This window comes from Microbacterium sp., assembly GCF_052102115.1.
GTDB lineage: Bacteria > Actinomycetota > Actinomycetes > Actinomycetales > Microbacteriaceae > Microbacterium.
In genome coordinates this window covers 1-54,496 of record NZ_JBQDVP010000002.1, presented here as the reverse complement: position 1 = coordinate 54,496, position 54,496 = coordinate 1, and the positions used below count along the sequence as shown (strand labels likewise).

The window sequence follows — 54,496 nt, the reverse complement described above, 5'->3', positions numbered from 1 at the left end:
CCGCTCGTCGAGACGACAGAGGGCGTGCGCTTCCAGACGGCCGACAACCGCACGAGCCCGCGCGCCTGGCTGATCGGGGGCCAGCGGATGAAGCCCGAGAACCGATCGATTCTGCTCGAGGTGATCGTCCGCATCCTGTTCCACACCATCATCGTCGTGTCGATCTTCCTACTGTTCGCTGGGCACAATCAGCCCGGTGGCGGGTTCGCCGGCGGGCTGGTCGCCGGCATGGCGCTGGTGATGCGCTACATAGCCGGCGGACGCTGGGAGCTGGGCGCCGCCGCCCCGACGGATGCCGGTCGCCTGCTGGGTGCGGGTCTCATCCTCGCGGTCGGAACCGCCGTCGTGCCGCTGTTCTTCGGGCTTGCCCCGCTGACGAGCACCTTCTGGGAGTGGGAGATCCCCGGCATCGGGCACATGGAGTTCGTCACCTCGACCATCTTCGACGTCGGCGTCTACCTCGTCGTGATCGGCCTCGTACTCGACGTGCTGCGCAGCCTCGGCGCCGAGGTCGACCGGCAGGCGCAGGAGATGCGTACGCGGGGGGTGACCATCTGATGGATGTCTCGCTCACCCTCATCATCGTGATGGCCGTCCTGTTCGCCGCCGGAGTCTACGCGATGCTCGAACGCAGCCTCACCCGCGTGCTCATCGGCTTCATGCTGCTCGGCAACGCGACGAACCTGCTGCTGTTGATTGTTATGGGTGTGCCCGGCAACGCGCCCTTCTTCGGCTACAGCGACCTGAGTGATCCGCTGCCGCAGGCGCTGACCCTCACCGCGATCGTCATCACATTCGCTGTGACCGCGTTCCTCCTCGCCCTTATCTACCGCTCCTGGCAGCTCGGCCAGGCCGATACGGTCGAAGACGACGATGCCGACATCGCCCTGCGTGAGCGCACGGATGCTGACGAAGACGTCCTCGACGATGAGGACGACACCGACGATGAAGAGGCCACGACCGACTTCGTAGACGTGCGCACCGCGCCGATCACCGTGCTGCACATGCGCGACCACCCGGCGATCCACGACGACGCGCCGGTGAACAAGGTGTGGTCCCGGAAGGACGAGTCTGCGAAGGACAAGTCTGCGCCGTCCTCGACCGAGACGTCGACGGACGAGCCCGCCGACGGCGAAGGCGAGGATCGCCCATGAGCGCGCTGGTCCCGCTTCTCGTCGCGATCCCGCTGCTGGGCGCGGCCATCACTCTCGTGTTCGGGCGCAGCCCGCGGCTGCAGGTCTTCGTCACGGTCGCCAGCCTCGCTGCGGTAGCGGTCATCGCGGCCGTGATGCTGATCGCCGTGGACCAGGGGGCACCGCTGGCCGTGTCCGTCGGCGGGTGGCCCGTGCCGTTCGGCATCGTGCTGTACGTCGACCGGCTCGCGGCTCTGCTCGTGCTGATCTCGAGCATCGTGCTCGTTGCGGTCCTGCTGTTCTCGATCGGACAGGGTGCCGCCGATGGCGCCGACGAGACCCCCATCTCGATCTTCAACCCGTCGTACCTCATCCTCGCCGCCGGCATCTTCAACGCCTTCATCGCGGGTGACCTGTTCAATCTGTACGTCGGTTTCGAGATCCTGTTGGTTGCGTCATATGTGCTGATCACGCTCGGCAGCACCGAGTCGCGCATCCGCACCGGCGCGGTGTACATCGTCGTCTCGCTCGTCTCGTCGATCCTGTTCCTCGCCGCGATCGCGATGATCTACGGTGCGCTCGGCACCGTGAACATGGCGCAGATCGCCGAACGGATGTCCGAGCTGCCGCAGGACACCCAGCTCGTACTGCACCTTCTGCTGGTGGCGGCGTTCGGAATCAAGGCCGCCATCTTCCCGGTGTCGTTCTGGCTGCCCGACTCGTACCCGACAGCGCCCGCGCCGGTCACCGCGGTGTTCGCTGGGCTGCTGACCAAGGTCGGCGTGTACGCGCTGATCCGCACGGAGACCCAGCTGTTCGCCAGCAACGACATCAATATGCTGCTGATGATCATCGCCCTGGCGACCATGGTCGTCGGGGTGCTCGGCGCGGTCGCGCAGGCAGAGCTCAAACGCATCCTGTCCTTCACGCTCGTCAGCCACGTCGGATACATGATCTTCGGCCTGGCGATTGCGACGCCCGAGGCGATCGGCGCGACGGTCTATTACATCGTCCACCACATCATCGTGCAGACGACCCTGTTCCTCGCGGTCGGGCTCATAGAGCGAAGAGCGGGGAGCACCTCGATCCTGCGTGTGAAGGGGCTGCTGAAGGCGGCGCCCCTCCTGGCCGTGCTGTACTTCGTGCCGGCCATCAACCTCGGTGGCCTGCCGCCGTTCTCCGGGTTCATCGGCAAGTTCGCGTTGTTCGACGCCGCGGCATCCGTGGGCACTCCGATCATGATGGTGCTGATCTTCGGCGGCATCCTGACCTCTCTGCTGACTCTCTATGCGCTGATGCGGGCCTGGAACCTCGCGTTCTGGCGCGAAGAAGAGGACTCGACTGAGACCGACGGACGCGTGTCGTACCTCGGCAACGCACCGGCGGCCGACGACCACCAGGAGCGTCGTCGCATCCCGAAGATCATGACGGTCGCCACCGGCGGAATGGTCGGCGTCACGCTGATGCTGACCATCTTCGCTGGCCCGCTGTACCAGCTCTGCGCCGGGATCGGCGAGTCGCTGCTGCAGCCGGTCAACCTCGTCCAGCTCGAAGAGGAGGTGAACCCGTGAGTCCCGACAGCCCCCGCTCGATTGCGCGCGACATCGCTCTGCAGCTGCCGTTCCTCGCGTGGCTCATCGTGCTGTGGATGCTGGTGTGGAACCAGTTCACCGTCCTCTCCTTCGTCAGCGGCCTCGTCGTCGCCGTCTTCGTCACCCGTGTCTTCCGGTTGCCGACGGTCGAGCTGTCCGGGCGAGTGAACGTCTGGTACGGGGCACTGTTCATCGTGCAGTTCCTCTGGGCGATCGTGCACGGCGCCGTCGTCGTGACCATCCAGGTGTTCGACTTCCGTCGCCAGCCGGGGGCGGCGATCATCGCCGTTCCGCTGAGGTACCCCGACGACCTCATCATGACGCACGTCTCGGTGACCTCCTCGCTGATCCCCGGGTCGCTCGTCGTCGATACCGATCGGGATCGCGGCATCCTCTTCCTGCACATCATCGGGGTGCGCAACCTCGAGGAGGTCGAGCACCAGCGGCAGATCGTGCTGCGGTGGGAGCAGCGCATTGTGCGAGCGATCGGCAGCCCGGCGCAGTATCGTGCGCTGAAGGCCGACGAACGGGCAGGAGGTGCGCGATGGACTGGCTGATGATGGCGATCGTCGTCGTGTTCGGGCTCGCGGCAGTGCTGACGGTCGTCCGCATCATCCGCGGGCCGTCGATTCTCGACCGTGCCGTAGCATCCGACGTTCTGCTCACCGAGGTGATGTGCGTGCTCGGGGCAGAGATGGCGATCAACGGGCACACCCGCAGCATCCCCGTGCTGCTCATCATCGCCGCCGTGGGAGTGTTCGGCTCCATCGCCGTTGCCCGGTACGTCGCACGGAGGGACAACACGACCCCATGAACCTGCTCGGACTCGAGATCCCGGATGCCGTCATCGACGTGTCGGTGCTCGTGCTGATCCTGCTCGGTGCGGTGCTGTGCCTGTCGGCCGCCGTGGGGCTGCTGCACTTCCGCGCCGTCCCGTCTCGGCTGCACGCGGCGACCAAGCCTCAGGTGCTCGGGATCGTGCTGATCTGCCTGGCCGTCGCGCTGTCGCAGCGTTCAATCGGCGGGATCTTGCTGGGGCTCGCGCTGGTTGCGCCGATCGTGCTGATGCAGTTCGCGACCGCACCGTTGTCGGCGCACATGGTGGGGCGGCAGGCCTACCGCAACGGCACGCCGGAGGAGCGCACGCTCGTCGTCGACGAGCTGGCGGAGTCGAAGGAGACCCCGCCAGCGGCCGGGTAGCCGGCGGGCCAGCTGGCGCGGGGGTAGATAGCCCACAACTCCGCAGAGTTCCGCGGAAACCGGGTGTCTCAGCAGTCTGAGCCGGCCTGCGGCGCAGGTTCTGAGGAGTTAGGAACGGCCGCGCGGCCGGACGCGAAGCTGCACTCACTCTGCACAGAAGAGGCACTCGTCGTCTTGTCCACCGGTCGCGTGTTTCCGTGGCTCCTGATCACTCGGGATGCTGAACACTCCAGGGGATGAGCAAGAAGAAGACGGTCCATGCGCGCAGAACCGAGACCTATGCCACCGTGGTTCGAACCCGAAGCGAGCTGCTCAGCAGCGGAATGTCTCCGAAGGACATCACCAGCGCGGTGCGGGCAGGTGTGCTGATGCGACTCCGTCGCGATCGCTACGCAGCCGTCGATGTCGATGACGACGTCGCTGAGGCAGTCCGGATCGGCGGGCGGCTCAGCTGCCTCTCGCTGCTCAAGGCCATCGGAGTCTTCGTGCTCCGCTGCGACTCGCTGCATGTTCACGTCCGCCCGGGAACATCTCGCATCCGGCGGCCGCTGAGCACGGACACGGTGCTGCACTGGGATGTCTGGTCGGGCAGGGAGGGCTCGCTCCACGTCGTGGCGCTGCTCGATGCGATCCGGCACTCTGTTCGCTGCCAGGTGCCGCGAGCGGCAGTCGCGACGCTCGACAGCCTGCTGCATCACGGCCTCGTGACCCGACGGCAGATGGAATCCGTGTTCGAAGCCATGCCCGCACGATTCGGAGCGCTCATGGCGCTGGTGGATCCCAGCGCCGAATCGGGCCCCGAGACTTTCATGCGCCTGATCCTGCGAGGCCTCGGCGTCACGTATGAGACGCAGGTGGAGATCCCGGGCGTCGGGCGGGTGGACTTCGTCGTCGATGGTTGGCTGATCATCGAGTGCGACAGCAAGGAGTTCCACGAGGGCTGGGACAAACAGATCGAGGATCGTGCACGGGATATCGCCGCCGCGCAACGTGGATACGTCACGATCCGCCCCATCGCGAACGACCTGATGCACGACGCTGCGAACGTTCGCTCATCGGTGGCTGAGGTGCTGGGTGCCTTGAGGCCCCGCCTCGCGCCTCACGCACGTTCATAACTCCTCAGAAGCCCCTGCCCAGCAGGCTCCGTCGGCGCGGATCTGGCTGCGTCCGCTGATCCTTGAGGAGTTATGAGCAACCCGCACCCAGCGCAGCGCGCCCCGCGCAGCTCAGAGAACGGCGGAGAGGAAGTCCCGCGTGCGCTGTTCCTTCGGGTTGCTGAAGATGTCCTCCGGCGGGCCCTCTTCGACGATGCGGCCACTGTCGAACATCAGCACACGGTTCGACACGTCGCGCGCGAACTGCATCTCGTGCGTCACGATCAGCATCGTCACGTCGGTGTCGCGGGCGATGTCGCGCAGAATGTTCAGCACCTCACCGACCACCTCGGGGTCGAGCGCGCTGGTGACCTCGTCGAGCAGCAGGATCTCGGGCTCCATGGCGAGAGCTCGCGCAATCGCAACGCGCTGCTGCTGCCCGCCGGAGAGCTGCGACGGGTGGGCGTTCTCCTTGTCGGGGAGGCCCACCTTCTCGAGCAGTGCTCGGCCTCGCTCGATCGCGTCCTTCTTCGACATCCCGAGCACGTGCACCGGCGCTTCGATGATGTTCTCGATGACGGTCATGTTCGGGAACAGATTGAACTGCTGGAACACCATGCCGATGCGCTTGCGCATCTCGTTCTTGTGCTTCTCCCTCAGCGCGACGCGCTTACCGTCCTTCTCGTAGTGAGTCAGCGGGTTGCCATCGATGAGGATGTAGCCCTCGTTCGCCTCTTCCAGGGTCATCACGAGGCGGAGGATCGTCGTCTTGCCGGAGCCGCTGGGTCCGATCAGTGTCACGCGATCGCCCTTGCGCACGGTGAAGTCGAGGTCGTGCAGCACGACGTGGTCGCCGAAGCGCTTCTCGACCTTGTCGAAGCGGATGGCGGGCACATCGCCGTCGTCGAGAGTGATGGCCCCGGTATGGGTTTCAGGCGTTTCGGGCAAGACGCTTCTCCAATCGACCTATGAGCAGGGAGGTCGGGTAGCTCGCGGCGAGGAACAGGATGCCGGCGAGAGTAATGGCTTCGACATAGCGGAAGTGATCGCCACCGTACTCCTGTGCGGTGGCCACCATGTCGGCGACGAAGATCACCGACACGAACGGCGTCTCCTTGAACATCGAGATGACGTAGTTCCCGAGCGCGGGAACGGTCGCGCGCACCGCCTGGGGGATGACGACCGCGGTCCAGGTACGTCGGGGCGACATGGACAGGGCTGTCGCCGCCTCCCACTGCCCGGGGGCGATTGAATCGATACCGGCGCGATAAACTTCGGCCATATAGGTGGCGTAGTGGATGCCGAAGATCACGATGCCGATGATCATCGGCGGGATCTGGATGCCGAGGGCAAGCAGTCCGTACAGGCCGAACAGCAGCTGCACCACGAGCGGTGTCATTCGGATGAAGTTCATCACGAAGGTGACCACCCCGGCCACGGGGCGCGCAGCGGTGCGCCGGATCAGGGCGATGATCAGACCGAGCACGGCGGCGATTGCGCTGCCGGCGATTGTGAGAACGAGCGTGACGGTGAGGAAGGTCCACAGCATGTCGGGCAGCACGGCCCAGGCATGCTCCCAGTTCCAGGGGAAGGAGTCGTCAGACATCACACCACCCCCTTCTTGGCGTCGGGACCAGCATCGGCGACGGCGTCGGGAGTCGCGACGGCATCGCGCCACCGGGTGCCCTGGCCGAGACTGTGCTTGGCACGTGCCTCGAGGGCGTTCATGATGAGGGAGAGCAGGTAGGCGATCACGAAGTAGATGATGAGGCCGAGAGTGTAGGCGAAGAACACGTCGGTCTGAATGCGCAGCTTGTTCAGCTCGGCGGTGAGGTCGACGATGGTGATCAGGTAGACGACGGCCGTGCCCTTGAGCAACTGGATCAGCAGGTTGTTCAGCGACGGGATCATCAGCGCCCAAGCCTGGGGGAAGATCACCCGCCACATGCGCTGGGTACGCGACAGGCTGAGCGCCGTCGTCGCCTCCCACTGGCCATTCGGGACGGCATTGATCGAACCGCGCACGACCTCTGCGCCGTACGCGCCGTAGTTCAGTCCGAGAGCGAGCACACCGGTGAAGACCGCGGGCAGTTCGATGTTGAACGGCGGCAACGGCAGCACGAAGAAGAAGAAGAAGAGTTGCACGAGCAGCGAGGTGCCGCGGAAGAACTCGATCACGACCCTGGCGAAACCGCGGATCAGAATGTTCTTGAAGCGGGCGAGCAGCCCGAACGCGATCGCGATCACGAACGCCAGCAGGGCGCCGCCCACCGTGAGCTCGAGGGTTATCAGCAACCCGTCGAGGATCTGGGGCAGCGCCCGCTGGAGCGCTTCGAAATTCTCAGTCACTGAGACGCAGGGACTCAGCCGAGTTCGCCAGCGCAGAGCTGCTCGGTAGTCAGGTCTGCCGGGGGCAGGTTCTCTGCGGTGAAGCCGAACGGCTCGACGAGGTCGAGGTAGGACTGCTCCTCGCCAGTGATCTTGGCGAGCTCTTCGTTGTACGCCTCGAGCAGTTCGGTGTCGTCCTGGCGGAAGACCGTCGCACCGGCGCCGATCTGCTCGACGCCGTCGATCGTCTGCACGAAGGCCTCGGTGGTCTCGAGGTCATCCATGTCCTCGGTCATCCAGTTCAACGAGACGGCGGTGAGGGCGAAGGCGTCGGCGAGACCGGCCTGCACTGCCTCAAGACCGGCGCTGGCGGAGTCGACCTCGACGGTGTCGGTGATGCCGAGATCCTCGGCGTATCCGTCTTCGATGGCACCCGACTGCACGGCGAGTTTGACGTCGCCCGCCTCGGCGACCGAGTCGAGGTCACTGAGGCCCTTCGGGTTGCCCGCGGGCACGGCGAGCGTCGTGGTGTACATGATCTCGGGGTCGCTGAAGGCGGCTTCGGCGCAGCGGTCGGGGAGGATTGACATCCCGGCGCTGATGACGTCCCAGCGGCCAGCGTTGAGGCCGGGAATGAGGTTGTCCCAGGCGACTTCCTCGATCTCGAGGTTGTCGATGCCGAGGCTGCTGAAGATCTGCTCATGCATCGCGATGGTCGCTCCGGTGGGCTCGCCATCCTCCACCCAGGAGTAGGGCTGCTCCGACGCGACAGCGAGGGTGATCGTGCCCTCTTCCTGTGCCTTCTCGAGCGTGGTCATGCCTTCGGTGTCGCCGCCGCTGTCGCCCGACGCGCAGCCGGCGAGCAGGCCGAGGGTCAGAGTTCCGATCGCCGCTGTGGCGATGCCGATCCGTGTCGTTCTCTTCGTCATGATGTCCTCGCGTTCCGTATGGGGGCACCCGTGCGGGCGCTGTCGTCGGGTCGTTGACCGTGCATCAGACTATGGAGTTTGTCGACGGATGTACAGTCAGACGCGCAGATTGTCGACACGTATACAAGATCGTGATGATGCGGCAGACTTGGCTCACATCGTCGACTTCGCGATCCCGCCCGGAGGATCGACAATGGACTGTGCGCGCTGCGCAGCGGTCGGAAGGGATGCTCATGGCCTCACGCACTCCACGTGCGGTGTCACCTGTGTCTATGGTGCGCGTAGCGCGCCCGTCGACCGTCGACCTCATCACCGCCGAACTGCGCAGTGCCATCTTCACCGGCGCTCTGCCCGTGGGCAGCCCGATCGGCGAGGTCGAGATGTCGTCGCAGCTGGGTGTGAGTCGCAGTCCGCTGCGGGAATCCACCCAGCGTCTCGTGCAGGAGGGGCTGCTCACCGCATCCCCCGGCCGCGGTATGCGTGTGAGCGTCATCGGCCCTGAGCACGTCGCCGACGTGTACGACGCACGGCTTGCGATCGAGGGTCAGGCTGTGCGACTGATCATCAGATCGGGCGCCGCGGCGGTGCTCGACAGGCTGGAGAACGCGTACAACGAGTTGGTCGCCGTGAGCGCGGGGACGGATGCTCGTGCCATCGGCGATGCCGACCTCGCGTTCCACCGGGAACTGGTCGATTCGGCCGGCAGTCGCAGGCTGATGCAGTACATGGCGACGCTCGCGATCGAGACGCGGATCGCCAGCTTCAGCGACCCTGGCGGCTACACCGTGCGCCGCTCTGTCTCCGACACCTATCGGCAGCTGCTCGACGCGCTCGCCGCAGGCGACGTAGCTGCGGCTTTCCTCGCATTGGAGCGGCAGTTCGCCGAAGCGGTCGGGCGCCTCACAGGCAGCGACGAAGACGTCGAGACCGTCGAAACGCCCGACGGCGAAGAGCTTCCCGAGATCGGGCCGATCGACTTCGCCGAGCGCGCCAAGGCCGCCGAAGCCGCCGAAGCAGTGAAGGCCCCGTAGGCGCCGGAGCCTAGCCCTTCGGCTTCAGCACCAGCGTGTCGACGGTCGCTTCGTCCACGGCATCCGGCGCGAACGGCCACGCCGTCTGGATGCCGCCGGCCCAGTTGTCGGTCTGATCCACGTAGTGCGGGTGGAACGCGTGGCCGGACGCCCCGGTCAGGTTGTTCCACGACGAGGCATCCATGTCGGCCAGGTCGATGACCATGCGCATGGACGGCACGGTGGTCGTCGCGTACGACTCGCCCAGCATCCATCCGGTGGCGTTCACGACCGATGCCCCGCCGCCGACCGGGTACGGGCCGCGGTTGAACAGCGCTTCGATCGGCGCGATGCCGGAGGAGCCGAGCGTCTCGCTCCGGAGCGTGATCGCGTGCAGAGATCCCCAGTTCCAGCGGGCGGAGACGTCGCCCTGCAGCGAGACGAGTTCGTCATACGCCTGCTCGGCCGAGAGCTTGAGCATCTCGTCCCTGTCGGTGACGTCGAGCTGCTCGTTGGTCCACAGCGGATCGGACGGGTCGTCGAGCAGCGCGTCGACGACGGTGAACAGGCGGCCCTGACTGCCATGGGGCAGCGGTTCCTCGCGGTTCTCGAACAGGTTCAGCACAAGATTCGACCACAGCACGTTGGCGTACGCGGCGGCTGCGGAATCGGCGTTGTTCTGGGCGTCCCAGGTGCGCAGCAGCGCGACAGCCTCCTGGGCGCCCTTGCCCTCGACCTCGATGTCGCCCATGACCGTGGCGAGCTTCTTGCCGATCCACATCTCGTTGTCGTTCTGGATGTCGCGCATGTCCTGCGCCGTCAGCGGCGCCACGGCGGCCCGGCGTTCGATGAGGTGCGCGATGCGCGCGGCGCGATAGCCGTAGTCCCAGTCCCGCGAGAGAAAGTGCGAATAGTCGTCGGTGACGATGGCGTTGTTCGCGGTGACGATGTAGCCCGATGCCGGATTGTACGACACCGGCAGCTCTTCGAAGGGGATGAAGCCGGTCCAGTCGTAGGCGCTGTCCCAGCCCGGCTGCGGCAGCCACCCGTCGCCGGCACCGCGAATCGGCAGTCGGCCAGGGGCCTGGTAACCGATGTTGCCCTCGACGTCGGCATAGACGAGGTTCTGCGCCGGCACGTCGAACAGAGATGCCGCCTGGCGGAAGCTGTCGAAATCCTGCGCCGTGTTCATTGAGAACAGCGCCTCTGCCGAGGTGCCCGGGTCCAGGGCGGTCCACCGCAGGCTCACCGCATACTCGCCGGACATGGCGCCCGCAGCATCCGTCTCGCCCTGCGTGAGACCGTCGCCGTCGGCCATCACCTGACCCTCGGCGACGGCAGTGAGATCATCGGTGAGCCCGGAGACGATCGGGCCGTGCGCGGTGGAGTGGATCGTCAGGTCGATATCTTCGCCCCCGGCGACCTTGATCGTCTCCTGACGCTCCTCCAGCGGCACGAGCTCGCCGTCGCGCCAGTAGGCGTCGCCGTCGACCTTCTCGATGTAGAGGTCGGCAACATCGGTGGTGAGGTTGGTGAAGCCCCAGGCGACCCGCTCGTTGTGGCCGATCACGACCCCCGGGAGGCCAGAGAACGAGAAGCCGCCGACATCGAACGGACAGTCCTCGCCCACCGTCGAGCAGCGCAGCTGCACCTGGTACCAGACACTCGGCAGCGCCGCGCCGAGGTGCGGATCGTTGGCGAGCAGCGGCATCCCCGACTCGGTGAGCTCGCCCGAGACGACCCACGAGTTCGAGCCGATGCCCTCACCGACATCGCCGACGAGCATGCTCGCCGCTTCGATGACGCTGTCGGCCTCGCCCCATTCGATCGTCGTCACAGCGTTCTGGATGCCGGAGTCCTCGCCGTCGCCGGCGGAGGCGGTGTCGGCATCCGCGCCGCTGCTGGCTTCGGGAACGGTGGAGATCTGCGGCACGATCACGGGATTCTCATCGAATGGGTAGGCGGGGTAGAGCTTCTCGAGCATCGTGAGGCTGTCGTCCGGAGCGGCTTCATCGCCGGTGTCGGCGACGAGCATCGCGCGCTCGGTCTCGTCCTCCAGGTTGCTGCGCAGATCCCAGGCCATGGCCTTCAGCCAGGCGACCGAATCCACCGGTTCCCAGGGCTCGATCTCGTAGTCGGGGTTCTGTATTCCGAGAACGGCATACTCCAACGAGACCTGGTCGCCGTCGTTCTCAGCGAGGTAGGCGTTCACGCCGTCGGCATAGGACTCGTAGTACGACCTGGTCGCCTCATCGAGCGCCTCGACCTCCTGCTCGGCGACCTCATGCCATCCGAGCGTGCGCAGGAACATATCCGTCGCCGCTTGGGATTCGCCGAACATCTCCGCGACCCGGCCGCTGGTGACGTGGCGGCGAAAGTCCATCTCGAAGAAGCGATCCTGCGCGTGGACGTAGCCCTGCGCGTAGAACAGATCCTCTGAGGAGTCTGCCGTGATGGTCGGCACGCCCAGCGCGTCGCGCTGCACCGTCACCTGCGATTGCAGCCCGTCGACCTCGAGCTCGCCGGAGGTCTGCGGGAAGGAGCGCTGGATCGTCCACACGACGAAGAACGCCACGGCGACGGCGACCACCATGATTCCCGCGACGACGAGAAAAGCGATCCGCCCGATCTTGGCGCCGAGACGTCGGGGAGCAGGATCAACGGATTCGTTCGTCATGGCACAGCTTTCAGGGTCGACACAGGGACTCGGTCTCACCGTTCCCCAGAGCGCGTCTCGGGTACGCGCTCTGAAAGCTTATCCGACTACGGCTTTCTTTCGCGGAGGCCGGTGGACAACCTCCCGGGTGTCAGTTCAGTGCGACGGGAGTTCCACGACGTCGAACTGCACGAAGGCATCTCCGGGCATCTCGGCAACGACCGTCTGCGCGGACTCCGCGCCGCGGGCGAGGAGTTCTCTGGGGATGTCCGCAGTGACGTGATACACCCCGGGGTAGACGAGATACAGCATCGGAGCGCTCTCGGGATCAGCCGCGAACACCTCATCGACACCGCCGAGGCGGAACGGAGCAGGCTCCAGCGAGACCTTGCTCTGTACTGCGTCGACCGACATGGATAACGTCAACGACTGTGTGAGAACCCACGCGGACTCCGACTCGTCCCACCGAACCTGCAGCGATGCGTCCTGTTCCTGCCCATCGAGCTCGTAGGTGAAACGCACCCGTCGCACGTCGGCGTCGCCGTCCACCTCCGCGGCGCGGGGCTCCACCGTGACGTCTGTGATGAGAGCTTCCGCGCCCTGCAATACGGCATCGGTGCGCAGAGTGTCGAAGTCGCCGACCTCCTCGGCGGTCGATCCGCCGTGCTGCTCTTCCACGGCAGCCGCGTCGAGTGCCGTGGCCGTCGACGCATCGCCGGTGGCGATAGCGGTCAGATACTCGGTCACCACCTCAGTGGGGTCGGGCCGCTGCGGGCCGCCGATGCAGCCGGTGAGCAGGAGTGACAACAGCGAGACCATGCCGGATGCCGCGAGGATCGATCCTCTACTGGATCTGCGCAAAAGACGGCTTCCTCCAATCGACCATGTCGATCTGGATCGCGTCGAGCTTGTTCGACACCCCCTGCGTTGAGCGGACGAAGAGCTGGACGGCGGCGATCCCCGAGACGACGACGCCGATCAGTGCCGTCACGAGCGACAGGGCTGCGGCGATGATGCCGATCACAGGGCCGACTCCTGTCTCGAATGTGGCCGCGCCGACGACGAGACTGAGGATGGCGGCGACCACACCCAGGATGGCCGCAACTGCCCCGACGACCAGGGCGAGGAGTTCGAGGTAGTAGTTCTCGATGTCGTCCGCATGAGTGCGCAGGACGCCCTTGATCGAACTCATCACCGGCTCGATGCGAGCGAGGTCATCGATCTGGTTCTCTGTCGCGACCTCGTACCGTCTCGAGGGCTCGCCATCGTCCCAAGACATCAGGCCGTCGAGCTGGTCCTTGTTGATATCCATCCGGGCGGTTGCGCCGCCGATATCCCCGAGCTTCTCGGCGACCGCGCGCAACTCGTCTGGGCTGCCCAGGTACGCGGCTGCCTCGCGGAGGACGCGGACGCGGGCGAGGCAGTCATTGAGCGCCACGAGTGCCGCGTCGGTGATCTGTTGCGCGACCCAGTCGATCACCGGGTCTGGGACGAGGACGGCGCCTATTCCGAGATAATGGTTCGCTGCCGCCTCGACGGCGGTGTGAATCAGACCCGGCGCATCTCGAATCGCGTCATTCACGCGTCGCTCGGCGTCGTCGAGATGGTTGGTGATCTGCTCCCGCAGCACGTCAACGTAGCTCATAGTGCAGCCATCTCTCCCTCGACTCGTGCGATCTCTTCTTCCGCGTAGCCTTCCATCTCCATATACTCGATGGCGGAGTCGAGCAGTGCGCGAGCGATACCTTCGAAGACCTCTTCGCCATCGTGCAGATAGGTGGCCACCGAACTCATCGTTGTGTTGAAGGCGGCGAACAGCTTGCTCGAACCGGGCACCAGCGCGAACGCCTGGCGGTCGATATCGACACTCTCCACCGACTCTTTCCACTTCTGCATCTGAAGGCTCCACACCTGCCAGGATCCGTTGGCATCCTCGCGGAGGGCTTCCTCGTCGTACTCGGCCAAGATTCCCTCTATTCGAATCGATGGAAGGCATCCGATGCCTTCGCGGCTTGTTGGGCGACGCGGAGTATTTCTTCGGCGATCAGCTCATCGGTGGATGATTGCACCCACGGGTCTGTCGTCTCGACGCTGCGGATGTTCCCGAGAGACGCCGTGACCGAGAACTGACCCAGGTCATCGGAGATGGTCACGGACGGTGGCTCCTCACCCGAGGAGACCGCGTCGATGATCGCGGTTGACACTTCGATCGGCGGGGTCGGTCCCGTTGCGAGAGTGAGCTGGAAAGCGGAGCTGATGGATGCCGTGAACGCAGCGCCCGTTCGGTTCTCCGACGGTCCGGTCACCGTGAGGCCGACAGGAAAGCCGGAGTCACTGAGGGTGATGTCCACGTTCACGGTGTCGGGCGGAATGTACTCCGCGAGCTTGCTCTCCACGTCCTTCTGACTCTGACGGAGCGTGTCCTGAATCGAGGCGCCCTGCTCTTGCAGCAACTGCATTCGTTCGAGGAGGTTCGGCGTCGGGTCGCCGTTCATGCCCACCGTTCCTTGAGCTTGTTCCGGCCACGCGCGTAGCGGTCTGCGCTTCTCGCGCTGGCCGCTGCAGCCTGGGCGAGAATCTTATTCATCTCGGTGAGTCGCGCGGTCCATTCGACCTGCGCGGCGTCGTATGCATCGGAAGCTTCTCCAGTCCACGCAGCACGCAGAGTGGTTACTTTGGTGTCGAGCACATCCAAGGCGTCAGCGATGCCGCGATTCGCTTCTTCGATCGCAGCTACTGCCCCCCGTATGCGCCCCGGATCGTAGGACTTCACGGGACTCATGGTCACAGTCTAGTAACACGGCCGCGAAAAGCGAGGGGCCACCCTCGATGAGATCGAGTGTCAGTCGGTGCCGGAGTCGAACGCCGCGCGCTCGGATGCGGAGTCCACAGCGCCCGCGAGAGCGTCGTCACCAGCATCCGATGCGGTGATCTCCGAGGCCTCACCGGCTGTCACGCGCCCGACGAGCTCGCCCGTGGCTCCGCCGACGAGGCCGAGGCCGGCGTACTGCTCGAGCCGGGTGCGCGAATCGGCGATGTCGAGGTTGCGCATGGTGAGCTGGCCGATGCGGTCGATCGGTCCGAAGGCGGCGTCGCCGACGCGCTCCATCGACAGCTTCTCCGGACCGTAGGAGAGGTTCGGGCTGGTGGTGTCGAGGATCGTCCAGTCGTCGCCGCGGCGCAGGCGGATCGTGACCGTGCCCGAGATCGTGAGCCCGACCCAGCGCTGGATCGACTCGCGCAGCATGAGCGACTGCGGCTCGAGCCAGCGGCCCTCGTACATGAGGCGGCCCAAGCGCCGGCCCTGCTCGTGGTAGGTCGCGAGGGTGTCCTCGTTCAGGATGCCGTTGACAAGGCGCTCGTACGCGATGAACAGCAGCGCCATGGCTGGAGCCTCGTAGATGCCGCGCGACTTCGCCTCGATGATGCGGTTCTCGATCTGGTCGCTCATGCCGAGGCCGTGGCGTCCGCCGATCGTGTTCGCTTCGTTCACGAGGGCGACCGGGTCGGAGTACTCGACGCCGTTGATGGCGACGGGTCGACCGGCCTCGAACGTCACGGTGACGTCTTCGGTCTCGATCGCGACGGACGGATCCCAGAACTTCACGCCCATGATCGGGTCGACGGTCTCGAGTGACACGTTCAGGTGCTCGAGGGTCTTCGCCTCGTGGGTAGCGCCCCAGATGTTGGCGTCGGTCGAGTAGGCCTTCTCGGCGGCGTCGCGGTAGGGGAAGCCGTGCTCGACGAGCCATTCGCTCATCTCCTGGCGGCCGCCGAGCTCGGTGACGAAGTCGGCGTCGAGCCAGGGCTTATAGATGCGCAGGCGCGGGTTCGCGAGCAGGCCGTAGCGGTAGAACCGCTCGATGTCATTGCCCTTGTAGGTGGAGCCGTCGCCCCAGATGTCGACGCCGTCCTCTTTCATGGCGCGCACGAGCATGGTGCCGGTGACGGCGCGGCCGAGAGGGGTCGTGTTGAAGTACGTCTTGCCGCCCGAGCGGATGTGGAATGCGCCGCACTGCAGGGCGACGAAGCCCTCTTCGACCAGCGCGGTCTTCGCATCGACGATGCGGGCGATCTCAGCACCGTACTCAAGGGCCCGGTCAGGGATGGACTCGATGTCGTCCTCATCGGGCTGGCCGAGATCACCGGTGTAGGTGCAGGGCACTGCACCCTTCTCGCGCATCCAGGCGACGGCGACGGAGGTGTCGAGTCCTCCGGAGAAGGCGATGCCGACACGCTCGCCGACGGGGAGTGACTGAAGGACCTTGGACATGCGATCCAGTCTATCGGCCGGGTGTTCTGGTCCTGATCGCGGATGCCGCCGCTCGCTCGGACCCGAGGACTTCTCGCGGATGGGAGGAAGGATCTCACAGAATCCTCCTCCTATCCCGGCGTTCTCCTCCCGAGGGCGAGTGGATGCCGTCGGCCCGGAGTTCGCCGGTGCCAGCGGCTTCGCCACCGGGGCGCTGCTGGTCATGCTCGTCGACTCGATGGTGCCCGACGCCCAGTCGCGGCCTGAGCGGTCACATCAGGCGGACAGTGACGCCGAGTTTCGCGTACGTCGGCTCTGCGCGTCGGTCGCACGAGAGCAGTGTGACCCCCGCAGCCTTCGCGGCGAGACCGACGAGACCGTCGTACACCGCGCCGCCCGCGATCCCCGCACGCACGAATGTCTGCGTCGACTGCAAGGCCGCTGACGCAGGAAGGGAGACGGATGCGGGGAACGCCCGATCCATGATCTCGGCGACGCGATCGGGGCGCAGCCGGGCCGAACCGGGGAGTCGCGTCAGTACCGAGAACGTCTCGAACAGCGCGTGTCCGGCTAAGCCGAGTACCGAGTCGGTCACCGCTTCGCTCACGGCTTCGTGCGCAGGGTCCGCGTCGCGGATCAGCGCCAGCGCAGCGCTCGTGTCGAGCAGGAGGTCAGCGCTGGTCGGCAAGACGCAACTCGCGGATGTCTTCGGGGGTGAGAACGGGGCCGCCGGTGATCACGAGCCTGCCGTCCTTCTCGACGACGTTGTCGTGCGTTTCGACTTCGATGCGGATGCCCGTGCCGTCCATGACCAGATCGACCGGCCCGGGCACCATCCCCAGGCGCTCGCGCAGCGCGGCGGGGATGACGATACGCCCTGCCTTGTCCATGGTCGCCTTCATGCCATCAGAATACCATCGTGATGGCAGACGAGCTCAGAGTCCCGGGTACTCCTGCATCCGCTCCTCGAACTCGGCGCGGTCGTCCTCGCTGAGCAGCTCGGGTGCGAGGAAGTAGATCTGCAGCCCCTCCAGCGGCTCGCCCGTCGTGGCCGTTTCGGCCTCGCGCTCGGCGCGCAGTTCGCCGTCCGGATCGTTCGAGAGGTCGTAGATCATCGCATAGAAACGCAGCGGATCAGGGTAGTTGTCGGAGTACCACTCCCAGGTGTGCTGCGACAGCGGATCGGTGGAGCCGTAGAACTTCTCGAGGATCGTGTCGTCGAGGGTCGATGACGGATCGTTGAACGAGTACATCCCGTACATGCCGTACTCGATGAGCACGTCTTCGATGACGCCCATGACGGCGAGTTTGCGGTCGTGGTCCTGGATCGGTTCGTTCGTCATCCACGGCACCGAGATGTACTGCACGAGCATGGATTCGCCGCCGTAGCCGTTGCGTTCGGGGCGCAGGTCTTCCGCTCCGGCCTCGGTCCAGGTGTACCCGAACCGCTCGCTGAGCCGGTTCCTGATCTCGGCCAGCGCGGCGTCGCTCTGCGCTCGCACCTCTTCGAGCGACGGCTGCCTGAGGACCTCGCCGGCAGAGAGATCCTTGATGCCCGGATACGCCTCTTCGTGCCTCTGCTCGTCGGTCTTCTGACCGTCGTAGCTGCCGGATGCCGACGTCTGCAGGGCGCTCATCGCGCCGACGGTCGCGACGTTGAGCATCAGGGTGATGACCAGAGCGGATGCTCCCAGCACCCGCCCGCGCGACGAGAACAGCGCTGCGACGACGACACCGACGACGACCAGCTGCAGTGTCAGCATCGTCACGCCATAGAGCAGATCGGTGAGGCCGGCCAGCAGTGTGCCCAACAGCACGAGCGCGAACAGGATCGCCGTCACCAACGCGATCCAGCCGATCGCATTCGCGGGCTGTTTCTCCGCCGGCGCCTCGGCGCTGCTGACGATCGGCGATGACGGCGTCGGGGCGCCCTCGACTCGGCGGGCGCCGTGGTATCCGCCGGGAGGCGGCACCGGCGGTGCGCCCTCGACTCCGGCGATGTAGCGCGCGCGCTTCGGATCTACCATGGCTTGTCCGTCCCGCCGCCCGGGGCGTCTTCGCCCTCGTCGTTCTGCTGACGCTCCTCGGCGCCCTCTTCGAGCTTCTGCTGCAGGTCATCGAGCTGGTCCTCGCCGGGTTGTTGCGGCAGCTCCTGCTCCTCGCCGTCACCGGGATCCTGCGGCTGTTGCTCGTTCTGCTGCTGCTTCTCCTGCAGTCTGTCCTGCAGGTCGTCGAGGGTGTCGCTCATGTCGCGCTCGGGGTCGGGAGACTGCGAGTCGGCCTCGTCGCTGTTGCACTCCTCGGGCGTCTCAGCGGTGACCTGCAGCCCCTCGCCGTACAACTGAGCGGCCGCCTCGCCGTCACCTTCTGCACGGGCGGCATCGCCCTGCCGTTCGATGACGAGCGCGAGATTGACCCGCACCGCGCACACCTCGAGACCGGATGCCAGAGGCAGCGCCTCTTCGAGCTCGGCGCGTGCACCGTCGAGTTCCTCGGCGCCGGCCAGAGCGGTGCCGAGGTTGTACGGCGCTTTGAACGGCTCGAACCAGTTCAACGCCCCCTGCCCCTGCGCCGCCGACGCCGAACCGGAGTAGTCGCCGACGACATAGGTCGAGATCGCCTGGTGCGCGAAGCCGTACATGCTCAGCAGCTTGCCGGCGAACAGCAGGGCGGCAATTGTGATCGGCAGGGTCCCGATCACGATCCAGCGGCGGATGCTGCGGCGCCGCCGATTCGCCGCGAGCAGAGCGGCCGCGGCATCCGCGTGCGTGGGCGTTGTCATGCATCGCCTCCATGCCGTGGTGGGTCGTTGAGCGGAGCGGCCGGAGGCCGCGAAGACGAAACGGGTTGAGCGACCGAAGGGAGTCGAAGCCTGCCCTCGCTCAACGACCCGTGAGGAGAGCCTTCGCGCGGGGTGGCCAGCCCGCGCAGCTGCGCGACGAGCATGGTGGCCCGGGCCAGTTCGACGCCGAGCAGCAGCACGATGAGCAGCGCGAACACCCAGTACAGCTCGGTCACGTTGCCGACCTCGCCGGACTCGGCGTAGTTCGTAGTCGTGGCGGGGGCCTCTGGCAGGTCGAGTGCGGCCTCAGCATCCCGAAGCTGGAACGGCACGTCCAGCTCACCGGCGATGGCCTGCAGATTGGTGTCGTCGATCACCGACATCGCCGGCTCGCCCTGATACTCGATGTACCCGCCCTCGTCGCCGTCGAAGTTGCCCGAAGTGATCTTCATCGGCCCACCCGCGCTCGTGCCGTAGCCGAGCACGCCGCCGCCGTCGACGAACTCGGCGCTCGCCGAGAACGATTCCGGTTCTGTCGTGACGGTCTGCTCGCCGTCGCCGAGGTAGAACACCATGCGCGAACGGTCGGGTGCCGACTCGGCGGCACCGGCGAGGGTCTCCTGCAGCATCGTGTTCGCGATGCCGATCGAACTGCCGCGCGACTGCGACGTGACCTCGGGGCGCAGGATTTCGAGCGACGACATCAGCGCGGTGGTGTCGGTCGTGAGCGGCAGACGCTGCTCCGCCGCTGCGGCGAAGGTGATCAGCGCGAAGCGCGCTCCCGGGTACTCGTCGACGATCGACTGCACGTCGGCGCGGACGCCGTCGAGGCGCGGCAGATCGCCGTCCCAGTCTTCGGCCACCATGCTCGCCGTCGTGTCGAGCACGATGACGATATCGGTGTCGGTCGCGAGGGTCTGGGTGGCGCCGCCCGGGATGCCGGGGCGCAGCAGCATCACGAAGATCGCCAGCAGCATCACCAGGCGCATCGACCACAGCGCGCGCTGCCCGCGCACCAGCATCCACACCGCCAGCGCGGCGACGGGCGCGAACAGCAGGATCAGCAGGAAGACGTTGAGCACGGGTTGGAAGATCACAGGCGCACCCTCCACAACAGCACGACGAAGCCGAGGCCGAGCACGAACAGCACTGCGATCCACAGGTTCGGGTCGTCTGTCCACACCACCTGCGCCTGGCCGCGCAGCTCGGTGGCATCCTGTTCCTGCACATCGGTGATGATGTCGGCGACGGTGGTCGTGTCGCGCAGCCCGTACGCCTCGCCGCCGGTCGCTTGCGCGGCGGCGACGAGCTCGTCGCTCATCTCGGTGTTCACCCCCTGCACGGGGTTGAGGGCGAAGACGCGTACGCCGGCGGATGCCGCGTAGTTCGCCGCCTCTTCGAGCGAGACGATGGATGCCCCGGCGAGCTCATTGTCGGTGGCGAGGATGAGCGACCGGCTGCGGTCATCGTCGAGATTGTCGAAGCGCATCGCGCACGAGGCCAGACCGTCGCCGATGAGCGAGGCGCCGGGACCGTTGAGGGTGCCGATCCAGTGCTCGGGGACCTCTTCCATGTAGTCGAAGCTCGACCGGATGCTCTCCAGGTGCGTGCGGATGAACTCGTAGTCATCGGTCAGCGGGAACACCTGCACCGGCGAGCTGTTGAAGATCGTCAGCCCGATGCGCTCGCCCTCGAAGCCGTCCAGCAGCTCTTCGAACACCGTGAGCACCTCGACATCGACGTCGCTCATGGACCCCGAGACGTCGAGGCACAGCATGATGTCGCGACTGGTGTTGACCGGCTGGATCGTCTCCGACGACATGGGGCGGGCGGCGACCACCCCACCGATGACCGCCGCGATCATGCCGAGCGCGATCACCCCGACCAGCGCCGTGGTGCGTCGCCGCACGGCACGACGGAACGACGGCAGCGCGCGCAACCGCTCGGCGCGGGCGATCGGCGCGCTCGGCTGCTGCCGGTGCCGGGCGCTCCTGCGCAGACCGATCAGCAGTCCGATCGCGATCGCGACGATGACGACCGCGACGGCGACGAGGATGACCCACCAGTTCTCTAGTGCCATGACTTCACCACGGCGCGGGCGGCGTCGGCGCCGGCGTGCGGGTCGAGGGCGGGGCCGCGGCGGAAGACGCTCGGGTAGTAGTGCCGGCTGATCGCATCGATCAGCTCGGGCTGCACGCCGAGGCGTACGAGGTCGTCGAGAGCGAGCACCGGCGCTTCGAGGCCGCTGTACTCGTTGACGAACGTGCGCACCACGCGGCTGAGTTCGAGGTTCGCGGCGCGTGCGGTCAGGGTGCCCGCCCGATATGCGGCTTCGATCCGCCCGATCTCATCGCTGTATTCCGTTCGCAGCAAAGAGAGCACATCACCCGTCGGCGGTGTGACCTGCGCCGCTCCGTGCAGGGCGATGCTGCGCTTCGGGCGGGTGAGGAAGAACACCAGCCACAGCGCGAGGATCAGCAGTGCGATGACGCCCAGCGCCAGCACGATCCATCCCCAGCCGTACTGCGCCGGAGGGTACAGCTCGTCAGTTGCCGACATGCGCCCTCCGGTTCAGCATGCGCAGCAGGTCGCCCACCGCGTCATCCTGGGTGTCGAGGGCAGCCCTGCTGATCTCGAGCCGGTCGAGCAGGTCGTCGCGCCGTGCGGCATCCGCCTGCGACTGCGCGACGATCTCGCCGAGCACCTCCGCATCGCCGTGCACGAAATCGGGAATGGACCAGCGGGTGCTCACATCAGCGCGAGCCGCGTGCGTCGCGTGCGCGAGCACCGGGTCGGCGTCGCGGATGCTGATCCACAGCACATCATGCTGCACGCGCAGGCGGCGCAGCATCCGCTCCGTCTCGTCGGTGACGGGGGCCTCGTCGGTGACGATGACGACGATGCAGCGGCGGGCGATCGTGCGCGCGACGAACGAGAGCAGTGCGTCGCGGTCGCTCGGCGCGCTCGCCGTCGCGATTGCGTGGTCGATCGTGCGCAGGGCGTGCTCGAGGGCCCCCTCGCTGCGGCCGGGCGCGCGGCGGCGGATGCGGTCGGCATCGCCGTGCACGACGCTGAAGTCGTCACCGTGCCGCAGAGCGAGCACCCCGAGGGCGCCGGTGGCGAGCAGGGCGAGATCCTTCTTCGGCTTCTCGTCGTGCGAGAGCGCGGTCATCGAGAGACCGGTGTCGACGACGAACAGCACCGTGTGCATCCGGTTGGCGCGGTGCCGTTTGACCAGCGGCTCGCCCATCCGTGCCGTGGCGCGCCAGTCGATGTCGCGCACCTGATCGCCGTACTCGTAGTGGCGCAGGTCTTCGAAGTCGAGGCTGCGCCCGTGCAGCAGAGACGCGTAAGCGCCGTCGAGCGCATGCATCGACTTCTGCGACGAGTGGATGAAGAGCTTGCTCTTCACCTGTGTGATCAGGCTGGCCATCGGTGCGCGGTCAGGGGGTCGGCACCGAGGTGAAGATCTGGTCGATGATCTCTTCGCTTCGGATGCCCTCGGCATCCGCCTCGAACGTCAGCAGTACACGGTGGCGGAGCACGACGTGGCGGAGGGTGCGGATGTCTTCGGGGATGACGTGCGCGCGGCCGTTGAGCAGCGCGAGTGCGCGGGCCGCCTGCAGGAAGGCGATGCTCGCACGCGGACTGGCGCCGTACTTGATGAAGCGGGCGCGGTCCTCGCCGATGTACGGCCCCGGGTTACGCGTGACGTAGGCGATCGAGACGATGTAGTTGCGGATCGCGGCGTCGACGTAGACACGGGATGCGATGTCCTGCAGCTGCTGGACATCGTCGAGTGTGACGGCGCTCTGAACGTGCCGGTCGGGGTCGAGCACGCCCGAGTCAATGCGGCTGAGGATCTCGAACTCGTCGGCCGGGCTCGGGTACTCGACGATCTCCTTGAGGAGGAAGCGATCCATCTGCGCCTCGGGCAGTTCGTACGTGCCCTCCTGCTCGATGGGGTTCTGCGTGGCGATCACGAGGAACGGCTTGGGCAGGTGGTGCACCTCGCCGCCGATCGTGGTCTGGTGCTCTTGCATCGCCTCGAGCATGGCCGACTGCGTCTTGGCACTCGAGCGGTTGATCTCATCGAGCAGCACGAAGTTCGCGTGCACCGGCCCGAGCACGGTGCGGAACGAGCCGGTCTGGGCGTCGTAGATCTGATTGCCGGTGATGTCGCTGGGCAGCAGGTCAGGGGTGCACTGGATGCGCTTGAAGCTCGCCTTGACGGTGTCGGCGAGGGTGGATGCCGCGGTTGTCTTGGCGAGACCCGGGACGGACTCGAGCAGGATGTGGCCGCCGGCGATGAGCGAGACGAGCAGGCTGGTGCGCAGCCGTTCCTGGCCGACCATCTTCGCCGAGTACGAGTCGGAGATGACCTTCAGGATGCCGGCCGCGCGGGTCATCTCGGCATCGGACGGGCCGTCGCTTACGGGTGCGGATGCCGGCGCTGGTGCTGGTGCCGGTGCCGGTGCCGTTTGCTGTGCCGGCGCCGGAGCACGCGGTGCTGGCGGACGCGGCGGGGGCGGAGGAGCGGAAGGGGCGTTCGGGGTGGCGGCGTTCGACTCGTCCATCACTGTCTCCTCGCATGCGCGGGGATCGCACGTCGCGCTCCCCTGTGACAGCGTAATCGCCGCGTCCGCTTCGCGCGCCTCGAGGGGACGGGCAGAGATCCCCATCCCCGTGCGTGTCAGTCGCTCATATATCGGGAGCATCGCCGCGGCGACGGCCGACCCACACGACGAATGTCGCGACGGCGATGATCGCCGCGGCGATGCCGACGATGTACCCGGCCACTGTGAGATAGCTGGCACCGGGCAGGTTCGGGTCCAGGAACGGATAGGGGTACCACCACGGGGTGCCGGTGGCGGGAGCAGTGATGACGTTGGCGCGCACCAGCGTGTAGACGGCCCACACGATGGGGAACGCGGCCGCGGTGAGCACGGTGCGCCACGGCATCGAGCGCCGCCGTGGCGCGAACAGGACATCCGCGAGCATCGCCAGGGGGATGACGACGTGCAGCGTCTCATTCGTCCACACATCCGAGATGCCCGCGATCGAGATATGGCGCAGCAGCGCGTTGTAGACGATGCCGGTCACGATCATGTAGGTGCTGGCGCACACCAGGAGAGTCGCCAGCCAGGCCGGCTCCGCCTGCGTGCTCGGCCTCGTCCGCAGCATCCAGACCGCGGCGATGATGAGTGTCGCGACGGCGATGAGGTTGGACAGGATCGTGAAGTAGCTGAAGAAGTTGGCGACGACGGTCGGTACGTGCCCGGCCCATGCGGTATCCGCTCGAAGCGCATTGCCGATGGCGAGTGTCAACTGTCGGATGATCGCGGTGAGGCCGAGCGCCGCCGCGGCGAGTCGTGCGTACGGCCACCAACTGATCATCTTTCCTCCGCGCACACTTTACCTAGGGGGTGGTGTGCCGCGTCGACCCCCGGTATAAGTTGAGTGCATCGGTGGACCGCCGATACTCCGAGGAGAGGAATGTTCATGGGTGCTCTGGATGATCTGACCAAGAAGGCGCAGGACTTCATCGGCGACAACAAGGACAAGATCGACGAGGCGCTGCACAGCGAGCAGGCAGAAGACATCTCGGACAAGATTCTTGATGGTGTCGAAGGCGCTGCGAACAAGGTGACCGGCGGCGCGCACGAAGACAAGATCAGCGGCGTGCGCGACAACATCGACAAGGCTGTCGGCAACGAGTGAACTGCCCTGAAGCCCGCCTCCGCAGATGACGGAGGCGGGCTTCTTCGTGTCAGGTCAGTTGTCAGGTCAGTTGCCTGTGCATCGGCGGCGCAGTGCGGCTCTCTCGACGCGTGTGCATCGAAGCGGCTACCTTTACATCAAGGACCGCACGCTGGTCTGCGCCGGGGCGTCATTCATGAACATGAGCGAACCGGAGCGGCCGTATCTCGCCACCGCCGAGGGCGGGTCGTTCTGTCCGGCAGGGCCGTTCTCACCCTCGACGTCGACGGCGGAAGGGTCGAATTCGCTACGGCGGAGAAGGGCGACCTCATCGGGCACACCGCCCTCACGCGTGAGCGAACGCAGGCCGTCACCGTGGCGGGCGAGATCCTCACCGTCGTCGTGATCCCCCTCGCGACGGTCGACGACCTGATCCGCACACGCCCTCGGCTTGCCGCCGAGATCGGCGAATCGCTCGAACTCAAGCGGAGTCTCGCGGCGGAGACGCTGGCGGAGCTGGGCGTCGATCGGCCCCGCGGGATGCCGCGGGCAGCCGCATACGTGCCAGGCGTTTCGCGTCGGTGATCGAGGTCGCCGAGACGATCCGGCCGCCTTCGACAGTGCAGGCCATGAGCGAGATCGGCCGTCCGGTCGGCCCCCAAGCCAGGATGCCGGGCTGACCGTTCACGTTGACGCGCCGCGCTTCGACGCGTTCGGGGTCTCCGTTGCGCACGACAGCGAGCACCTCATTCGCGCCCACCTTCACGGTCGTGCCGTGCGCGGTGTGGTGGTGCCACGTCACATCCGGATCGAGTGTGCGCATCAGCGCATCAAAGTCTCCCTCGCGCGCTGCGGTGAGGAACGCATCGACCACCTCGCGGCTCCGACGATGCTCTTCGTGGGGAGCCGGATGCTGCACCTTGCGTCGAGCGCGACTCGCGAGCATCTTCGCGGCATCCGCTGAGCGACCGACGATCGGCCCCACTTCGGCGAACGGCACGCCGAAGACATCGTGCAGGACGAAGGCGAGGCGCTCGGTGGGCTGGAGAGAGTCGAGGACGACGAGCATGGCGAGGCCCACAGCATCCGCCTCGATGGCAGCATCCTCGGGGCCGTCGGCGTCTTCGGTGACGATCGGGTCGCCGTCGTCATCGGCCAGCACCGACTCGCCGCGTGCCGTCCGGCCGCGCAGCGTGTCCACGCAGATTCGCCCGATGACACGGGTGAGCCAGCCGCCGAGATTCTCGATCTCATCGTCGGCATGCCGTGCCAGCCGAAACCAGGTCTCCTGTACGGCGTCTTCGGCGTCTGCCCGTGAGCCGAGCGCACGCGTCGCGACCGCGAGCAATTGCGCCCGGTGCTGTTCGAACGCCGCGGCGAGTTCGATCTTCTGCATCTTCGTTACCTTTCCACGATTTGATCCGTCATTCACTGTGACGGGCCCGAACGGGCAAAGGTAACGAGGAGGACTCCATGAATATCGCACTGTGGATCGTCACCGGACTGCTGGCTGTGGCCTACGGCGCCGGGGGGATCAGTCAGATCGTCCTGACGAAGGAGCGCTACCGGTCGCTGGCGAACAGCCAGCACTGGGTCGACGACTTCGACGCGGGGCACATCAAGGCGATCGGAACGATCAAGCTCGTCGGCGTGGTCGGGATGGTCCTGCCGCCGCTGGTGGGCATCGCCCCGATCCTCTCGCCGATCGCGGCGTGCGGGCTCGCGCTCGTGATGGCAGGCGCCGCCACGACGAGGTTCCGCCGCAGCGAGTGGGCACTGATGGTGGGAGACACCGCCTACATGCTCCTGTTCATCTTCGTGGCGTGGGCCCGGTTCGCGCTCGCCCCGTACGGAGCGTGAACGCGACAGTCCCCAGGGGGTTCGGCACCTGATCGGCGCCGAACCCCCTTGGCTAAGATGGAGTTCGCCCGAACGGGCCAGCTCATCGGCCGGTGCAAACCCGGCGAAAGCAAGGGGGACACCCATGCCAGGAATCGTGATCGTCGGCGTCCAATGGGGCGACGAGGGCAAGGGAAAGGCCACCGACCTGCTCGGTGACCGCACCGACTGGGTCGTGAAGTTCAACGGCGGCAACAACGCCGGTCACACGGTCGTGGTCGGCAACGAGAAGTACGCGCTGCACCTGCTGCCCAGCGGCATCCTGTCCCCCGGCGTTACGCCGGTGATCGGCAACGGCGTCGTGATCGACCTCGAGGTGCTCTTCGACGAGCTCGAGGCGCTCGGCGCCCGCGGCGTCGATGTCTCGAAGCTGAAGATCAGCGCCAACGCGCACATCATCACGCAGTACCACCGCACGCTCGACAAGGTCACCGAGCGCTTCCTCGGCAAGCGCAACATCGGCACGACCGGCCGCGGCATCGGCCCGGCGTATGCCGACAAGATCAATCGCGTCGGCATCCGGATTCAAGACCTGTTCGACGAGAACATCCTGCGTCAGAAGGTCGAGGGAGCGCTCGACCAGAAGAACCACCTGCTGGTCAAGGTCTTCAACCGCCGCGCCGTCACTGTCGACGAGATCGTCGACGACCTGCTCTCGTACGCTGAGCGCGTGCGTCCGATGGTCACCGATACCGGGCACTTGCTCGACGAGGCTCTCCAGCGCGGCGAGGTCGTCGTGTTCGAGGCCGGCCAGGCGACCATGCTCGACATCGACCACGGCACGTACCCCTTCGTCACCTCGTCGTCGGCGACCGCGGGCGGCGCATCGACGGGAACGGGCGTCGGCCCGAACCGACTCGACCGCATCGTCGGCATCGTCAAGGCGTACACGACCCGCGTCGGCTCGGGGCCGTTCCCGACCGAGCTGCTCGACGAGCAGGGCGAGTGGCTGCGCAAGACCGGGTTCGAGTACGGCACCACCACCGGGCGCACCCGCCGCACGGGGTGGTACGACGCCCCGATCACCCGCTACGCCACTCGGATCAACGGCATCACCGACCTCGTGCTCACCAAGCTCGACGTGCTGACCGGTCTCGAGCAGATCCCGGTCTGCGTGGCCTACGACGTCGATGGCGAGCGCTTCGACGACGTGCCGGTGAACCAGACCGACTTCCACCACGCGAAGCCGATCTACGAGTACTTCCCGGGGTGGAGCGAAGACATCTCCACGGCCCGCACCTTCGACGATCTTCCGCAGACCGCGCAGGAGTACGTGCTCGCGCTCGAGAAGATGAGCAACACGCGCATCTCGGTCATCGGCGTCGGGCCGGAGCGCGACCAGGTGATCGTGCGCCACGACCTCGTGGACTGAGCGCATGACGCAGTTCTGGGTCGGCGGCTATGGCACCGACATGGACGGGAGTGCCGGCGGCATCGGCCTGTTCGAAGGCGACGAGGGGCGTGAACCGGCGACCCTGGCGTACCGGGGCACGGCCGCCGCGGCCGCATCGCCGTCGTGGCTGGGGCAGCATCCATCGCTCGATGTCGTCTACGCGGCGCTTGAAGGCGCAGGCACGGTGCAGGCGTTCGTGCGGAACGGCGAGTCGTCTCTGGCGCCGCTCGGCGATCCCGTCGAGACGGGTGCCGGCGTGTGCCATCTGGCGGTCGCGCCCGGCGGCGGGTATCTGGTCGCGAGTTGTTACGGCGACGGCCGCGTCGTGCGCATCGGACTGGACGCCGGCGGCCGCCTGGGCGCCGCATCGGCAGGGGATGCCGCGATCGATCCCTACGGGGCGGGTGCCGGTGCCGACCAATCGAAGACGGTCGACTTCGCCGAGGTCTTCGCGTCGCTCGCAGAGTCGCAGAACGAGGCTCCGCGCTCGGGGCTGCTGCTGTTCGACGAGGCGCTGGGGCTCAATGCGGCGCCCGAGCCGGAACCGAAGCCCGTCGTCGACGCGCCGTCGCGCACCTCGCACGCGCATGCCGCGGCGTTCCTGCCCGACGGCCGCATCGCGACCACCGACCTCGGCTTCGACCTCGTGCGCATCTGGCGCCCCGGGTCGGCGCTCGTGCTCGACCACCAGATCGTGCTGCCGCACGGCGTCGGGCCGCGGCACATGGTCGTGCATCCCAGCGGACACCTGCACGTAGTGACCGAGTACTCCTGCGAGGTGTTCACGCTCGCCGCCGGTGCCGATGGCCGCTGGACCCTCGTCGCGGCGACGACAGTGAGCCCGGCAGCGCAGGTCGGTGTCGATTATCCGTCTGAACTCTCGCGCTCGCGCGACGGTGAGACGCTGTACGCCGGGGTGCGCGGCAGCAACACGATCGCCGCCCTGCGCGTGCGGGGCGCCGGAGAGACCGTCGAGCCGCTCGCGCTCGCCGACGCGGGTGTCGACTGGCCGCGGCATCACCTCGTGCACGACGGAGCGCTGCTCGTCGCCGGGCAGCGGTCGGATCAGATCAGCGTCCTCGACCTCGACGAGCGCACGGGCGTGCCGCGCAGCATCCGCCACCGCGCCGCGGCGCCCTCGCCATCCAGCATCCTGCTCGCCCGCTGAGGGGACACTTGTCGGCCCGGATCACACCTGCATGCTCAGATCCTGAGATTTCTGCTGACAGGGGTGATCGGGACTGACAAGTGTGGGCACGGCCGACTACGGCGCGGCATCCGTCTTGATCCACCGGATCGGGCCGGCGCCCTCGTTGCCGAGCACGTCAGACGGATTCTGCAGTGCGCAGGAGCTCAGGCTCAAGCATCCGCACCCGATGCAGCCGTCGAGATCCCCGCGAAGATGGTTGAGCTGGCGGATGCGGGCATCCAGCTCATCGCGCCACCGCTGAGACAGCCGCGCCCAGTCCTTCTTGGTGGGGGTTCGTCCCTCCGGCAGCGATTCGAGCGCCGCGCGGATGTCTTTGAGAGGGATGCCGACGCGCTGCGACACGCGGATGAAGGCGACCCGGCGCAGGGTGTCGCGCCGGTACCGGCGCTGGTTGCCGTCGGTGCGCTCGGAGTCGATCAGGCCGTTGCGTTCGTAGAAATGCAGGGCGGATGCTGCGACGCCGCTGCGCTTGGACAGCTCGCCGATCGTCAGCATCCGCGTCTTGTCGCCATCCAGCTGGGGCATGTTCGACTCCTCTGCGCGTCTCCGGCTTGACCTCAACCATAGTTGAGGTTCTAACGTCAGGGGAATGACAACGGATACAGGACCTGTGCGCACCTCTGGAACGTCCGCACCGGGAATCATGAGCGGCACGTTCCTCTGGATCACGATCGGCGCAAGTGCGCTCGTGTTTCTCGGCGCCTTCGAGTCGCTGGCGGTCACCACCGTGATGCCGGTGGTGAGCGCCGACCTCGGCGGTGAGCGCCTGTATGCCCTCGCCTTCGCAGGCCCTCTGGCCACCGGGGTCATCGGCATGGTCGCGGCAGGGAACTGGTCGGATCGCCGCGGACCCAGGGCACCTCTTTATACCGCGGTCGCGGCATTCGTCGCTGGCCTGCTCATCGCCGGACTCGCGCCAGGGATGGAGGTGCTCGTGGTCGGGCGCTTCGTGCAGGGGCTGGGCAGCGGGGCGATGATGGTCGCCCTGTACGTGGTCGTCGCGCGCGTGTACGCCCAGGAGCGGCATCCGGCGATCTTCGCCGCGTTCGCGGCCGCGTGGGTCGTGCCCTCTCTGATCGGGCCGACCGTCGCCGCCGTCGTGACCGACCTGTGGAGCTGGCACTGGGTCTTCCTCGGCGTCGTCGTCCTCTCACTCGCCGCCCTCCTCATGGTGGTTCCCGCGCTTCGTGGTCTGTCGCGCGGCGGCGATGCCTCGGCACCGTGGGCGTTCGGACGGCTGGGCTGGTCGGTGCTCGCGGCGGTCGCCGTGCTCGCTCTGAACCTCGTGGGCGATGTGCCCGGCATCGGGCCGGTGCTGGCGGCGGGCGCGGTCGTTGTGGCGCTGGTCGCCGTTCGCTCGCTGGTGCCGCGGGGCACGCTGAGTGCACGACGGGGCCTGCCGTCGGTCATCCTCGTCCGCGGACTCATGGCGGGTGCCTTCTTCGGCACGCAGGTGTACATGCCGTACCTGCTGACCGATCAGTACGCGCTCACGCCGACCCTCGCCGGACTCGCTCTGACCGGCGGTGCCCTGGCCTGGTCGACTGCATCGACGGTGCAGGGACGGATGGGGGCGCGACTGTCGAGCGTCACCGCGCTGCGCATCGGCACCGTGCTCGTTCTGACCGGCATCGCCATCGTGCTGGCGACCGCCGCCTTCCGATGGGATGCTCTGGTGATCGCGGCGGCGTGGATCGTCGCCGGTGGCGGCATGGGACTGATGAGCCCCAGAAGCAGCGTGCTCACGCTGTCGATGTCGACCCCGAAGAATCAGGGCTTCAACAGCGCGGCCATGACGGTCGCGGACTCGTTCGGCAGTGCGATGGTGCTGGCCGTTACCGGTGCGCTGTTCGCCGCGCTGGCGACGACCGCCGACCCGTTCACCGCTGTCTTCGCCCTGGCGGCCCTGATCGCGGCGGTCGCCGTCGTCCTGGCACCGCGAGTGGCCGGAACCCGCGGCTCGGAAGGGGAACAAACCCCGTGACAGGCGGTTGCACTTCGGGAAGACTGGGTCTGCAGGTTCGACGGAAGAAGGCGACACGATGTCAACGGATGAATACGACCTGATCGTCCTGGGCGGAGGCGCCATCGGCGAGAACGTCGCCGACCGTGCCGTGCAGGGCGGACTCACCGCGATCATCGTCGAGAACGAACTGGTCGGCGGCGAATGCTCGTACTGGGCGTGCATGCCTTCGAAGGCACTGCTGCGGTCGGCGCAGGCGCTGCGCGCAGCGCAGCACGTCGCGGGCGCCGCCGAAGCGGTCACCGGAGCACTCGATGTGCGGGCCGTGCTCGCCCGCCGCAACTCGTTCACGAGCGACTGGTCCGACGACGGCCAGGTCGGCTGGCTGCAATCGGCCGGCATCGACCTCGCCCGCGGCCACGGCCGCATCTCCGGTGAGCGCGAAGTCACCGTGACCGCCGATGACGGCACCACGCGGGTCCTGAAAGCCCGTCACGCGGTCGCGGTCAGTACGGGGACCGAGGCCGCGATCGCCCCGATCGACGGACTGGCGGATGCTGCGCCCTGGACGAGCCGCGAGGCGACGAGCGCGCAGGAGATCCCAGCATCCCTCGCCATCATCGGAGGCGGCGTCGTCGCTGTTGAGATGGCCACCGCCTATGCCGGCCTCGGCGCGAAAGTCACGGTGATATCGCGCGGCGGTCTGCTCGAGAAGATGGAGCCGTTCGCCGGCGAGCTCGTCGAGAAGGGACTGCGCGCCGACGGCGTCGACGTCCGCACGAACACCGGCACGACGCGCGTCGCCCGCGACGACGACGGCGTGACGATCACACTCGACGATGGCAGCGAGGTGCGTGCCGAAGAGGTGCTCGCGGCGACCGGGCGCTCTCCCCGCAGCGGCGACATCGGGCTGGATGCGGTCGGACTCGAACCGGGCACGTACATCGCCACTGACGACACCCTCCGCGTGCCAGGGCACGACTGGCTGTACGCGGTCGGCGACGCCAACGGCCGCGTCCTGCTGACGCACCAGGGCAAGTATCAGGCGCGTGCCGCCGGCGACGCGATCGCCGCCCGCGCGAAGGGTGACGACGTCGACGACGCGGCCTGGGGCCGCCACGTCGCCACCGCCGACCACGCCGCCGTGCCGCAGGTCGTCTTCGGCGAGCCGGAGGTCGCGTCGGTCGGGCTGACCGCGCAGGCCGCAGAGGATGCCGGACACCAGACCCGCGTGATCGATCAGGATCTCGGGGCGATCGCCGGATCGAGCCTGCGTGAGGACGGATACAGCGGACAGGCGCGCATGGTCGTCGACACCGAGCGCGACGTCATCCTCGGGGTGACCTTCGTCGGCCCGGATGTCGCGGATCTGCTGCAGGCGGCGACCATCGCGATCGTCGGCGAGGTGCCGATCTCGCGTCTGTGGCACGCGGTGCCCGCGTACCCGACCGTGAGCGAAGTCTGGCTGCGGCTCCTGGAGACCTACGGACGAGACTCCGCCTGAGACCCATCCGCCACCGGTTCTGCTCCGAACATCCGGGGAATGTACCGCGCATGTCGGTGGCATCCCATACGCTCGAAACCGAATCCGAGGAGGCATCACCATGAAGGCTGTACTCGCAGGAACCACCATCGCCGAAGCCGATGACAGCGACCTCATCTCCATCGAGGGCAACTGGTACTTTCCGCTGTCGAGTGTGAAGGACGGCGTGCTCGTCGAGAGCCCGACGGCGTACACCTGTCCGTGGAAGGGCGCGGCGCAGTACTACTCCGCGGTCGTCGACGGCGAGACGTACGTCGATGCGGCATTCGGGTACCCGAACCCGTACCCGAGCGCGTTCGAGCGGGTGGGCAAAGACATCTCCGCGCACATCGCGTTCGCGCCCGACGTGGAGGTCGCACCATAGCGGGCACGGCTCGGCGCATGGGTGATCTCCGCGCATGATCGAGTTCCGCTCGGTCACCAAGAAGTTCCCCGACGGCACGCTCGCCGTCGAGGACTTCAGCCTCGTGCTGCCCTCGCGCAAGACGACCGTGTTCGTCGGGTCGTCGGGATGCGGCAAGACCACGCTGCTGCGCATGATCAACCGTATGGTCGAGCCGACCGGCGGCGACGTCGAGATCGACGGCGAGAGCGTACTCGGCAAGAACCCCGTGACCCTGCGGCGCAGTATCGGCTACGTCATGCAGAACTCCGGCCTCATGCCGCACTTCTCGGTCATCGACAATGTCGCCACCGTGCTGCGCCTGAACGGCGTATCGAAGAAGCAGGCTCATGAGCGCGCGCGTGACCTGCTCGACACCGTCGGGCTCGATCGTGCGCTCGCCGACCGCTACCCGAGCCAGCTCTCGGGCGGGCAACAGCAGCGCGTCGGAGTCGCTCGCGGTCTGGCTGCCGACCCGAACATCCTGCTCATGGACGAGCCGTTCGGTGCGGTCGATCCCATCGTCCGTGCTGATCTGCAGCAGGAACTCATCCGACTGCAGCACGAGCTCGACAAGACGGTCGTCTTCGTCACCCACGACATCGATGAGGCGTTCCTGCTCGGCGACCAGGTCGTCATCCTCGACAAAGGCGCCCGTGTCGTGCAGGTCGGCAGCCCGAGCGAGATCATCGAGAACCCGGCCGACGAGTTCGTCTCCGCGTTCATCGGTGCCGAGCGCGGCCGTCGCGCGCTGCGGATCAAGCAGACGCCGCGCGGCCGTGTCGTCGTCGACTCAGAGGGACGCACGCAGGGCGCGCTCCTGGACGACGGCGGCCAGGGCGGCGGATGACGTGAACTGGATCGTCGACAACGTCGGACTCATCCTCGAACTCACACTCGTGCACCTGCGTCAGAGCGTGATCCCGATCGTGCTCGGTTTCATCCTGTCGCTGCCGCTGGGGTGGGTTGCCTGGCGGTATCGCCTGGTGCGTGGTCCGGTCATCGTGCTCACCGGACTCCTGTACACGATCCCCTCGCTCGCCTTGCTGATCCTGCTGCCCTCGGTGATCGGCTACTCGGCGATCAGTGAGACGAATCTGATCGTCGGACTGACGATCTACGCGGTCGCGATCCTCGTTCGCTCGGTTGCCGACGGGCTGGATTCCGTCGATCCCGGTGTCCGACAAGCGGCCACGGCGGTCGGATACGGCGGCGGACGCCGGTTCTGGACGGTCGACCTTCCGCTCGCCGGCCCCGTGATCCTCGCCGGAGTCCGCGTCGCGGCGGTGAGCACGATCTCGCTCGCGACGGTCGGCATCCTCGTCGGCGTCACGAACCTCGGCTACCTCTTCACGAACGGGCTGCAGCGGCGCATCATCCCCGAGGTCTTCGCCGGCGTGCTGGCCGTGGTCATCGTCGCCCTCGCCATCGACCTTCTGCTTCTGCTCGCCGGGCGCGCCATCATGCCCTGGACGCGCACCGCGACCGCGGCCGGACGGCGGCGTCGGATGCTGCCGGTGAGGGCCGCCGCATGAACGTCTTCGCCGAGGCGTTCGCCTGGCTGTTCTCTCCGGAACGGATGGAAGGGCAATACGCCCTGCCCGTGCTGCTCGGTCAGCACCTGTTCTACACGGTCATTTCGGTGCTGATCGCCGCGATTATCGCCGTGCCGGTGGGTTGGCTCATCGGACACACCGGTCGCGGTCGCGAGATCGCCGTCGCCATCTCGGGCGCCGCCCGCGCCGTGCCCTCGTTCGGACTCATGGTGCTGCTCGTGCTGCTGATGGGCGTGCTGCGCGTGCCCGAGGCTGCCACCATCACGTTCGTGCTCCTCGCGATCCCCTCGCTGCTGGCCGGCGCTTACACCGGCTTCGAGGCCGTCGACCGCCGCGTGATCGATGCCGCCCGCGCGACCGGTATGACCGAGTGGCAGATCCTCTGGAAGGTCGAGGTGCCGCTGGGCCTGCCGCTGCTGATCGGCGGGCTGCGCTCGGCGACCCTGCAGGTCATCGCCACCGTCACCATCGCCGCCTACGTCAACCTCGGCGGGCTGGGGTGGCCGATCATCCAGGGCATTCCGCTGCGCCGCTTCGACCAGGTGCTCGGCGGTGCCATCCTCGTCGCCGTCCTCGCGCTCATCGCCGACCTGCTGCTCGCGCTCGCGCAGCGCGCCGCGGTGCCCGTGGGCATCCGGGTCGCGAACCCGGGTACCCGCACGCCGCGGACGACTCGTCGCGCGGCATCCACAGCATCCACAGCATCCGCCTGACTTTTCACCAGAGAGGAACATCATGTTCACTGCACGCACGTCACGTCTCGCACTCGCGTCCGGAGTCGCACTGTCGGCCGCCCTCGTCCTCGCCGGGTGCGCGACCAGCAACCCGCTCGACACCCCTTCCGACGAGCCGTCCGGTGACGGCGGATCCGACACCATCGTCGTCGGATCGCAGGCGTACTTCTCGAACGAGATCGTCGCCGAGATCTACGCGCAGGCGCTCGAGGGCGCGGGGTTCACCGTCGAGAAGCAGTTCAACGTCGGTCAGCGCGACGCATACATCCCCGAGCTGGAGTCGGGCGCGATCGACCTGTTCCCGGAGTACACCGGCAACCTGCTCGAGTTCTACGACGACTCCACCGACGCGACGAGCTCCGAGGATGTCTACGCCGCGCTGCAGGAGGCACTGCCCGAGGGGCTCACCGCCCTCGACTACGCCGAGGCGAGTGATCAGGACACCTACACGGTCACGCAGGAGTTCGCCGACGCGAACAACCTCACCTCGATCGCCGACCTCGCAAACGTCGACGGCACGGTGACGCTCGGCGGTGCTCCCGAACTCGAGCAGCGTCCGTACGGGCCGTCCGGTGCTGAGGAGCTCTACGGGCTCGACCTGGCGTTCTCCGCGACCGGAGATACGACCTTCGACGCGCTGATCGCCGACGAGATCCAGGTGGCCGACATCTACTCGGCCGACCCGAAGTTCCAGACCGAAGACATCGTCGCGCTCGAAGACCCCGAGAACCTGATTCTCGCCTCGAACGTCGTCCCGATCGCCTCCAGCGACATCGCCGACGAGATCGCCGATGTCATCAATCCGATCAGCGCCGAACTGAGTGTCGACGACCTCGTGGCGCTCGGCGTGCAGAGCACGGTCGACCAGATGTCTCCGGAAGATATCGCGACCGAGTGGCTGACCGAGAAGGGCCTGATCTGATCACCCCCGTGCTCAGGTCGCGATTCTCGCCGGTATGCGCGCACGATACCGGCAGATATTGCGACCTGAACGGGGTCTGATCGAGACGGGAGCGGTTCAGCAGTGGTCTCAGAGGGAAAGCGCCGGCGAGCGGCGAAGAAGGTCAAGCCAGGTGACGGGCACGCCCTCCGGCGCTTCCGCTGGTGGCAGCTGTTCTCGCGCACGCTGTTCCACGCGCGCTTCATCGAAGAGGACGGGCGGCCGCATGACTGGACCGTCGATGTGGCGCTGTGGGGCGACTCCAACGGTGAGGTGCGTGCGCAGCTCTACCGCGACGGGCTCAATGTGGGCACGTCGAAGCTGCCGGCCGCATTCGCGGCGCCGGGCGGAATCATCGAGGTCGTGGCAAGCGGCTACGGTCTGAAGCGCTGCCATTTCATTGCTGAAGACGGCACGGAGGCGCAGTTGTCTCCGGACCGCGCCTCCGCTGAGGGCCGCCGGGCACGTCTCGATCGCGATCACCCCGCGACGAGCCGCGTGATTGGTGCGACGTCCTTCATCGTGCTCGGCATCGCCCTCGTCCTCGGTGTGCCGCAGATCATCGATCAGATCACGCACATCCCGTGGGTCGCCGAGAACATCGGCGTCTTCACATCGCCGATCCAGCTTCCCGCATGGCTGAACATCTCGCTATTCGTCGCCACTCTGGCGGCCAGTACCGAGCGCGCCCTCCGGCTGCGCAACCACTGGCTGCTCGATGGCGGGCTGTTCGACGGCGATGATTAGACCCGCGCCCCTCGACCGGCGACCCCGCGACCCGCGACCGGCGACCCCGCGACCCGCGTTCAGGTCGCGATTCTCGTCGGTAAGCGCGGACGATACCGGCAGGAATTGCGACCTGAACGGGGTTGGGGGTCCGATCGGGCCTGATCTACCCCGGCCCGTCAAACCCGCGAATCCTGCCGCGGGATCCACACCTTCTTGATGATGATGAGGATGGATGCCGTGACCGGCACGGCCACCAGCGCACCGAGAAGCCCGAGCAGGGTGCCGCCGACCAGCGCGCCGATGACGACCAGAGAGCCGGGGATCGAGATCGCCCGGTTCATCACCCGCGGGGTGAGGAAGTACGACTCGACCTGCATGTAGACCAGGTAGATCGCGGCGAACACCAGCGCGAGGATCGGGTCGACGAACAGGGCGATGCCCGTGCCGATCACCCAGAAGATGAGGGATCCGACCAGGGGGATCAGCGTGATGAGGAACGCGACCACGGCCAGCAGCAGCGGGAACGGCAGCGACATCACCGTGTAGAGCAGCAGCACGACCATGGCGTTGATGAACGCGAGCGTCACCATGCCCATGACGTAGCCGCCGACCGAATTGGTGATCTGGTCGGTGATGATCTCGGTGTTCTCACGATCGCGAGCCGGCACCAGGCGCAGCATGGCCTGCTTCATCGCGGGGAGCGTGGCGACGAAGTAGATGACGAGGACCAGCACGATGACGACGCCGGAGATCGCGTTCGCGATCGACGCTCCGACCTGGAGCGCACCGCCGCCGATGATGGCGATGTTGCCCGGGTTGGTGAGGAACTTCTGCACGTCGGCCACGAGATCCTGGAACTGATCGCCGAACTGGGATTCCAGCGTGTGGTAGATGTCGCTGCTCATGAAATCGGTGATGAGCCCGGGCACGCTCTTCACGAACATGGTGATCTGCTCGACCACGACCGGGATGATGAGCCAGAGCACAAGAGCGAGCACGGCGATGAGGCCGATCAGTACGATCAGCACGCTCCATCCGCGACCGAGACCACGGCGCTCCAGGAAGCGTACGGCCGGGTCGAGCCCGAGGGCTGCGAACAGGGCGAGCGCAATGTAGATGATCACCGTCGACAGGTTTGACAGTGCCAGACCGAGCAGGATCGCCGCCAGCCCGCCGATCGTGACGAGGAACCCGAATACGAATGGTTTGTCGATGCGCGTCCAGAACGAGCGCGATGACGGCTCCGGCTCGACGACCGGCTTCGGGGTGATGGGCGGATCCTCCGCCTCCGCGGTCTCCTTCGACTTCGAAGCCTTCTTGTGCTTCGATTCCTTCCGCATCTTCGCCGCGGTGGCCGTGCTGGTCTCCGCGGTCGCCGATCCCTCGTCAGGGTTTGGCGATTCGTCGGATTCCGAGGAGTGCTCGTTGCTCATGCGCCAACTCTAGACGGCGCACAGGCGATATCGTCTTAACCGCTGACGATGAGGGAGAACCATGACCGACGCCGAAGACGCCCGCGCCGAACTGCTGCGCCTGCGCGGCACGATCGACAATATCGACGCCTCGCTCATCTACATGCTCGCCGAGCGATTCCGGGCGACGCAGCAGGTCGGCATCCTCAAGGCGGAGCACGAGATGCCGCCGTCCGACCCGGCGCGGGAGGAGCAGCAGGTCGCGCGGCTGCGCGCGCTCGCCGCCGAGGCGCACCTCGATCCGGAGTTCGCCGAGAAGTGGTTCAACTTCGTGGTGGCCGAGGTCATCCGGCACCACACCGAGGCCGCCGAGGGGCGCTGACCCGATGACGGGCGCGGCGGACGACGGCGGAGACGCGCGTTGCCGTCTCGCCATCATCGGTCATGGCAGCTGGCCGTCGACGTATTACGTTCCCGGCGCACAGCGGCTGAGCGATGTCGAGATCGTGGCCGTGTGCGGACGCGACGGCGAGCGCGCATCCGCTTTCGCTGCAGCGCACGGCATCCCGCGTTCTTACGCCTCGATCGAGCGGATGCTGGCTACCGAGAACCTCGATGGGGTGATCATCGCCACCCCTCCGAGCGACCACGAGGCCGCAGTGCGCGCGGTGTCAGAGTCCCGCGTCGCCGTCCTCTGTGAGAAGCCACTCGCGCTTGACGGCGAGGGGGCCCGACGCATCCGCGACCTACTGGCGGACAGGCCCGCCCTCACGGGTTTCACCCTGCGGTGGCATCCGCTGTTCCGAGAATTGCACGACGCCATCCGCGAGGGAACCGTCGGCACCGTGAAGCACGTGCGCATCCGCTATCTGCAGTCCTCGGCCGCGACTCCCGCGGGCGGTTGGAACTGGCATTTCGACGCCGCACACGAACCACTCGGCGTCGTCTCCGATCTCGGCCCCCACGCCATCGATCTCGTGCGGTGGATGCTCGGAGAGGTGGCACAGGTCGAAGCCCGGTCACGGACGACGATCACCGAGCGTGCGGACGACACCGGCATGATCCGCCCGGTGACCAATCACGATGACGCCGAACTGCATCTGGCGGCGGAGTCGGGCGCGACGGCCGCGCTGACGATCAGCCGCGTCTCGCCGGACGTCGGCGTGCCCGGCTCCATCACCGTCGAAGTGTTCGGCGCTCGAGGGTGGATCAGGGCGGACTCCACCGAGGAGGACGTCGTGGTCGGCACAGCATCCGGAATCCAGCGGCGGGCCGTGCCGGTGACGTCGTTCGCCGACGGCGCCGACGCGCAGCTCAGCGATTTCGTCAGCGCCTCCCGGGGCGATCACCGGGAGGCACTGCCGACCATCGACGACGGCTACCGCGCCCAACTCGTGATGGATGCCGTCGCGCAGGCGCTTCGCACGGGAGCCGCGGTCGCGCTGCGCTGATTCACCGCGACGTCCCCTGCGACACCGAACCCTGCAGCTGCCGCTGGAAGAGCACGTACACCAGCAGCACCGGGATGATCGTGATCATCACCGCGGCGAACATCGCACCGAAGTCCACCTGGTAGCCGGCGGCCGAGGCGAAGTTCGCCATGCCCTGCGAGAGCACGTAGTTGTCGGTGTTCGTGTTCAGCGAGATCGGCAGCAGGAACTGGTTCCACAGGCCGAGGAAGTTCATGATCGCGACAGCGGCCATGCCCGGCTTGGCCATCGGCAGCATCACCTGGAAGAACGTCCGCCATTCGCTGGCACCGTCCACGTACGCCGCTTCCTGGATCTCGTACGGCAACGACTTGAAGAACGAGTACAGGAAGAACACGGTGAACGGCAGTGCGAACGCCACGTAGGTGAGGATCAGCCCCGGCAGGGTGTTCAGCAGCCCCATCCCCTGCAGGATGAAGAACAGCGGCACGATGGCGAGGAACACCGGGAAGGTCAGCCCCGCGAGCATCAGGTAATAGATGACCCGGCTTCCCGGCAGCGAGAACCTCGCCAGCACGTACGCGCACATCGCGCCGAGCATCATCACGAGCACCAGCGAGACGCCCACGACGATGATCGTGTTGAGGAACATCTGCCCGAAGTTGTTGTTCACCCAGGCGTTGACGTAGTTGTCGAAGTTCCACTCGGCGGGCAGTCCGAATGGCGAACTGAAGATCTCGGGCGTCGTCTTGAACGAGCCGATGAGGGTCCACACCATCGGCAGGATGACCACGAGCGACCAGAGGGCCAGGATGACGTGCGAGGCGCCGCCGACCGCCTTGTCGCCTGCCGAGGACTTCACCTTCCGGACCGGACGGCGCGGGGCGTTGCGCTTGTCGATCGTGATCGCTGTGCGTGTCTCGGTGCTCACGATCGCACCTCCTCAGCCTTGCCGCCGATCAATCGGAAGATGCCGATCACGAGGGCGGCGAACACGAGGGTGAGCACGGCGAGCACCACGCCCATGGCGCTGGCGAGGCCGAACTGGCCCTTCTCGAACGCCGTGCGGAACAGGTACTGGCTCATCACGAGGGTGCTGTTTCCCGGGCCGCCGGTGGCGTTCAGGCCCACCATGTACACGAAGGCGTCGAGGGCCAGGATTCCCAGATAGATGTAGGCGGTCTGCACGTTGTCGCGGATCTGCGGCAGCACGATCGAGGTGACGGTGCGGTAGCGTCCGGCACCGTCGATGCGCGCGGCCTCCAGCGTCTCTGCGGGGATGCCCTTGATCGCGGCGACGAAGAGCACCATGTAGAACCCGACCATGCCCCACACGATCACGAAGATCGTCGCGCCCATGGCCGTTCGCGCATCACCGAGCCAGGCGAACTGATTCGTGTCGATTCCGAAGATGCCCAGGATGCCGTTGAGCAGCCCGTTCGGGGTGTAGATCATGTTCCACAGGATCGCGATGACGATCGCCGGGATGACGTAGGGGAAGAACGACACGACGCGGTAGAAGCTCGAGCCCGCGAGCCCGCGGACCTGCCCGTGGCTCGGTCCGCCGACGGTGATCATGCTGGCGAAGGCCAGGGCGATGATGAGGGTGATCAGCGGTACCACGATGGCGAGCAGGGCGTTGTTGCCCATCGCCTGCAGGAACGTCGTGTCCTGGAACAGTCTCACGAAGTTCTGCACCCCGATGAAGTCCATGTTCGCCGAGAAGCCGGTCCAGTTCGTCATCGAGTAGTACACGGCCTGCACGAACGGCGAGATCACGAAGATCAGGAAGATCGCCAGCGGCAGCCCGAGGAACACCAGGACGAACGAGATGAAGTCGAACGTCATCCTGCGGCGCCCCAGTCGGGGCGGGGTGCGCCGGCCCGACGGGGCGGCCCGGACCGCGGCGGGGTGCCCTGCCGCGGCCCGACCCCGTGCTGCCGGCCCGGGATCTCGATCATATCGATGGAGCTGTCGTCGCGGATCTTGTCGGTCAGCGCCTGCAGCTGCGAGGTGATCTCATCGACCGACATCTTGCCGTCGAGGAACGAGTTCCAGATCGGCAGCTGATCGCTGTTCATGCCGTACAGGTTGAACGACTTGATCGTGAACATGCCGGAGCCGGCCGCGTCGATCATCTCGACCTGCGACACCAGGGCGGTCGACCCGAAGCCGTCCTCGGGAACGATGTCCTTGACGACGGTCGGGGCGAGCTTCTCCTTCGAGAATGCCGACGCTGCCTCTTTCGAGAGCATCGTGCGCAGCAGTTCCTTGCCCCCGGCGGGGTTCTTGGAGTTCGACGGCACGATGAACGGCTCGCCCGCTTCGGCGCGCATGTACCCGGCCGGGGTGGTGGCCTGGTCGTCGTAGGGCATCTCGCGCACACCCTTCATCTGGAAGTTCTCGGCCGTGGTGTCCTTCATCTCGTTCTCGATCCACGACCCGGAGGGGTACAGCAGCGCCTCCTGGTCGAGGCTCCACTGGGCCTGCGCCTGCGTGAACTGGGTGCCACCGCCACCGGGCTTGACGTAGCCGGCCTCGATCAGTTCGTGCAGCGAGGTGAGAATGCTCTGCAGGGTGGGGTGCGACCAGCATCCCTCTTCCAGGTTCTCCAGCGGCAGGCGAACCTCGTCGCCCGATTGGATGATGGCGGAGTCGACGACGAAGGTCTGGTAGTAGGTCGCGGCCTCCTTGCCCCACAGGAACAGGTACTTGCCCTTCTCCTTCGCGGATTCGCCGAGAGCCTTCAGGTCCTGCCAGGTCGTCGGCGGTTCCCAGCCGTTCTCTTCGAACAGGCTGCCCGAGTACCAGAGGCCGTACGTGGTGAACACGTAGTTGATCGCGGCGAACTTGTCCCCGAAGGTGCCCGGCGCCTTCACGCCCTCGAAGAGTGTGTCGGAGATCTTCTCGCCCTCGAGGTTCTCCGCCTCGAGCACGTCGCTGAGGTCTTCGAGCTGTTCCAGGATCGTGTTCCAGCCGATCGAGTTCGCGCCGGAGTTGTCGACCAGGTCGGGCGGGTTGCCGCCGACGAAGCGCGGCTGCAGTTCCTGGGCGATCTTGGTGGCTGCCGCGACGGCGATGGTCACGCCGTCGAGACCCTTGTTGCCCTCCATGATCTTCGCGGCGTTCTCGACGTAGTCGATGCCGTAGCCGCCGTCGAAGACGACCGCGTCGACCTTGGTGTCGGCGGCGACGCCGAACGGGTTCTCGGCTGTGGACTCGCCGGCGGGCCCGGCGTCACCGCCTCCTCCGCTCGGGGCGGCGCAGGATGCCAGCGACATGCCGAACGGGAGCAGCAGCGCCGTCGCTGTCGCTCCTCGCAGCAGGTTACGGCGACTGATGGACGTTTCTGTGAGTGCCATCGTTCATACCTTTCCTTGTGGTGGTCGGTGCCCGGATCAGGCGCCCCGTCGCATGCGGCCGCTGTAGCGGTCCTCAAGGACGGAGTTGTGTTCATCGCCGCCGGGAATGTTCGCGGAGATGTACATCGGGGGAGTGTCGCCGCGGTCGGCGATCGTGCGGGCGACGCCGAGCGTGAGCAGCTGGGCGATGAAGGTGCCGGTGATCGACGAGATCGCGCCGGCGCCGATGCCGCCGGCGATCTCGAGAGTCGTGTCGCCGTAGGGGGCGAGGTTGTCGATCACGACGTCGGCGACATCGGCGAGGCGCTTGCCGGATGGATGCTTCGGCTCGACGCGCATGGTGTGCTCCATGCTGGTCACCGCGATCACCCGGTGTCCGCGCTCCTGCGCCCACAGGGCCGCGCCGACGATCGATCCGTTCACACCGGAGTTCGAGGCGATCATGAAGACGTCGCCCGTACCCACCGGCACCGTGGCCATCAGCTCGTCGACCAACCAGGGCTCACGCTCCAGCGAGCTGGTGAGCACGTCGATGTCGCGGTCGCCGTGCATTACAAGGTCGCGCAGGGCGAACTTGTTGGTCGGGATCAGCCCGCCCGCACGACCGGAGATCTCCATCGCGAAGGCCTCGGAGTGCCCGGTGCCGAACGCGTGGATCACCCCGCCGGCGTCGAGCGCCGCCACCAGCATCTCGATCGCGGGGTCGAGCGCGCCGGCCTCGGCGTCCGCGGTCAGGCGGGCGAGGCGTTCGTGCGCTTCACGGAACAGATCCGACGGTGCTGCGGTCAACTGGCGGCCTCCTGGTCGTGCGAGTGGTCAAGCGAGTAGTCGTCCGAGTGGTCAGGGGTATCGTCGTCGAGCGCAGCATCCGTCCCGCCTGATCTCGACGTTCGGGGCCTGCGGTGCGACGACACCGCCGTGGCGGTCGCGACGAGGCGCCGGGTGGCCGGCTCGAACATCTGCTGCGCGATGAGCAGGTAGAGCAGATCGAGCACGAACAGCTGCGCGTGCTTCACGGACATGTCGTCCGGGCGCAGGTACCCGACCGGCGCCGCCATGGTGAGCGACACGTCGGCGACGTCGGCGATCCAGCTCTCGTCATCGTGCGTGATCGCGACGGCGAGCGCGCCGGCCGCGGCCGCCTGGCTGAGCATCTGCACGGTCTCATTCGTCTGCCCCGTGCTGGAGACCCCGATCGCGACGGAGTTCTCATCCTGCAGCACGGCGCTGGCGAGGCCGTCGTGCACGTCTGACCAGGCGTGCGCATTGATGCCGATGCGGTGCATCCGGCGCTGGAACTCGAGGGCGATCCCTGCGCTGCCGCCGAGGCCGTAGACGTCGACGTGGTCGCTGGCGGCGATCGCACGCGCGACCCTGCCGACGGCATCCATGTCGATGCCTTCGCGGGTGGCCTCGAGGCTGCGCACATGGACGTTCAGCAGCGTGCGCAGAATCGTCTCCGGGGAATCGGTCGGCTTGAACTCGGCGCCGATGTCCATGCGCCAGGCGCTGTCGGCGGCGAGGTGGCCGAGCTCTGTCGCGATGGCAACGCGGAACTGCGGGTACCCGGTGAAACCGAGTGCGCGGCAGAACCGGGTGACGCTCGCCGGGGAGCTGCCTGCTCGTTCGGCGAGGTCGGTGATGGTCGATTCCACCGGGAGGGCCGGCTGTGAGATCACGAGGTCAGCGATGCGTGACAGTGCCTCGGGCATCGCATCGCGATACTCGGCTATCCGGCTGACGATCACGCCATTGCCGGTCTTCATACTGCGTGGCACCATTGCCCCCAGAGTCGGACCCGGGAAGATTCCGTTGGGTTGAAAACTATTCTTACCGCGGGGAAACGTCAAGTTAGGGCAAATAACAAATGAGTCACGACACGCTGATGATGGGGGTGGATGCCGGCGGAACGTCCACCAGGGCCGTGCTGATGACCACCGCGGGCGCGTGCATCGGCTACGGCGTCGGCGGGCGCGGGAACCCGCTCTCCGCCGGTGTCGACGCGGCCGCCGAGGGAGTGCTGGATGCCATCACGCAGGCGCTCGTGCCCTCCGGCCGGTCGCTCGCCGACGTGTCTGTGATCAGCGCGGCGATGGCCGGTCAGAACAGCGTCGATGCGGAGGGCGGTTGGCTCCTGGATCTGTTGGTCACCGAGGGGTTCGCCGGCCGGCTCACCTTCGAATCAGACCTGCTGGCCACGTACTCCAGCGGAGCCGTCGAGCCTTTCGGCTACGCCGTCGTCGCCGGCACGGGGGCATCGGCTGTGCGGGTCGCGGACGGCCGTATCGAGTCATCCAGCGACGGACTGGGGTGGCTGCTCGGAGACCGCGGCAGCGGCTTCTGGATCGGGCATCGGGTGGCCAGAGCAGTCGTGCGCGACCTCGATCGCGCAGGCCCCCAGACGGCGCTGACCGGTGCCGTCCTCGATCGACTGGGGATCAGCGCGGATGCCGGGGCTGCTGATCCGGGCGGCGCAGGGCGGTCGCGCGCCCTCGACCGGATCGTCGAGGTGCTGTACGCCCAGCGCCCGATCGAGCTCGCCGAGCTCGCACCGCTCGCGTTCGTACCGGGCGACCGGGTCGCAGACGAGATCCTGCGCCGAGCAGGCGAGCATCTCGCCGACTCGCTCACGGCTGTGCTGCGCGGGCGCGGACCTCTCGTCGTCGGAGGAAGCGTCCTCGCCCGTCCGGGCCCTGTCCGGGATGCCTTCTTGCGGCGTCTCGGTGATGCTGCCACGGGCCTCGAGCTGCGTCCGGTCGCCGACGGTGCGGTTGGGGCCGGGCTGCTCGCGCTGCGCGCCGGCGGGGCTGCCGTGTCACCGGAGACGCTGGCGACGCTCGACGCGTCTCTGGCCCGATTCCGCTGAGCAGTATCAGCTCACCTCGAAGATTCAGCTCACGTGTCAGCTCATCTCGAAGTCGAGGTGCGGGGGAACAGCGGGCATCGGATTCGTGCCCCGCTGTGCGTGATAGTCGGCCCAGAGTGCCGAGAGCGATTCCTCGCCCTCGCGAAGGTCGGCGACCACGAGATCCGTGTCCAACAATGCTCCGGCGCGATCGAGATCACCGGCCGCAAGCGCGGCGCGGATCTCGATCATCCGGATTCGTCCGCTGGTGCGATGCTCGTCGCTCAGCTGGCCGATGAGCGCGAGCGCCTCGTCTGCGAGGCCGGCTTCCAACAGCACGATCAGCGCCTCGATGACGAGCGGCCGCAGACCGGGTTTCAGGGCGATGGCAGACCGGTAGTGCTCGACAGCGGCAGCACTGCGCCCGGCTGCCCGATCCATCGTTCCGAGGTTGCGGTGCGCCCACGCGGTCGGGAGCGCACGCACCGAGTGGAGCATCGCCGCGTAGGCGCCCTCCGCGTCGCTGGCATGCCAGCGCGCGATGCCGCGATGCAGCCACGTCTCCCATCCGTCTGGTGCCTGCTCCAGCCGCTCGACCCACGACGCCCCGACGACGTACGATCTCGGGGAATCCGCCGGATCGGCGGCGGGGAGGCGTCCGGAGTCCACCAGCGCGACCCACGGCGACTGCTCCGCATCGAGCTGGTCCGGGGTGAAGGGGATGCCGGGGGTCGTCAGCGGCGGCTCTCCGCTCCGGCTCCGGCGGTGCTCTTCGAGTGCTCCCCACCCCGAGCCCCGGTGCAGCATCCGGTGCGGCGCGCGGTCCGCGCGTGCTGCCGACGCGAGGAGTTCGGCTTCCAGAAGCGCGGTCGGTGCCACGCGGTCGGCGACGCTGTTCGTGGCATCGACGGCATCCGACCACGCGCCGTGCGCCAGCGACGGGTCGACGTCAGCGAGGCCGAACGCCTCGACCCAGGTGGTTGCCGATCGTGGCCCAAGCTGTTCGTGCTCGAACTGGGTCGTGGCGGCGCCGCCCTGGATCTCGAGATAGCGCTCGTCCGTGCCGCACAGGAATCGCTGCCAGTTGCGGCCGCCGACCCCGTCGCCCCACACGAAGAGCTTGCGGCCGATCAGGCGGCGGGTTGAGACGTGCACCAGGCCGCATCCGTGATCGTCGAGGGCCGCGATCCAGGGGCGGGATGCGGTTCTGCAGTCGAAGAACCAGTCCCCGGCGTGGGGTGATGTCGCGCCGTAGCTGAGGTCGCGGCCGTCGTGTTCGGGCACCGGCACGACGTGGAGGCCGCTCGGGTAGCCGTAGTGGAAGGCCTGCGTCGCGGGCGCGATCACGCGGACGTCGGCGCTTTCGGGAACAGCGATGTTGGTCCACCAGTAGAGCGGCACCGGCGCGGGTGTCGGGTTCGTCACCCGCACCGCGGCGAGAAGCACGTCGCTGCCGTCCGGCAGGGAGAAGTCGATGCTGTAGACGAGCTCTCTCGTACGTTCGTATTCATACAGACGGAGCACGGGGGACCCGTCGTCTGCGCGCACTTCGACGGCGTGCAGCGGTTCGCAGGTGAGGGTCGTGTGCCCTTTCGTGCCGAGGTTCCACTCGACGCCGCCGGCGAACCACGCTCCCCGCAGCGCGAGGTTGGTGGGCTGGATGATCGAGTTGCGGAACAGCAGTTCGCGCCCGGTCGGCTTGTGGATCAGTGACCACAGGCGACCGCCGAGGCCCAGCAGGAACGTCGCCCGCAGCACGTCGTTCTCGAGGACGGCGACGGGCAGATCCTGCTCGGACCGTTCGCGGATGTAGCCGTCCTGCATGAGGTACGGGAGCGTCGTCGACAGATGCCCGTACCGGACGCGAGCGAGCAGGTCGGGGTCGTCGATCTTCGGATCGTCGATGTACGTGTCACCGGCCTTGACCAGAGGCGGCAACGGGTTGTCCGGCCCGACCGCCGCCGTCGGCACTCGGATGCTCTGGAGTTGAAGCGATGACATCGACATCCATTGTTCACCCTCGGCCCGCGATACGTGTTGTTCATCCTTCGTTCCATTACGGGTACGACGGTCTCGTAATTCCCTGTCACCTTCAGGAGTTCGAATACAGGTGTTCTCGAAATCCGGAGAACACCCTCACCCCCCCCCTCTGAAAGGTCACCCGCCATGCGCCGCTACACCCTGCCCGCCCTGGGCATGTTCGGTATCGCTGCTCTCGCTCTCACCGGATGTCAGGCTGCGGCATCCGATGCTCAGGCATCCGACGAGGATGCCCCCATCACCATCGCCACCCTCCCGCTCGGCGAAGACCCCACCGCCGAGAACCCGATCGAGGTGTTCGCCGAGCTGTTCGAAGAGGCCACCGGCCGCGAGGTCGAGGTCACCGACGTGCCCGACTACCTCAGCGTCGTGGAGGCCATCCGCAACGACCACGTCGACATCGGCATCATGAGCGGATTCCCGTCCGCGCTCGCCGTGAACACCGGCGAGGTCGACGCCCTGGTCGCCTTCGAGGGCGACGACGAGCCCGTCTCGACCTGCGTCGTGCTGGAGGACTCCCCGATCCAGGAGGTCGAGGATTTCAAGGGCAAGACGGTCGCGTTCGCCGACCAGGCCTCGAGCTCCGGCTACTTCATGCCCGTCTACATGCTGCACGAGGCGGGTCTCGAGCAGGACGTCGACTACGAGGCGATCTTCGCTGGCGGTCACGAGGGCAGCTTCGCCGCACTCGCGCAGGGTCAGGTGGATGCCGCGTGCACGGCGAACATGCTCACCGAGCTCGGCGCCCCGATGTTCCCGTTCGCCGACGGCGAGTGGCGCGGCGTCGGCCAGAGCCCGTCGATGAGCGTGCAGGGTACGGTGCTGGGCCGTCAGTCGCTCGACGAAGAGACCCGCACCGTGATCGCCGAGGGCATCGCCGAGGTGTTCGCCCCCGAGAACGAGGAGCGTCTCGGAGCCATGGGGTCGTTCGCAACGCTCGGGCAGACCGTCGCCCCGGATGCCTCGCTGTACGCCTCGTTCGCCGAGATCGCCGGCGTCGCCGGTGTCGAACTCGAGGACCTGGAATGAGCCAGATCGTGGGTCGGCGTGGGGCGGATGCTACGGCATCCGACCCCGCCCCGGCATCCGATTCGGCGATCCGCACGACGACCGAGGAGTTGCGGCAGGCGCTGCCGCTCGTGACCGTGCGGGACCTGCAGGTGGCGTACGATCGCGACCCGGTGCTCGAGGGTGTCGACCTCGACCTGTTCCCCGGCGAGATGGTCGCGCTGCTCGGCGCATCCGGCTCCGGCAAGTCGACGCTGATGCGGAGTCTGACGGGATTCGCACCGATCTCGGGCGGATCCGTGCGGGTCGCCGGGCACGACGTCACCAACCTCGCCCGCGGTGAGCTGCGCACGCTGCGCTCGGAGGTCGGGCAGGTGTTCCAGCAGTTCAACCTGATCCCGCGTCTGAGCGTGCTGACCAACGTGCTCACCGGCGGACTGCGGAACGCTGGCGCGATCAATCTGGTCGGCAGATTCTCCTCTGCCGACCGGCGCCGCGCGCTCGAGCTGCTCGACCGCGTCGGCATCGCGCACAAGGCGAAGGCTCCGGCGCGATCGCTCAGCGGCGGCCAGCAGCAGCGCGTCGCCATCGCGCGAGCGCTCATGCAGCGGCCGCGGGTGATCCTCGCCGATGAGCCGGTGGCATCGCTCGACCCCAAGCTCGCCGGGTCGGTGCTGGGGCTTCTGCGCGAGATCGCCGCAGATGACGGCATCCCGGTGCTGGTGAGTCTGCACGTGCTGCCGCTCGCCCTCGCGCACATCGACAGGATCGTGGGCCTGCGTCACGGCGAGATGATCCTGTCGGCGCCGACCGCCGACCTCGACCACGAGAAACTCGCACCGCTGTACGCGACCGAGGAGGACAACGATGACGACCACTGAGACGCGCAGACCGCGCGAGCGGCCGACGCTGCCGCCCGCCGAGCGCACCCGCATGGAGCGCGCGTTCTCCCTGCCGCGCACACGCTTCCTCATCGGCATCCCGATCGCGATCATCATCCTGTTCTGGTCGGCGGGCGGTGTCGGCTTCGACTTCGTGAAGCTCGGCGAGGGCGCGATCAACATGGGCGAGTTCGTCTCGCGGCTCTTCCCGCCCGACTTCTCCCAGTTCGGCACGATCGTGGCGCTGCTGATCGAGACGCTGCAGATGGCGATCATCGGAACCGTGCTCGGTGCGGTGCTCTCGCTGCTGTTCGCGGTGGCCGCGGCATCCAACATCGCGCCCCGGTGGCTGTACTACCCGGCTCGCTGGGTGATGAACATCATCCGCTCGGTGCCCGACCTCGTCTTCGCGCTGATGTTCGTCTCGGCCGTCGGACTCGGGCCGTTCGCCGGCATCCTCGCCATGACCCTCGGGTCGATCGGCTCGATCGGGAAGATCTTCGCCGAGGCGATGGAATCCGTCGATCGCGGCCCCATCGTCGCGATGCAGGCGGTCGGATCATCGAAGCGGCAGGTCATCCAGTACGGCGTGCTGCCGCAGGCCGCTCCCCTCCTCGTGTCGTACTCGCTGCTGCTGTTCGAGGGCAACGTGCGCGGCGCGACCATCCTCGGCCTCGTCGGCGCCGGCGGTATCGGACTGGAGCTGACCACCGCCATGCGCATGTACGACTACGGCCACCTCAGCGCCATCATCATCTGCATCATCGTGCTCGTCACGGCGATCGACCAGGGCAGCGCCCTCATCCGAAGGAGAATCACATGACCACGATCGACATCGCCCCCAGCGCCCCGGTCAACCTGCGCGATCTCGGTGGCATCGCTATTGACGGAGGAGTGCTCCGTGAGGGCCTCGCGATCCGCACGGACGACATCGCCTACGTCACCGACGAGGTTGCCGACGAACTCGTCGCCGCCGGGCTCAGCGCGATCATCGACCTGCGCTCGCCGCTGGAGGTCTCGACCACCGGCCGCGGCCCGTTCGGCGACCGCCCCGTGACCTACCACCACCTGCCGCTCATCGCGAACGTCGGCGACTCGATGAAAGAGGGTGCGCCCAGTCAGCTCGGCCACGAGGCGATGGGAGAGATGTACGTCGACATGGTCGAGCGGGCGGCTCCGCAGCTCGTCACGGCACTGAACGTGATCGCGTACTCACCGGGCACGACAGCGTTCCACTGCGCGGCGGGGCGCGACCGCACCGGCGTGCTCGCCGCGATGCTGCTGCTCGCACTCGGCGCCGCCGACGACGACATCGTCGCCGACTACGCCCGCACGAGTGAGAACATGGCGGCGATCATGGAGCGAAACCGCCCCGTCATGGGCGCGATGTGGAAGGCACTGGGCATCGATGTCGACGCGTTCGATGGGCGGACCCTGATGGAGGGATCGATGGAGGTCTCGATGCGGATGCTGCTGAGCACCCTGCGGGAACGGCACGGCGACGCGCTCGCACCGCTGCGCGCGGCCGGTCTCGGCGACGACACCGTCGCCCGGTTGCGCGAACGGGCACTGGCATGACGACCGTGGATGCCGGGGCGGCGGTGCGCCGCGGCCCCGGCCGTCCCCGCGATGAAGAGATCGACGGTCAGATCATCGCGGCCACCCTCGCTCTCATCGACGCCGAGGAGGAGGTCACCGTCTCGCGGGTCGTCGAACGCAGCGGTGTGAGCCGGGCGGCGCTGTACCGCCGGTGGCCGTCGCTGACCATGCTGATCGCGGCCGCACTCGACGTCGGCCGCACCGTGCCGCCGACGATGGATGCCGACGGCGACCTGTACGCCGCGGTGATCGGGGCGGTGTTCGGGGATCCGGCGTCTGTGACGGCATCCGGGTACTCCGAGGTGCGGTTCCGTCACCGCATCCGACTGGTGATGGGCGATCGCGCACTGCAGCGGGCCTACTGGCGCTCGCACGTCTCGCGCCGGCGGGGGCCGGTTGAGGAGGCGCTGCGCCGGGGGCTCGAGCGCGGCATTCTGCGGGCCGATCTCGATGTCGAGGCGTGCTTCGACGCCTTGGCGGGCGTTGCGTACTACCAGCTCGTCGTCCGCGGAGCGCGGTTCGACGACCCCGACTCGCAGGCGCGGATGAAGGCGGCGCTCGACGTCATCTGGCGCGGCATGCTCGCCTGACGCGCTCCGCCCCGCGACACTCGTCAGCCCGGATCACAGGTGTCAGTCTGGATCCGTGATCTGAGCCGACATCTGTGATTCCGGCTGACGCCTGCAGGTGGGCCGCCCCGATCAGGCGCGCGCGACGGGCTGCTGCAGCTCGGTCACCCAGTCAGACTGATCGTCCGAGACGGCGCGCACGTACAGCTCGCGGCACGGACCCGACGGCACGAAACCGCGCGCCAGGATCTCGGCGTGGATCGCCTGCCAGCTGGCGGCGATGCCCGACATCGAACCGAGATGGATGCCGCACACGGCAGCATCCATGGCCGGAAGGTCGATGATCTCGAAGCCGCCGTGCTCGGGCCCGGTGTAGGCGTATCCGACGGTGATCGAGACGCCGCCCTCACCATGGTCGTACTCGGCGATCGGTGTCTCCAGCGCGCCGGGCTCGCCGCCGATGATCTCGGCGATCGCGTCGAAGGCGGGGCCGACGATGCCGGCGACCTCGGGCTGTGATTGGGCGACAGCGCGGCGGGCGGCGAGGCGGACGGCGGGCAGGGGCTTCTCGATGATCTCGATCTGGGACATCTGATTCTCCTTCTCTATGAGCTGGAGCCTCCGCTCGACATCGACGAGTCGTTCGGCCGCGATCCGGTGCTCTTCTTCGACCTCGGCGCGGCGAGCGCGCAGCAGGGTGCTGATGCGCGCAGCATCCACTCCCTGCTCGAGGACCATCGAGATGTCATCGAGGCCGAAGCCGAGCTGACGCAGAGCGACGATCCGGTGCAGCCTCTCGAGCTGCGACGGGTCGTAGGAGCGGTATCCGCTGAACTCGTCCACGTGCGCGGGCACGAGCAGTCCGGCGGTGTCCCAATGCCGCAGCATCCGATGGGTCACCTGGCCGATCTGCGCGAACGCTCCGATGGACAGCATGCTTCTGTTCTCCCGCCTGCCACAGTGTCAGAGTCAAGTATCCCTGCCCCCTTCCGGCCTCGTCCCGCCGCGGCCACGGCACAAAACGGAGGGCGCCGTGGATGCATTCCACGACGCCCTCTTGAGCAGTCGGTGTCCGTCGCTGCGTCCCCACGCATCCCCAGCGCGACCGCGTATCCTTCTTGCCCCTGCCCCGGGGCATCTGCGTGACACCTTCCGATGATCAAGAGCGCACCGGGCGCCTCGTGATACATCGAACCGAGAAAATCCTCAGAATCCGGTCCCGTGGCATTGGAACGGCGTGCGCAGACCGGTCTGCGTGGATGCCGCGGCCAGCGCCGCCGCGGGGGATTCGCCGGCGCTGAGCCCGGTGTGCAGGGCGCTGAGCAGCACGCTCGCCTCGTCGTCCGGCACGACCGCCGGGGCCGCGATCACACTCCGGGTGCCGGCGTGCAGCCAGACCCTGGTCATCCCGAGCGCCTCCTCACCCCAGCGCACCGAAGAGCGGCCGAGTTCACACGCCGAGAGCACGACGGTGTCGGGCACGTGCGGGATGAGGTCGACGTCGTACCCGAACAGTGCGCCGTCGGCGAGCTCGAAGCCCGCGAACAGCGGGTTGTCGGCGGTGTGCCTGCCGTGGGCGGCGATGTGCAGCACGTCGATCTGTGCGGCGAGGGCGGTCACGGCATCCACACTCGCGTCGGCGCCGGTCAGCACGGTCGCGTTCTGCCAGACGGATGCCGCAGCGCTCACCTCGTCGTCGGCCCGGGGCACGTGCGGGCCGGCGGCGAAGCCCGCCGTGCGCAGGTCGTGGCCGGCGTGACGCTCCTGCGCCCAGCGCGACATCGAGGTCGCCAGGGTGGATGTTCGGCCGTTCATGGTCGGGAGCATGGCCCACGGAACGCCGGCCAGGACGCCGGGAACGGTCAGTGCGACGCGGCGGTCGCCGATCAGCGCGCGGGCCGGCCCGAGGAGGGCGTCGTCGAGGCGCCGCATCCGATCATCGAGCGCGCGGGAGACGATACCGGACATCGGGCCGCTGCGGATCGAGGCCGATACGTCGAGGTCGGCGCGCAGGCCGTTCGCCGCGCGCATGATCGCCGCGTGGTCGAGGGTCACAATCGTGCCGGCGCCGGCGGTCATCACCACGCACCGCATGCCGTCGCCGGTGTAGACGAAGGAGAGCGCGGCCGTGTCGTCGTCGAGCTCGTCCTGGAGAGCCGCGAGGGCGATGCGCGGCCGGGTGTCGCCGGCGCCGGTCGCCGTCCATTGGTGCTCGCGCACGCGGTCGCGGAGTTCGCGGACCCGCGGATGCGTCGTCCAGTCCTGACCGGTCAGCTCGGCGCGCAGCATCCGCAGGTCTCCGAGGTCGGCGGCGTGGTCGCGGTC

60 protein-coding genes (1 of these 60 cut by a window edge) are annotated in these 54,496 nt (G+C 67.2%); 28 read left to right on the top strand and 32 right to left on the bottom strand.

The window, feature by feature from the left end; translation table 11 throughout:
• The 7 genes from ACTICP_RS01075 to ACTICP_RS01045 form a co-directional block, all read left to right on the top strand.
• Nucleotides 1-558, top strand: the 3' end of a protein-coding gene (locus ACTICP_RS01075) for a Na+/H+ antiporter subunit A (RefSeq protein WP_441888659.1). The gene continues 2,388 nt to the left of window position 1, outside the view; the window shows 558 of its 2,946 coding nt (coding positions 2,389-2,946); its start codon lies off the left edge, out of view; it ends in the stop codon at nt 556-558.
• Nucleotides 558-1,154 carry a Na(+)/H(+) antiporter subunit C gene (locus ACTICP_RS01070; RefSeq protein ID WP_441888657.1) on the top strand — a complete coding sequence of 199 codons (597 nt, stop codon included), beginning with the start codon at nt 558-560 and terminating at the stop codon, nt 1,152-1,154. The genes ACTICP_RS01075 and ACTICP_RS01070 overlap by 1 nt, the downstream gene beginning before the upstream one ends.
• Entirely contained in the window at nt 1,151-2,704 is a 1,554-nt protein-coding gene (locus ACTICP_RS01065) for a Na+/H+ antiporter subunit D (protein ID WP_441888655.1), read from the top strand. Before ACTICP_RS01070 ends, ACTICP_RS01065 begins: the two co-directional genes overlap by 4 nt.
• Complete coding sequence (locus ACTICP_RS01060; RefSeq protein WP_441888653.1) at nt 2,701-3,282, top strand: Na+/H+ antiporter subunit E; 582 nt, start codon at nt 2,701-2,703, stop codon at nt 3,280-3,282. Before ACTICP_RS01065 ends, ACTICP_RS01060 begins: the two co-directional genes overlap by 4 nt.
• Nucleotides 3,270-3,539: a monovalent cation/H+ antiporter complex subunit F gene (locus ACTICP_RS01055; RefSeq protein WP_441888651.1), complete on the top strand. Its 270-nt coding sequence runs from the start codon at nt 3,270-3,272 to the stop codon at nt 3,537-3,539. Before ACTICP_RS01060 ends, ACTICP_RS01055 begins: the two co-directional genes overlap by 13 nt.
• Entirely contained in the window at nt 3,536-3,925 is a 390-nt protein-coding gene (mnhG, locus tag ACTICP_RS01050) for a monovalent cation/H(+) antiporter subunit G (protein ID WP_441888649.1), read from the top strand. Before ACTICP_RS01055 ends, mnhG begins: the two co-directional genes overlap by 4 nt.
• A gap of 236 nt (nt 3,926-4,161) precedes the next feature.
• Nucleotides 4,162-5,040 (top strand): endonuclease domain-containing protein, encoded by an 879-nt coding sequence (locus ACTICP_RS01045; protein WP_441888647.1) that lies wholly within the window; start codon nt 4,162-4,164, stop codon nt 5,038-5,040.
• A 111-nt stretch (nt 5,041-5,151) separates the two neighbouring features.
• Here the strand turns inward: ACTICP_RS01045 and ehuA are convergent, their stop codons facing one another.
• From ehuA to ACTICP_RS01025, 4 genes are read right to left on the bottom strand one after another with little or no spacing between them, the layout of a single operon-like run.
• The gene (gene ehuA / locus ACTICP_RS01040) at nt 5,152-5,967 is read right to left on the bottom strand and encodes an ectoine/hydroxyectoine ABC transporter ATP-binding protein EhuA (RefSeq protein WP_441888645.1); all 816 of its coding nucleotides are present in this window, start codon (nt 5,965-5,967) and stop codon (nt 5,152-5,154) included.
• Entirely contained in the window at nt 5,951-6,625 is a 675-nt protein-coding gene (gene ehuD, locus ACTICP_RS01035) for an ectoine/hydroxyectoine ABC transporter permease subunit EhuD (protein WP_441888643.1), read from the bottom strand. Before ehuD ends, ehuA begins: the two co-directional genes overlap by 17 nt.
• Complete coding sequence (gene ehuC / locus ACTICP_RS01030) at nt 6,625-7,368, bottom strand: ectoine/hydroxyectoine ABC transporter permease subunit EhuC (RefSeq protein WP_441888641.1); 744 nt, start codon at nt 7,366-7,368, stop codon at nt 6,625-6,627. Before ehuC ends, ehuD begins: the two co-directional genes overlap by 1 nt.
• A gap of 14 nt (nt 7,369-7,382) precedes the next feature.
• Nucleotides 7,383-8,276, bottom strand: a complete 894-nt coding sequence (locus ACTICP_RS01025) for a transporter substrate-binding domain-containing protein (RefSeq protein ID WP_441888639.1) — start codon at nt 8,274-8,276, stop codon at nt 7,383-7,385.
• 272 nt (nt 8,277-8,548) lie between these two features.
• On the opposite strand from ACTICP_RS01025, the gene ACTICP_RS01020 reads away from it, so the two are divergent.
• Entirely contained in the window at nt 8,549-9,307 is a 759-nt protein-coding gene (locus tag ACTICP_RS01020; protein ID WP_441888637.1) for a GntR family transcriptional regulator, read from the top strand.
• A gap of 10 nt (nt 9,308-9,317) precedes the next feature.
• Here ACTICP_RS01020 and ACTICP_RS01015 read toward each other — a convergent pair whose 3' ends face one another.
• From ACTICP_RS01015 to ACTICP_RS00935, 17 genes are all read right to left on the bottom strand, one after another.
• Nucleotides 9,318-11,963 (bottom strand): penicillin acylase family protein, encoded by a 2,646-nt coding sequence (locus ACTICP_RS01015; RefSeq protein WP_441888635.1) that lies wholly within the window; start codon nt 11,961-11,963, stop codon nt 9,318-9,320.
• A 135-nt stretch (nt 11,964-12,098) separates the two neighbouring features.
• Nucleotides 12,099-12,803 (bottom strand): hypothetical protein, encoded by a 705-nt coding sequence (locus ACTICP_RS01010; protein ID WP_441888633.1) that lies wholly within the window; start codon nt 12,801-12,803, stop codon nt 12,099-12,101.
• Nucleotides 12,787-13,587, bottom strand: coding sequence for a hypothetical protein (locus ACTICP_RS01005; protein WP_441888631.1), 801 nt, complete (start codon nt 13,585-13,587; stop codon nt 12,787-12,789). The genes ACTICP_RS01010 and ACTICP_RS01005 overlap by 17 nt, the downstream gene beginning before the upstream one ends.
• Nucleotides 13,584-13,907, bottom strand: a complete 324-nt coding sequence (locus ACTICP_RS01000; RefSeq protein WP_441888629.1) for a hypothetical protein — start codon at nt 13,905-13,907, stop codon at nt 13,584-13,586. The genes ACTICP_RS01005 and ACTICP_RS01000 overlap by 4 nt, the downstream gene beginning before the upstream one ends.
• An 8-nt stretch (nt 13,908-13,915) precedes the next feature.
• Complete coding sequence (locus ACTICP_RS00995; RefSeq protein ID WP_441888627.1) at nt 13,916-14,437, bottom strand: hypothetical protein; 522 nt, start codon at nt 14,435-14,437, stop codon at nt 13,916-13,918.
• Nucleotides 14,434-14,724 carry a WXG100 family type VII secretion target gene (locus ACTICP_RS00990; RefSeq protein WP_441888625.1) on the bottom strand — a complete coding sequence of 97 codons (291 nt, stop codon included), beginning with the start codon at nt 14,722-14,724 and terminating at the stop codon, nt 14,434-14,436. Before ACTICP_RS00990 ends, ACTICP_RS00995 begins: the two co-directional genes overlap by 4 nt.
• Before the next feature lie 60 nt (nt 14,725-14,784).
• The gene (gene argG / locus ACTICP_RS00985; protein ID WP_441888623.1) at nt 14,785-16,215 is read right to left on the bottom strand and encodes an argininosuccinate synthase; all 1,431 of its coding nucleotides are present in this window, start codon (nt 16,213-16,215) and stop codon (nt 14,785-14,787) included.
• A 250-nt stretch (nt 16,216-16,465) separates the two neighbouring features.
• Nucleotides 16,466-16,882, bottom strand: a complete 417-nt coding sequence (locus tag ACTICP_RS00980) for a PIN domain-containing protein (RefSeq protein WP_441888621.1) — start codon at nt 16,880-16,882, stop codon at nt 16,466-16,468.
• Entirely contained in the window at nt 16,866-17,096 is a 231-nt protein-coding gene (locus ACTICP_RS00975) for an AbrB/MazE/SpoVT family DNA-binding domain-containing protein (protein ID WP_441888619.1), read from the bottom strand. Before ACTICP_RS00975 ends, ACTICP_RS00980 begins: the two co-directional genes overlap by 17 nt.
• Nucleotides 17,097-17,129: 33 nt before the next feature.
• Complete coding sequence (locus tag ACTICP_RS00970) at nt 17,130-18,221, bottom strand: hypothetical protein (RefSeq protein WP_441888617.1); 1,092 nt, start codon at nt 18,219-18,221, stop codon at nt 17,130-17,132.
• Nucleotides 18,215-18,976, bottom strand: a complete 762-nt coding sequence (locus ACTICP_RS00965; protein ID WP_441888615.1) for a hypothetical protein — start codon at nt 18,974-18,976, stop codon at nt 18,215-18,217. The genes ACTICP_RS00970 and ACTICP_RS00965 overlap by 7 nt, the downstream gene beginning before the upstream one ends.
• Nucleotides 18,973-20,073, bottom strand: coding sequence for a vWA domain-containing protein (locus ACTICP_RS00960; protein ID WP_441888613.1), 1,101 nt, complete (start codon nt 20,071-20,073; stop codon nt 18,973-18,975). Before ACTICP_RS00960 ends, ACTICP_RS00965 begins: the two co-directional genes overlap by 4 nt.
• Complete coding sequence (locus ACTICP_RS00955; RefSeq protein ID WP_441888611.1) at nt 20,070-21,056, bottom strand: vWA domain-containing protein; 987 nt, start codon at nt 21,054-21,056, stop codon at nt 20,070-20,072. Before ACTICP_RS00955 ends, ACTICP_RS00960 begins: the two co-directional genes overlap by 4 nt.
• Complete coding sequence (locus tag ACTICP_RS00950; protein ID WP_441888609.1) at nt 21,047-21,535, bottom strand: hypothetical protein; 489 nt, start codon at nt 21,533-21,535, stop codon at nt 21,047-21,049. The genes ACTICP_RS00955 and ACTICP_RS00950 overlap by 10 nt, the downstream gene beginning before the upstream one ends.
• Entirely contained in the window at nt 21,522-22,409 is an 888-nt protein-coding gene (locus ACTICP_RS00945) for a DUF58 domain-containing protein (RefSeq protein ID WP_441888607.1), read from the bottom strand. The genes ACTICP_RS00950 and ACTICP_RS00945 overlap by 14 nt, the downstream gene beginning before the upstream one ends.
• A gap of 10 nt (nt 22,410-22,419) precedes the next feature.
• Nucleotides 22,420-23,385, bottom strand: coding sequence for an AAA family ATPase (locus ACTICP_RS00940; RefSeq protein WP_441888605.1), 966 nt, complete (start codon nt 23,383-23,385; stop codon nt 22,420-22,422).
• Nucleotides 23,386-23,677: 292 nt separating this feature from the next.
• A complete protein-coding gene (locus tag ACTICP_RS00935) occupies nt 23,678-24,373 on the bottom strand; it encodes a Pr6Pr family membrane protein (protein ID WP_441888603.1) in 696 nt (231 codons plus the stop codon).
• A 105-nt stretch (nt 24,374-24,478) separates the two neighbouring features.
• Here ACTICP_RS00935 and ACTICP_RS00930 point away from each other — a divergent pair, with 105 nt between their 5' ends.
• On the top strand, nt 24,479-24,697 hold the full coding sequence (locus ACTICP_RS00930) for an Rv0909 family putative TA system antitoxin (protein WP_441888601.1): 219 nt from the start codon (nt 24,479-24,481) through the stop codon (nt 24,695-24,697).
• A gap of 460 nt (nt 24,698-25,157) precedes the next feature.
• Here ACTICP_RS00930 and ACTICP_RS00925 read toward each other — a convergent pair whose 3' ends face one another.
• Nucleotides 25,158-26,072, bottom strand: a complete 915-nt coding sequence (locus ACTICP_RS00925) for a sigma-70 family RNA polymerase sigma factor (RefSeq protein WP_441888599.1) — start codon at nt 26,070-26,072, stop codon at nt 25,158-25,160.
• Between the two features lie 77 nt (nt 26,073-26,149).
• On the opposite strand from ACTICP_RS00925, the gene ACTICP_RS00920 reads away from it, so the two are divergent.
• From ACTICP_RS00920 to ACTICP_RS00910, 3 genes are all read left to right on the top strand, one after another.
• Nucleotides 26,150-26,536 carry a DoxX family protein gene (locus tag ACTICP_RS00920; RefSeq protein ID WP_441888597.1) on the top strand — a complete coding sequence of 129 codons (387 nt, stop codon included), beginning with the start codon at nt 26,150-26,152 and terminating at the stop codon, nt 26,534-26,536.
• Nucleotides 26,537-26,660: 124 nt separating this feature from the next.
• On the top strand, nt 26,661-27,947 hold the full coding sequence (locus ACTICP_RS00915) for an adenylosuccinate synthase (protein WP_441888595.1): 1,287 nt from the start codon (nt 26,661-26,663) through the stop codon (nt 27,945-27,947).
• Between the two features lie 4 nt (nt 27,948-27,951).
• A complete protein-coding gene (locus tag ACTICP_RS00910) occupies nt 27,952-29,136 on the top strand; it encodes a lactonase family protein (RefSeq protein WP_441888593.1) in 1,185 nt (394 codons plus the stop codon).
• 96 nt (nt 29,137-29,232) lie between these two features.
• Here ACTICP_RS00910 and soxR read toward each other — a convergent pair whose 3' ends face one another.
• A complete protein-coding gene (soxR, locus tag ACTICP_RS00905; RefSeq protein WP_441888591.1) occupies nt 29,233-29,703 on the bottom strand; it encodes a redox-sensitive transcriptional activator SoxR in 471 nt (156 codons plus the stop codon).
• 64 nt (nt 29,704-29,767) lie between these two features.
• Here soxR and ACTICP_RS00900 point away from each other — a divergent pair, with 64 nt between their 5' ends.
• The 8 genes from ACTICP_RS00900 to ACTICP_RS00865 all read left to right on the top strand — a co-directional run bounded on the left by ACTICP_RS00900 (nt 29,768) and on the right by ACTICP_RS00865 (nt 37,043).
• The gene (locus tag ACTICP_RS00900; protein WP_441888589.1) at nt 29,768-31,162 is read left to right on the top strand and encodes an MFS transporter; all 1,395 of its coding nucleotides are present in this window, start codon (nt 29,768-29,770) and stop codon (nt 31,160-31,162) included.
• Between the two features lie 58 nt (nt 31,163-31,220).
• A complete protein-coding gene (locus tag ACTICP_RS00895; protein WP_441888587.1) occupies nt 31,221-32,645 on the top strand; it encodes a dihydrolipoyl dehydrogenase family protein in 1,425 nt (474 codons plus the stop codon).
• Between the two features lie 100 nt (nt 32,646-32,745).
• Nucleotides 32,746-33,048, top strand: coding sequence for a DUF427 domain-containing protein (locus tag ACTICP_RS00890; RefSeq protein WP_441888585.1), 303 nt, complete (start codon nt 32,746-32,748; stop codon nt 33,046-33,048).
• 34 nt (nt 33,049-33,082) lie between these two features.
• A complete protein-coding gene (locus ACTICP_RS00885; protein ID WP_441888583.1) occupies nt 33,083-33,916 on the top strand; it encodes an ABC transporter ATP-binding protein in 834 nt (277 codons plus the stop codon).
• Between the two features lies 1 nt (nt 33,917).
• Nucleotides 33,918-34,601, top strand: coding sequence for an ABC transporter permease (locus tag ACTICP_RS00880; protein ID WP_441888581.1), 684 nt, complete (start codon nt 33,918-33,920; stop codon nt 34,599-34,601).
• Nucleotides 34,598-35,335, top strand: a complete 738-nt coding sequence (locus ACTICP_RS00875; protein WP_441888579.1) for an ABC transporter permease — start codon at nt 34,598-34,600, stop codon at nt 35,333-35,335. The genes ACTICP_RS00880 and ACTICP_RS00875 overlap by 4 nt, the downstream gene beginning before the upstream one ends.
• A 22-nt stretch (nt 35,336-35,357) precedes the next feature.
• A complete protein-coding gene (locus tag ACTICP_RS00870; protein ID WP_441888577.1) occupies nt 35,358-36,278 on the top strand; it encodes an ABC transporter substrate-binding protein in 921 nt (306 codons plus the stop codon).
• A 102-nt stretch (nt 36,279-36,380) separates the two neighbouring features.
• A complete protein-coding gene (locus ACTICP_RS00865) occupies nt 36,381-37,043 on the top strand; it encodes a hypothetical protein (RefSeq protein WP_441888575.1) in 663 nt (220 codons plus the stop codon).
• A 158-nt stretch (nt 37,044-37,201) separates the two neighbouring features.
• Here ACTICP_RS00865 and ACTICP_RS00860 read toward each other — a convergent pair whose 3' ends face one another.
• Nucleotides 37,202-38,458, bottom strand: a complete 1,257-nt coding sequence (locus ACTICP_RS00860) for an AI-2E family transporter (protein WP_441888573.1) — start codon at nt 38,456-38,458, stop codon at nt 37,202-37,204.
• A 61-nt stretch (nt 38,459-38,519) separates the two neighbouring features.
• Here ACTICP_RS00860 and ACTICP_RS00855 point away from each other — a divergent pair, with 61 nt between their 5' ends.
• Both ACTICP_RS00855 and ACTICP_RS00850 read left to right on the top strand, forming a co-directional pair.
• A complete protein-coding gene (locus ACTICP_RS00855) occupies nt 38,520-38,819 on the top strand; it encodes a chorismate mutase (RefSeq protein ID WP_441888571.1) in 300 nt (99 codons plus the stop codon).
• Nucleotides 38,820-38,823: 4 nt separating this feature from the next.
• Nucleotides 38,824-39,888, top strand: coding sequence for a Gfo/Idh/MocA family protein (locus ACTICP_RS00850; RefSeq protein WP_441888569.1), 1,065 nt, complete (start codon nt 38,824-38,826; stop codon nt 39,886-39,888).
• A 1-nt stretch (nt 39,889) separates the two neighbouring features.
• Here ACTICP_RS00850 and ACTICP_RS00845 read toward each other — a convergent pair whose 3' ends face one another.
• Genes ACTICP_RS00845 through ACTICP_RS00825 form a run of 5 tightly spaced genes read right to left on the bottom strand, consistent with a single transcriptional unit; the run spans nt 39,890 to nt 45,010 of the window.
• Nucleotides 39,890-40,798, bottom strand: a complete 909-nt coding sequence (locus tag ACTICP_RS00845) for a carbohydrate ABC transporter permease (RefSeq protein WP_441888567.1) — start codon at nt 40,796-40,798, stop codon at nt 39,890-39,892.
• Nucleotides 40,795-41,715 carry a carbohydrate ABC transporter permease gene (locus ACTICP_RS00840; RefSeq protein WP_441888565.1) on the bottom strand — a complete coding sequence of 307 codons (921 nt, stop codon included), beginning with the start codon at nt 41,713-41,715 and terminating at the stop codon, nt 40,795-40,797. Before ACTICP_RS00840 ends, ACTICP_RS00845 begins: the two co-directional genes overlap by 4 nt.
• The gene (gene ngcE / locus ACTICP_RS00835) at nt 41,712-43,229 is read right to left on the bottom strand and encodes an N-acetylglucosamine/diacetylchitobiose ABC transporter substrate-binding protein (protein ID WP_441888563.1); all 1,518 of its coding nucleotides are present in this window, start codon (nt 43,227-43,229) and stop codon (nt 41,712-41,714) included. Before ngcE ends, ACTICP_RS00840 begins: the two co-directional genes overlap by 4 nt.
• A 36-nt stretch (nt 43,230-43,265) precedes the next feature.
• A complete protein-coding gene (locus ACTICP_RS00830) occupies nt 43,266-44,018 on the bottom strand; it encodes a sugar isomerase domain-containing protein (protein WP_441888561.1) in 753 nt (250 codons plus the stop codon).
• Complete coding sequence (locus tag ACTICP_RS00825) at nt 44,015-45,010, bottom strand: MurR/RpiR family transcriptional regulator (protein ID WP_441888559.1); 996 nt, start codon at nt 45,008-45,010, stop codon at nt 44,015-44,017. Before ACTICP_RS00825 ends, ACTICP_RS00830 begins: the two co-directional genes overlap by 4 nt.
• Before the next feature lie 86 nt (nt 45,011-45,096).
• Between ACTICP_RS00825 and ACTICP_RS00820 the strand changes: the two genes are divergently transcribed.
• Entirely contained in the window at nt 45,097-46,095 is a 999-nt protein-coding gene (locus tag ACTICP_RS00820; RefSeq protein WP_441888557.1) for an N-acetylglucosamine kinase, read from the top strand.
• 36 nt (nt 46,096-46,131) lie between these two features.
• On the opposite strand, the gene ACTICP_RS00815 is transcribed toward ACTICP_RS00820, so the two are convergent.
• The gene (locus tag ACTICP_RS00815; RefSeq protein ID WP_441888555.1) at nt 46,132-48,075 is read right to left on the bottom strand and encodes a DUF5107 domain-containing protein; all 1,944 of its coding nucleotides are present in this window, start codon (nt 48,073-48,075) and stop codon (nt 46,132-46,134) included.
• A 165-nt stretch (nt 48,076-48,240) separates the two neighbouring features.
• Here ACTICP_RS00815 and phnD point away from each other — a divergent pair, with 165 nt between their 5' ends.
• From phnD to ACTICP_RS00790, 5 genes are read left to right on the top strand one after another with little or no spacing between them, the layout of a single operon-like run.
• Nucleotides 48,241-49,143, top strand: coding sequence for a phosphate/phosphite/phosphonate ABC transporter substrate-binding protein (gene phnD / locus ACTICP_RS00810; protein WP_441888553.1), 903 nt, complete (start codon nt 48,241-48,243; stop codon nt 49,141-49,143).
• Nucleotides 49,140-50,003 carry a phosphonate ABC transporter ATP-binding protein gene (locus ACTICP_RS00805; RefSeq protein WP_441888551.1) on the top strand — a complete coding sequence of 288 codons (864 nt, stop codon included), beginning with the start codon at nt 49,140-49,142 and terminating at the stop codon, nt 50,001-50,003. Before phnD ends, ACTICP_RS00805 begins: the two co-directional genes overlap by 4 nt.
• The gene (phnE, locus tag ACTICP_RS00800) at nt 49,990-50,826 is read left to right on the top strand and encodes a phosphonate ABC transporter, permease protein PhnE (protein WP_441888549.1); all 837 of its coding nucleotides are present in this window, start codon (nt 49,990-49,992) and stop codon (nt 50,824-50,826) included. The genes ACTICP_RS00805 and phnE overlap by 14 nt, the downstream gene beginning before the upstream one ends.
• On the top strand, nt 50,823-51,581 hold the full coding sequence (locus ACTICP_RS00795; protein ID WP_441888547.1) for a tyrosine-protein phosphatase: 759 nt from the start codon (nt 50,823-50,825) through the stop codon (nt 51,579-51,581). Before phnE ends, ACTICP_RS00795 begins: the two co-directional genes overlap by 4 nt.
• Nucleotides 51,578-52,192 (top strand): TetR/AcrR family transcriptional regulator, encoded by a 615-nt coding sequence (locus tag ACTICP_RS00790; protein ID WP_441888545.1) that lies wholly within the window; start codon nt 51,578-51,580, stop codon nt 52,190-52,192. The genes ACTICP_RS00795 and ACTICP_RS00790 overlap by 4 nt, the downstream gene beginning before the upstream one ends.
• Before the next feature lie 111 nt (nt 52,193-52,303).
• Here the strand turns inward: ACTICP_RS00790 and ACTICP_RS00785 are convergent, their stop codons facing one another.
• A complete protein-coding gene (locus ACTICP_RS00785; RefSeq protein WP_441888543.1) occupies nt 52,304-53,107 on the bottom strand; it encodes a MerR family transcriptional regulator in 804 nt (267 codons plus the stop codon).
• A 270-nt stretch (nt 53,108-53,377) separates the two neighbouring features.
• Nucleotides 53,378-54,496 (bottom strand): CHAT domain-containing protein (locus ACTICP_RS00780; RefSeq protein WP_441888541.1); only part of this gene is annotated, 1,119 nt, incomplete at its 5' end.

What these genes read in the sequence shown, in the direction of transcription:
- ACTICP_RS01070 (WP_441888657.1), top strand. Translation starts at nt 558, where the DNA reads ATGGATGTCTCGCTCACCCTCATCATCGTGATGGCCGTCCTGTTCGCC.
- ACTICP_RS01065 (WP_441888655.1), top strand. Translation starts at nt 1,151, where the DNA reads ATGAGCGCGCTGGTCCCGCTTCTCGTCGCGATCCCGCTGCTGGGCGCG.
- ACTICP_RS01055 (WP_441888651.1), top strand. Translation starts at nt 3,270, where the DNA reads ATGGACTGGCTGATGATGGCGATCGTCGTCGTGTTCGGGCTCGCGGCA.
- mnhG (WP_441888649.1), top strand. Translation starts at nt 3,536, where the DNA reads ATGAACCTGCTCGGACTCGAGATCCCGGATGCCGTCATCGACGTGTCG.
- ACTICP_RS01045 (WP_441888647.1), top strand. Translation starts at nt 4,162, where the DNA reads ATGAGCAAGAAGAAGACGGTCCATGCGCGCAGAACCGAGACCTATGCC.
- ehuD (WP_441888643.1), bottom strand. Translation starts at nt 6,625, where the DNA reads ATGTCTGACGACTCCTTCCCCTGGAACTGGGAGCATGCCTGGGCCGTG.
- ACTICP_RS01025 (WP_441888639.1), bottom strand. Translation starts at nt 8,276, where the DNA reads ATGACGAAGAGAACGACACGGATCGGCATCGCCACAGCGGCGATCGGA.
- ACTICP_RS01020 (WP_441888637.1), top strand. Translation starts at nt 8,549, where the DNA reads ATGGTGCGCGTAGCGCGCCCGTCGACCGTCGACCTCATCACCGCCGAA.
- ACTICP_RS01015 (WP_441888635.1), bottom strand. Translation starts at nt 11,963, where the DNA reads ATGACGAACGAATCCGTTGATCCTGCTCCCCGACGTCTCGGCGCCAAG.
- ACTICP_RS01005 (WP_441888631.1), bottom strand. Translation starts at nt 13,587, where the DNA reads ATGAGCTACGTTGACGTGCTGCGGGAGCAGATCACCAACCATCTCGAC.
- ACTICP_RS00995 (WP_441888627.1), bottom strand. Translation starts at nt 14,437, where the DNA reads ATGAACGGCGACCCGACGCCGAACCTCCTCGAACGAATGCAGTTGCTG.
- ACTICP_RS00990 (WP_441888625.1), bottom strand. Translation starts at nt 14,724, where the DNA reads ATGAGTCCCGTGAAGTCCTACGATCCGGGGCGCATACGGGGGGCAGTA.
- argG (WP_441888623.1), bottom strand. Translation starts at nt 16,215, where the DNA reads ATGTCCAAGGTCCTTCAGTCACTCCCCGTCGGCGAGCGTGTCGGCATC.
- ACTICP_RS00975 (WP_441888619.1), bottom strand. Translation starts at nt 17,096, where the DNA reads ATGAAGGCGACCATGGACAAGGCAGGGCGTATCGTCATCCCCGCCGCG.
- ACTICP_RS00970 (WP_441888617.1), bottom strand. Translation starts at nt 18,221, where the DNA reads ATGGTAGATCCGAAGCGCGCGCGCTACATCGCCGGAGTCGAGGGCGCA.
- ACTICP_RS00965 (WP_441888615.1), bottom strand. Translation starts at nt 18,976, where the DNA reads ATGACAACGCCCACGCACGCGGATGCCGCGGCCGCTCTGCTCGCGGCG.
- ACTICP_RS00955 (WP_441888611.1), bottom strand. Translation starts at nt 21,056, where the DNA reads ATGGCACTAGAGAACTGGTGGGTCATCCTCGTCGCCGTCGCGGTCGTC.
- ACTICP_RS00950 (WP_441888609.1), bottom strand. Translation starts at nt 21,535, where the DNA reads ATGTCGGCAACTGACGAGCTGTACCCTCCGGCGCAGTACGGCTGGGGA.
- ACTICP_RS00945 (WP_441888607.1), bottom strand. Translation starts at nt 22,409, where the DNA reads ATGGCCAGCCTGATCACACAGGTGAAGAGCAAGCTCTTCATCCACTCG.
- ACTICP_RS00940 (WP_441888605.1), bottom strand. Translation starts at nt 23,385, where the DNA reads ATGACCCGCGCGGCCGGCATCCTGAAGGTCATCTCCGACTCGTACTCG.
- ACTICP_RS00935 (WP_441888603.1), bottom strand. Translation starts at nt 24,373, where the DNA reads ATGATCAGTTGGTGGCCGTACGCACGACTCGCCGCGGCGGCGCTCGGC.
- ACTICP_RS00930 (WP_441888601.1), top strand. Translation starts at nt 24,479, where the DNA reads ATGGGTGCTCTGGATGATCTGACCAAGAAGGCGCAGGACTTCATCGGC.
- ACTICP_RS00925 (WP_441888599.1), bottom strand. Translation starts at nt 26,072, where the DNA reads ATGCAGAAGATCGAACTCGCCGCGGCGTTCGAACAGCACCGGGCGCAA.
- ACTICP_RS00920 (WP_441888597.1), top strand. Translation starts at nt 26,150, where the DNA reads ATGAATATCGCACTGTGGATCGTCACCGGACTGCTGGCTGTGGCCTAC.
- ACTICP_RS00915 (WP_441888595.1), top strand. Translation starts at nt 26,661, where the DNA reads ATGCCAGGAATCGTGATCGTCGGCGTCCAATGGGGCGACGAGGGCAAG.
- ACTICP_RS00910 (WP_441888593.1), top strand. Translation starts at nt 27,952, where the DNA reads ATGACGCAGTTCTGGGTCGGCGGCTATGGCACCGACATGGACGGGAGT.
- soxR (WP_441888591.1), bottom strand. Translation starts at nt 29,703, where the DNA reads ATGCCCCAGCTGGATGGCGACAAGACGCGGATGCTGACGATCGGCGAG.
- ACTICP_RS00900 (WP_441888589.1), top strand. Translation starts at nt 29,768, where the DNA reads ATGACAACGGATACAGGACCTGTGCGCACCTCTGGAACGTCCGCACCG.
- ACTICP_RS00895 (WP_441888587.1), top strand. Translation starts at nt 31,221, where the DNA reads ATGTCAACGGATGAATACGACCTGATCGTCCTGGGCGGAGGCGCCATC.
- ACTICP_RS00890 (WP_441888585.1), top strand. Translation starts at nt 32,746, where the DNA reads ATGAAGGCTGTACTCGCAGGAACCACCATCGCCGAAGCCGATGACAGC.
- ACTICP_RS00885 (WP_441888583.1), top strand. Translation starts at nt 33,083, where the DNA reads ATGATCGAGTTCCGCTCGGTCACCAAGAAGTTCCCCGACGGCACGCTC.
- ACTICP_RS00875 (WP_441888579.1), top strand. Translation starts at nt 34,598, where the DNA reads ATGAACGTCTTCGCCGAGGCGTTCGCCTGGCTGTTCTCTCCGGAACGG.
- ACTICP_RS00870 (WP_441888577.1), top strand. Translation starts at nt 35,358, where the DNA reads ATGTTCACTGCACGCACGTCACGTCTCGCACTCGCGTCCGGAGTCGCA.
- ACTICP_RS00860 (WP_441888573.1), bottom strand. Translation starts at nt 38,458, where the DNA reads ATGAGCAACGAGCACTCCTCGGAATCCGACGAATCGCCAAACCCTGAC.
- ACTICP_RS00855 (WP_441888571.1), top strand. Translation starts at nt 38,520, where the DNA reads ATGACCGACGCCGAAGACGCCCGCGCCGAACTGCTGCGCCTGCGCGGC.
- ACTICP_RS00850 (WP_441888569.1), top strand. Translation starts at nt 38,824, where the DNA reads ATGACGGGCGCGGCGGACGACGGCGGAGACGCGCGTTGCCGTCTCGCC.
- ACTICP_RS00840 (WP_441888565.1), bottom strand. Translation starts at nt 41,715, where the DNA reads ATGACGTTCGACTTCATCTCGTTCGTCCTGGTGTTCCTCGGGCTGCCG.
- ngcE (WP_441888563.1), bottom strand. Translation starts at nt 43,229, where the DNA reads ATGGCACTCACAGAAACGTCCATCAGTCGCCGTAACCTGCTGCGAGGA.
- ACTICP_RS00825 (WP_441888559.1), bottom strand. Translation starts at nt 45,010, where the DNA reads ATGGTGCCACGCAGTATGAAGACCGGCAATGGCGTGATCGTCAGCCGG.
- ACTICP_RS00820 (WP_441888557.1), top strand. Translation starts at nt 45,097, where the DNA reads ATGAGTCACGACACGCTGATGATGGGGGTGGATGCCGGCGGAACGTCC.
- ACTICP_RS00815 (WP_441888555.1), bottom strand. Translation starts at nt 48,075, where the DNA reads ATGTCATCGCTTCAACTCCAGAGCATCCGAGTGCCGACGGCGGCGGTC.
- phnD (WP_441888553.1), top strand. Translation starts at nt 48,241, where the DNA reads ATGCGCCGCTACACCCTGCCCGCCCTGGGCATGTTCGGTATCGCTGCT.
- ACTICP_RS00805 (WP_441888551.1), top strand. Translation starts at nt 49,140, where the DNA reads ATGAGCCAGATCGTGGGTCGGCGTGGGGCGGATGCTACGGCATCCGAC.
- phnE (WP_441888549.1), top strand. Translation starts at nt 49,990, where the DNA reads ATGACGACCACTGAGACGCGCAGACCGCGCGAGCGGCCGACGCTGCCG.
- ACTICP_RS00795 (WP_441888547.1), top strand. Translation starts at nt 50,823, where the DNA reads ATGACCACGATCGACATCGCCCCCAGCGCCCCGGTCAACCTGCGCGAT.
- ACTICP_RS00790 (WP_441888545.1), top strand. Translation starts at nt 51,578, where the DNA reads ATGACGACCGTGGATGCCGGGGCGGCGGTGCGCCGCGGCCCCGGCCGT.
- ACTICP_RS00785 (WP_441888543.1), bottom strand. Translation starts at nt 53,107, where the DNA reads ATGCTGTCCATCGGAGCGTTCGCGCAGATCGGCCAGGTGACCCATCGG.